Source organism: Veillonella sp. (genome assembly GCF_018381775.1).
GTDB lineage: Bacteria > Bacillota > Negativicutes > Veillonellales > Veillonellaceae > Veillonella.
The window spans coordinates 1-57671 of sequence record NZ_JAGZRH010000012.1 but is presented as its reverse complement, the minus strand read 5'-3'; the positions used below and the strand labels follow the sequence as shown (position 1 = coordinate 57671).

Genomic DNA, 57671 nt, shown 5'->3' with positions numbered 1-57671 from the left:
GAAATGTTGCGATGAATCATGAGTCAGAAAGCCTGCTCTAAATGTATGGTATTGTACATACTATACTTAATTTAGGTTAGTCAGGTGGACTAACCTTTTTTGTCGTTTTCCTATATGCACCTCTGCTATATCGGGAGAGATAAGCATATTAGTTGTTCATTTAGATTATTGTAGTATTTAGAGAGTATAGGAGGAGGCGCCTATGGGCAAACGCTTTGCTAAACAGTTAGGTCAATTCATTGTTACACTGTTTGGCATTACTTTTTTAACATTTTGTCTCACTTATTTAGCACCAGGCGATCCAGTTACGATGTTACTAGAAACGGCAGATACTATCGTGTCTCAGGAGCTTATCGATGAAACTCGAGCTCAGCTTGGGTTAGATAAACCGTTCTTAGTGCAATATGCAAACTGGGTTGTGAATGCTGCACACGGTGACTTAGGGATGAGTTACTCTGCTAAAAAGCCTGTTGTAGATCGTATGTTGGAGGCTTTGCCAGGGACAGTTATGCTAGCAGGTACATCATTAGTATTTACATTGCTCTATGCATTGCCGGCAGGGATTATAAGCGCCTTAAATCGAAACAAATGGATCGACTATCTGTTGCGCGTTGCTTCCTTTGTAGGCGTGTCTATGCCATCATTCTGGTTAGGCCTTGTACTGATTTATATCTTTGGCCTTAAATTAGGACTTGTTCCTATTGCATCTTCTCGTGTAACTCCTATCGGTGTAATTCTACCAGCCGTTACATTAGCTGTTGTAGTCGGGTCCAAGTACATGCGCCAAGTTCGTCTCGTTATTCTTGAAGAAATGCAAAAGGATTATGTTATCGGCGCACGTGCTCGTGGTGTGAGTGAGATGAAAATTTTATTCGGTCATATTTTGCCTAATGCAGTATTACCACTTATCACTATACTGGGCGTTGTTATCGGTTGGTTATTAGGCGGTGTTGCAGTTATTGAAATGGTATTCTCCTGGCCTGGCCTTGGGAATATGGCAGTATATGCCATTACCATGCGCGACTATCCATTGATCGAAGGTTTTGTGTTGTGGGTTGCCTTAGCCTATATGTGCATCAATGCATTAGTTGATGCGTCATATATCCTATTAGACCCTAGATTGAAAAGGGAGAGAGCATAATGGCAGAATTTATTCAAAAACATAAATTGTTCTCTTTCTATAGCACCTTGATGATTGTGGTAGTTCTCATAGCTATATTTGCACCATGGCTTGCTCCGGGTGATGCTTTTAGCTCAAATCTGAGTCAAGCATTACAAGCGCCAAGTAGTCAACATTGGTTTGGTACAGATAAGCTTGGTCGTGATGTATTGTCTCGCATCATTTATGGTACACAGTTATCCTTGTTTATGGGTGTCAGTATCGTTGTTATCATGGTAAGCATTGGTACTATTATCGGTGCTGTAGCTGGTTATTTCGGCGGGAAAATCGAAATGGTCCTCATGCGTCTTGCGGACATTATGCTATCCTTCCCGGGTGTAGTATTAGCCATTGCCATTGCTGGTATTTTGGGTGGTAGCATTGTGAATACGATTATAGCGCTATCTGTAGTTGGTTGGGCAAAATATGCTCGTCTTGTACGGTCTATGACGTTGAAAGTTCGCGGTGAAGAGTATGTAACGGCGGCTGTCATGATGGGGGCCTCTACAACGACTATTCTAAGACGTCATATCATTCCCAATATCCTTCCTCTTGTTGTTACAACAGGTGCACTTGATATTGGGGCTATCATGATTGAAGTAGCAGGTCTATCCTTCTTAGGTTTTGGTGCTCAACCGCCAACACCAGAATGGGGCCTTATGCTCAACGAAGGTCGTCAATATTTACAAACCAGTCCATGGCTGATGGCCTTCCCTGGTATGTCCATTCTTATCGTAGTTGCTATCTTTAACCTTTGGTCTGATTCCTTACGGGACGTAGTGGATCCTAAGAACCAAGGTTAGTTACGTGTGATGCTTATTTATAGGTTGTGTTGTGAAAGTTGTTATATAAATAGGCGGTAATAAGGTTTTTCCATTATGACTATTGTAGATTGTAGTGGTCATGATGTGTATGTTTTATGTTTATATGTAATGGTACAAGGAGATTTTACATGAAAAAATCTTGGAAAAAAGCCCTCTTAGCAGGTCTTAGCATTGTAATGATGGGTTCCTTCATCGCTGGTTGCGGCTCTGATAATAATGGTGCTGCTAATAAGGATGTTTTAAAAGTTGGTGTAACTAACTTCGCATCCACATTAGAACCTACAGAAAACTTCTTCGCATGGGTTGTTATGCGCTATGGTGTAGGCGAAACATTGGCTAAGTTTGACGAACAAATGAAACCTCAACCATGGATTGCATCTAAATGGGAAGTATCCCCAGACCATAAAACGTGGACTTTCACAATCAATGATAAGGTGAAATTCTCTAATGGTAAAAAAGTTGATGCTGCAGCAGTTAAAGCATCTATCGAACGGGCTTTTGAAAAATCCAATCGTGCGAAAACATTCTTCGAATATGACTCTATGGAAGCTAATGGTCAACAATTAGTTATTCATACAACAAAAGAATATCCTAATATGCCTGGCCTTTTAGCGGATCCGTTGTTCCTAATCGTTGATGTACAATCTGAAAAAGATGGCCGTAACTTTGCGAAGGAAGGTCCTATTGGTACAGGTCCATATGTAGTTAAATCTTTCACAAAAGAACGTGCTGAGATGGCTGCTAACGAAAACTATTGGGATGGTACAGTACCATTTAAAACTGTAGAAATTCCTTCCATCGATGACCCTAATACTCGCGCTATGAGCTTACAATCTGGCGACGTAGATATGGCTGTTAACATCGGTGCTGGTGAAATTGGTTTATTCCAAAATAACGATAAGTTCAAGGTTGATGAAATCGCATCTCTTCGCGTAGTATTGGCTCGTATTAACCAAAAAGGTGTTCTTGGTGATGACAAAGTACGTGCTGCAGTTATTTCTGCAACAGACCGTAAAAACTATGCTGATGTATTGTTAAAAGGTACATTCATTCCTGGTTCCGCACCAATTCCACCATCCATGGACTATGGCTTCAAAGATTTGAAAGATCCTAATGCGTATAACCCTGAACGTTCTAAACAATTATTAGCAGAAGATGGTTGGAAAGATACTGATGGGGACGGCATCCTTGATAAAGATGGCAAACCATTGACATTTGACTTCGTAGTATATAACTCTCGTGCAGAATTACCACTTTATGCAGAAGCTGTTCAAGCAGACCTTAAAAAAGTGGGTATCGACATGAAAATCAAAACAGTTGACTATAACTTGATTGATAAAATGGGTCAAGATGGCGACTATGATATGCTTATCTCCAACATCGTAACTGCTAATACAGGCGATCCAATCTGGTTCTTAGCTAACTACTGGCATACTAATGTGGATGGTTCCAACCCTCAAAACGGTTCTGGTTACTCCAATCCACAAGTTGACCAATTATTAGATGCTGCTGAAACTGAATTTGATCCTGCAAAACGTCGTGACTATGCAATTCAAATTCAACAATTATTGATGAATGATGGTGCTGCATTGTTCTTAGGTTACCCTAAAACTAATATCGTTACTGGTTCTTACTTGAAAGGTGCTGTTATGTACCCAAGTGACTACTACTGGATTACTAATAAAATTACAAAATAATAAGGAGCTATAATGGCAGAAAACATACTAACTGTAGAGAACCTTAACATCGCGTACCAAGGTGTGCCTGCTGTTATGGATGTAAACTTTACCTTGGAACGCGGTAAGGTATTGACCATTGTAGGGGAATCTGGATCCGGTAAAACTACCGTGATCCGGGCCCTCATGGGTTTATTGCCTGTAGGTGGTGAGGTCACAGATGGTACAATGCTCTTTAATGGTCAAGACCTTCGCACCCTATCTAAGTCTGAATGGAGAGCTATACGTGGTAAAGACATGGCCATGATTTTCCAAGATAGTGGTAGTGCTTTAGACCCAATAGTTCGCATTGGTAAACAGTTTAGAGAATTATTTAAATCTCATATAGAAATTACCAATGATGAATGTGATCGACGAGCAATTGAGTTATTAGAATCTGTTTCTCTTCCTAATGGGGCAGATATATTGCGCCGTTATCCACATGAATTATCTGGTGGTCAAAGACAACGTGTGGGTATTGCTATGGCATTAGCTTTAGACCCAGCATTGCTCATCGGTGATGAACCGACGTCGGCACTAGATGTAACGACACAGTCTCAAGTTGTTATGCAAATGCTAGAACTTGCTAAAGAGCATAATTCTGCTATCGTAATGGTTACGCATAACCTTGGTGTAGCGGCCTATATGTCCGACTATATCATTGTTATGAAAAAGGGTCGTGTTGTTGATGCTGGCACACCGCAAGATATTTTAGAAAACCCATCTAATGAATATACGAAACAATTAAAAGATGCTGTACCAACATTGGGAGGAGGTCGTTACATTGACTAACTACGCTGTAGAATTAAAAAATGTATGTAAACGATTCCCACTTCCTACTGGTGGTGAGCTCGAAGCGTGTAAGAGTATTAATATTACCTTAGAAAAAGGCGAGTCCCTTGGGATTGTAGGTGAATCTGGCTCTGGTAAAACGACTTTGGTTCGTATGATTATGAAGATGCTGCCTATTACGGAAGGCGAGATTTATGTAGATGGTGTAGAGATTCAACATATGAACTCTGAGCAAACGAAAGAATACCGCAAGAAAATTCAGATGGTATTCCAAGATCCATCTGCAGCCTTCAATCCGCGTATGAAGGTAAAGGATATTATTCTTGAACCGTTATACAATTTTGGGCTTCTTGAAAAAGGAAAAGAAGAACAAATCGCAGGTGACTATCTTGAAATGGTAGATCTACCTCGCGAGTTCATGCATCGTTATCCTCATGAAATGTCTGGTGGTCAACGTCAACGTGTGGCTATTGCTCGTGCCATTGTACTTGAACCAGAAATTCTTGTTCTAGATGAAGCAACAAGTGCTCTAGACGTGTCTGTACAAGACTCCATTGCCTATTTACTAGCGCGTTTACAAAAGAAGAAAAATTTAACATATCTATTTATCGCTCATGATATTGCGTTCATTCGTACTATGTGCCACAAGGTGGTCGTAATGTACAAAGGGGCTATCGTTGAAGAGCTAGATGCATTTCACTTAGCTGATGCGAAGCATCCTTATACAAAGGTTTTATTGAGTTCCATCTTTGAAATTGGCCAAGATCATAAGCCACTTACTTTAGAAGAAGCTAGGAAAGCGTAAATTTTGATTATATAAAATAGCAGTTAGCCATTTGGTTAACTGCTATTTTTATATTATCTATTATTTATTATGCGGATAATTTTTTCTTCTACATAAATATATCGAAAATTTTCTCAAAAATGATTGTGTTAACGCTAAATATATAGTATAGTTGACTAAGCAATATACCCCTATGGGTATAATTAAAATATGCTCATATGAAATGATATATATATACATATACATATACATATACTTATAGAGAAAGGTTAGGTGTGTGAATGAAAGGATTACGTAAGGCATTACTGATTGGTATGATGCTTGGTGTTACGGTCCTTGGTACTGTAGGCTGCATGAATCAATCATCCGATTCATCTAATGATGTATTAAAGGTAGGGGCTATTAGCTTTGCGGGTACATTAGAACCAACAGAAAACTATTTTAGCTGGGCTGTTGTACGATATGGTGTAGGGGAAACACTAATAAAATTTGATGATCACATGAATGCTAAACCCTGGTTAGCATCCTCTTGGAAACAAAGTGATGATAAGCTGACTTGGACTTTCACCATCAACGATAAGGTTAAGTTCTCTAACGGTAATGCTCTTACTGCTGAGGCCGTAAAGGCGTCTTTGGAACGAACCTTTGCGAAGAGTAAACGGGCAAAAACATTCTTTAATTACACTGAAATGACGGCTAATGGTCAAGAGCTCACAATTAAGACCGATAAGCCTTATTATAATTTGCCAAACTTGTTGGGAGATCCATTATTCTTGATTATGGATGTAACTGCTGAGGTAAATGGTCGTGATATTGCGAAGGAAGGTCCTATTGGTACTGGTCCTTATGTAGTGACATCATTTACAAAAGAGCGTGCTGAGCTAGCACGGAATGATAACTACTGGGATGGCAAGCCAGGCTTTGCTAAGGTTGAAATTCCATCTATTAACGATGCCAATACACGAGCTATGGCATTGCAAGCGGGTGATGTAGATATGGCCGTTAGCATTGGACCTGGCGAATATGGTATCTTCCAAAACGATAAGAAATTTACTATTTATGAAGAATCATCTTTACGTGATGTATTCGTTCGGATGAGCCAAAAAGGCAAGCTTAAGAATGCTAATCTTCGAGCGGCCCTCATTGCCGGAGCGAATCGTGAGTCCTATGCAAAGAACCTTATGAAGGATACCTTTATTGCCGGTAAGGCTCCATTGCCACCGTCCATTGATTATGGATTCAATCAATTGCGGGATCCTAATAAATATAATGTTGAACGTGCTAAAGAATTACTTAAACGTGAAGGTTATATTGATACAAATGGTGATGGGATTGTAGATAAAGATGGTGAAAACCTAGTGCTTGATTTCTATGCCTATACATCTCGTCCTGAATTGCCATTATATGCAGAGGCATTACAAGCGGACTACAAAAAAATCGGTGTAGATTTACAAATTAAAATCATAGACTATGCTGTGATTGATACATTGGCGCAATCTGGGGATTACGATATGCTTATCTCTAGTGTAGTTACTGCTAATACTGGCGAACCTGTATGGTTCTTAAAACAATACTGGGGGACCGGTGCTGAGGCAAATGGTTCTGGATTCTCCAATCCACGTTTCGATGAATTGTTGGCTCTTGGTGAAAGCGCTAATGATCCAGTGGTTCGTCGTAATGCGGTGATCAATGCACAACAATTGATGCTAGATGATTCGATAGCACTCTTCCTTGGATATCCTAAGATCAATATTGTAGGGAATAACAATATCGATGGTATTAAGATATCTCCATCTGAATACTATATCATTACGAAAGACTTAAAACGGAAATAATTTTATTATATAAACCTATAGTAATGAAACTTGTTAATATAATTTAACGTAGTTGTTGACATAGCAAAAGAGGACTAGCCACGGCTAGTCCTCTTTTTGTAGTTAGTTATTTTTTCTTTTGCTCTGTTGCATCAAGTTCTGCCATATTCACGACATTTGCTTTGCCAACCATTTTGTTATATTTAATAAATAGTTGTGTATATGCTTCGCCGTAGGAAGAATTGATGATGATATAGTTGCGAGCCTCTGCGACAAACTCTTTTACAGAATCTTGATACTCGCGAACTGCGTTTTGTGTTTCTGATGTTGTACCAGGTTGTAATTTGTTGATGCGTTGCGTGATTTGTTGCAAGTTTGCTTCAACCTTTTGGGTATCCGTATTTCCATCTGGATCGATAAGATCGATTGTTTGGGCAGTCATGAGATTTAACTCGATGAAGTTAACTGCATTTTCACGTTTTTCACCTTGATATTCAGTCATGCGTTCTGTATAGAGCTCATTATTACGATTATCTAAGGCTAAATCTAAAGCGTTGTATGTAGCGTAGAATTGTTCAGCTAGAGGTACATACTGTGCCGCTAACTCATCGCTACCTTTGAAATTATCTTTTTCAAAACGACGTTCTACATAGTAGGCTTGCAATTGATCCGCAACAGGAATCAATTGATCTAGCACTGCTAATACATCATTAGTTGATTGGTTTACATCTTCGTATGGAGTAGGGCTATCTTGCTTTGCAGCCTCTAATGCTGTTTTAAGATCTTTGTATTTAGGTAATGTAATCGTCGTGTTATGGGACCCATTACGTAACTCTTCGAGAGTTGGTTGTAATTGATTTGCATAGGCTACACTGTACGCGTTATATGAGTCTAATGCGACGATATAAGGTCGGATAGCGTTGATCTTGTCGTCAACGGTTGATCGATATAAAATTGTCGTTGTATTGGATGACAAGAGTGTATACACCCCATAGATCCCACCACCGATAATAGCGACGCCAAGTATAACGGCTGCTATTAACTTGATGTACCCCTTTTTCAACTGCGCACGCTCCTTGAAAACACACTAACTCTTTTTGGATCCGTTTGGGCGGACTACGCCCCTAAGAGTAATTAGTTATATTATATCATAAACTTACGTCCCAAAAAAGACGTGTAGAGCGGAGAATCATAAGGAATAGATGAAATTATTCGATGTGAACATATATTAATATTTATAATTCGCTATTTATAGATGAATATACTCTGTGAAAGTTAAATTAGTATATTGCTTAATACCTTTGATATAATTTACATATATATGATTGGAGGGGATTTTAATGAGCACGGATAAGATTTATAACTCCATTGAAGAAGTATTAGATATAGCTGAATCTGCAGAGGGTAAAACGGTTGGTGAGTTTGATATAAATAATCGCCTGGATAGTAGGGGAAACAAGGGCGGTATAGGTCAGGTTTTAGAAGAAGGCTTATTTAAAATGGCCGTTAATAGCAGAGCAGAAGCAGACTTTGTTGATTTGGGGTTGGAGCTAAAAGTTACTGCTATAAAAGAAAATAAAAAGAATGACTTCTCTGCAAAAGAACGGTTAGTTTTAAATATTATTAACTATGAAGAGGATTATAAAGACTCTTTTGAAGAATCATCATTTTGGCAAAAAAATAAGAATTTATTGGTTATATTTTACTTATATAAAGACGAATTAGATAAAAAGGATTTTCCTATCATAAAGTCTGTTTTACATAATTTTGATCCTATGGATTTAGAAATTATAAAGCAAGATTGGCAGACTATTATAGATAAGATTAAAGCTGGTGAGGCCCATAATATTTCGGAAGGCGATACGATGTATTTGGCTGCCTGTACTAAAGGGGCTAATGCTAAGTCCATAAGAAAACAACCATTTTCTAATATACCAGCTAAACAACGTGCCTTTTCTCTCAAAAGCTCTTATATGTCAGCTTTTGCTAGACGTGTTATTGATAGACAATTAATACCATCACTTTTTAATGTTGATGAACTTAAAAGTAAGACTACATTACAATTATTACAAGAACGATTCGCTCCATATATTGGTAAACGAGTATCTGAAATTGCAAAACTCGTAGATATTCCAGTAACAAAAAATAAGGCTTTTAATGCCAATCTTATTAGTGCGGTTTTGGGTGTAAAAGGGACCAAGTTAGAATCACTTAGAGAGTTTAGTAAAGCAAATATTAACTTTAAAACCATACGGCTTGAGCCTACTGGAATTCCAAAGGAACACATGTCCTTTGAACAAATAGACTTTCATCGTTGGGTTAACGATGCATGGGAAGACTCTCAGCTTTATGAAAAATTTGAGTATACAAAATATCTATTTGTAGTATTTCAATATGATGAGACTGAGAAGGAAAATAAAAATAGAGAACCTTACTTAAAAGGAATTATGCTGTGGAATATGCCAGAGGTTGTAATTGAGCATGAGCTCAAAGAACTTTGGAAAACAACAAAAGCTATTTTGGAAGAAGGGGTTCAACTTACTCCTGTACGTAATGGTGTGTCAAATAATTTACCAGGTGCTAGCTTTAATGGGATTTGTCATATTCGACCTAAGGCTAGAGATGGAAAGGATCAAGTAGAATTACCAGATGGACAACGTATAACAAAACAATGCTATTGGTTAAATAGAGAGTATATAGCAGAAATAGTAAAAGAGTTAAGTTGAGGGGCTTATGGCAGAGAGAAAATCTACCTTTAAAGGTGATTTAAAAAGTGAGAGAGCAGTAAATGAATTTTTACAAAAGTATTTGTATAGTTATTTAGTTGGTGATGGGATAATTGATTCTTTTAATTCTAATACAACATTGGATCAACAACACAAAGGTATTGATACAATTATGTATATAATTAATGATGAGACTGAAGAAGCGGCAAGATGTATTAATATTGATGAAAAGGCAGCTATACACTATGCTAGAAACAATTTGGGTGATAAGCCTTTATCAACGTTTGCTTTTGAAGTTTCTTATTTAAAGGATGGAGAACTAAAGAGAGGCTGGCTTACAAATGAAAAATATAAGGAGACACATGCTTATTTTCTTTGCTGGCTTTGGATTAAATCTGATGCTGATAAATATAATTTAGGCTGTGAGGATATTCTAAAAATCGAAGTATTGTCAATTCCTAAAGTAAAGACAAGAGATAAACTTATAATGCGTGCTACGGGCAATAAAGAGGTTAAAACATTTGAGTCTAAAGCGGATATATTACGTAAAAAAATGAAAGAGCGTGGAGTATATCGTTTAGAATTGGAACATCAATTGGATTCTTTAATTAATGCTTTAGACGATAGACCTGACTATAATAAGGCACATTTACAATTTGATACTGATTTATTGGTTGCAAGAAAATATCCTCAGTGGGTTTTAACCTTACCTGAGAAGCTCTATGAACAGCCTTTAAATATAGTTATTAAACGTGAAGATTTAATCAACTTGGCTAACAGTTATTGGATTGTTACTCCTGAAGGTGTAGAGGTAAAAAAATCTGTATCTAAAAAATAATGCCTAAATTTGATCTTGATCTTTTTTAGTATTTCTGCTATAATAAGGATCTATGAAGTTGATAAATTAAGGGGTAAAGTAATGAAAATATTCTCTATGTTTGATGGTGTAGGTGGGTTTATAGTAGGGTTAGAGAATTCGTCTAAAGAAGTTTTCCAAACGCTATATTCTAACCAGTATGAGCCATCTCGTAAGACTCAGGATGCCTATGAAGTAGGTTTGTATAGATTTCCTGATATGGAACATATCCCAACAGATGTAGCATTAATTCCTAATGAAAAGTTTGAGGAAATGAAAGCCGATGGTGTAGATATGATTGTTGGTGGATTTCCATGCCAAGATTATTCTGTTGCAAGAAGCAAAAAGAATGAGTTAGGTATTGAAGGTAAAAAAGGGGTTCTTTTCTGGGAAATTATCCGTGCTACTGAGGTAATTAGACCTAAGTATTTGGTTTTAGAAAATGTTGACCGTTTATTGAAGGCTCCTTCCAACCAACGTGGTCGTGACTTTGCGATTATGCTAGCGGCTTTTAACCAATTGGGCTATTCTGTAGAATGGCGTGTTATCAATGCTGCTGATTATGGTCGTGCTCAACGTAGACGTCGTGTATTCTTCTTTGTATTTAGAAATGATACAAAGTGGGGAAAACGATTACATACTAAATATGAAGCTACACTGGCTAATGATGCGGACTTAAATGCTCGATTAGAGTGTTATGCACCATATATCTTTGAAGACGGGCTCTTTGGTCGTCAATTCCCTGTTAAGGGGGAAGCAGTTAAGAAACGTATTAATGCTAATAAGCTTGATGAAGATATTGCAGAAGTATCTGCAAACTTTTCTGATGGTAAAATGTGGAACTCTGGACTCATGACTAATGGGTATTATTACACGATTGAAACTGAACCAAAAGGGGATGAAGAACCAATTCCAATGAAAAAGATTGTGGTTAAAGAAAATCAAGTACCAGAAGATTATTATGTTGATGGCGAAAAATTAGAGAAGTTTAAATATCTTCGTGGACCTAAGAAAATTACTCGGACTGCAGCAAATGGACATACTTATACCTTCTCTGAAGGTGGTATGAGTGAATATGACTCTCTTGAACTACCAGGCCGTACAATGCTTACTTCTGAAGGTAGTGTAAATCGCTCTACACATCTTTTGAAAATTAATGGTAAATATCGTCTCATTACTCCAATTGAAGCTGAGCGCTTGCAAGACTTTCCTGATGATTGGACACGCTATAAACGTAATGCGAAAGGTGAAGTAGTAGAGGTTTCTGATCGTATGCGTATGTTCTTTATGGGGAATGCATTGGTAACCGGTATCGTAAAACGTATTGGTGATGAACTACAAAAAATTGATAAGTAAAAACTTATAAGTATATATGAAAGGGGCTGTTTTGTTACAGCCCCTTCTATTTTATGTAAAATAATATTTTTATATAAAACTATACTATATAATATAGTTATAGAAATAATGTATATAGGAGGAAGAATATGGCTACTTTAATGCAAAAAGATGTTTTATTAGAAGGTGTATTTCAAGCTTTAGGATATGTTATTAATAAAAATCCTAATAGTAAAGATAGAGAAGTTTTATTAGATTTGAAAGAAAAAATATATTGCTCTGCTCCAGAAGAATTGGACTTTAATGAGATGAGTCAATATATTAAACAAGTTATTGAAACATATAAAGGCTAAAATAATGATTGATGGTAATGTTGAGAAACAATTAAAACAATTCGTATGTTGTTACGTGATTACATGGACAAAATGAATAAATAGGAGTAATTGATTATGGCTACATTTATGGAAAAAGATGTTTTAATTGAGTGTATTTCAACTGCACTAGGATTAACTGCGTATAATAATAATTTAGATCATCCTGCAAGAATAGAGTTACTAGAATTAAGAAATAAATTATATGGTATGGAGCCAGAAGAAATAAACTATAAAGAAGAATTGTCATTTATTAAAGATAAAAAAGCTATATTAGAAAGTATTAGTAACTAATATAACTTTTGTGGATAATATTTGTTTCGTTAGTGAAAAGAGGTATTATTATGGCTACTTGGATGGAGAAAGATGTATTAATTGAGTTTATTAGTCATGTAGTTGCTGTAACAGCTCGTGATGTTGATGTTGATAACAAAGATGTTATTTCACTACTTCGTTTACAAGGTAAATTGTATGGATTGAGCCCAGAAGAAATAGATTATGAAAAAGAAGTAGATTTTATTAAAGAAAAAAAAGCTATATTAGAAAGTATTAGTAACTAATATAACTTTTGTGGATAATATTTATTTTGGTTAGTGAAAAGAGGTATTATTATGGCTACATTTATGGAAAAGGATGTATTGATCGAACTTATTTCACATATTTTAGGCTTAACTTCTAAAACTGTTGAATTTGAGAACCCAGATAGATTATCTTTAATTTATAAAAGAGACGAATTATATGGATTAAAGCCAGAAGACATAGAGTATCAAAAAGAGATAAAATTTATAAAAGATAAGCAAGCAATATTAGAAGGCATTAATAATGGATAATATAGATAAAGTAAAAGATTTACAATCATTTACAGAGAAAGAAGCCTTAGAAGCTACTGAAAAAATCTGGAAAGATATAATTACAAAAAAATATAATGCATTATCACCAGTAGATAAACCAGAAGGTATTGTTACTGGTGGAACACCTGGTGCTGGTAAATCCGTTTTTGTAGAGTTAGCAAAAGAAAGATTGAATAATAATTTATTAGTCATTGATGGTGATCAATTTAGAAGATATCATCCTAATTTTGTTAAATTGCAAAAGTTAGTTAGGGCAGATATAGGTTTTGTTACAGGCCCTTTGTTGAGCTACTTCAATTTTCCTTATAAATTAAAATAGATTTATCGTAATATTTTTTCTTTAGGTAGTTATGATTATCAGATTTTAAAATATCTATATCTGTGATTTGACAAGGTAGTTGAAGCGTATGTTCAAAATCATCAATCATATCATACCAGTCTAACATATCTAACTCTTCAGTTTTATCAGAGTCTTCTACCATAAATTCTATATCAATATCGATAATTGTTGTGTTAGAGGCATAATAACCAAATAAATAAGCTGATTTAAAACCATATTTTTTGAATAGTGGCGTAGTAATATTTTGAATTTCTTCTAATGTTATTTCTTTTTTGCTAGTATTAAATTTGACCATGCTAATCGCCTCCTAATATAAAAACCAATCAAAATATTGTACTACGATTAGTGTTAATTGGGAATAGGCATTGAGATTATTTTATATATTGCCTTATAACTATAATAGAATTAAAAATTATTGTGACTCTCATTACTTTCTCATTAATTCTAAGTAGGATATAAACTATTATAATATGTTGAAATATAATAGGAGAGAGATTTATGAGCGAGAATGCATACGTGTGTCCATATTGTAAGTCGGAAAATATCCAAAGTTATAATATTGCTTATGCTGGAGGTTTTTCTAATGTAAATGGCGTAACTACAGGTGTAGGTATTGGTGCAGGTGGTCGAGTAGGTGTTGGTATTGGCAATACTGTAGGTACTCAACAAACAGCACTTTCTATGATGGCAGAACCGCCAATGAAAAAATCAATAGGTAAATATATTTTTAAGTGGTCTCTTGCAATACAGATCGGTCTAGTTTTTCTTCTTATGATTACTGGGTTGAGTAAACATGAGTCTTCTCTTATCATCTACTTTGGTGCATATGCGTTGTTAATATATAAAACATATCAACGATATGTATGGAATAGAGATACATATCCAGGATTACGTCGCGATTGGGAGCATACATATATATGTTTACGTTGTGGAAATTCTTTCCTTTTATAAATGAAATACATTAGCATACAATATAAAGGTACGCCTATAATACTATATAGGTGTACCTTTTATTTGTATGGATAGGATATTTGTAATGTGAAAGAGCTATTAGAACATATTGGCGTATTGTTCAAATTATATTTTGATATTCATTGTCCATACTTTCATATCGTTATATAATAATATTATCAAATTTGTATTTTTCGATATAATAAAAAGAAAGGAGTACTTATGTCAAATTTTATCACTCCTAAAGAATTACTATCTTGTCTCGATGAGGTTATCATCTTAGATGCTCGAGGCTATCAAGATTATAAACAGGGCCATATTAAGGGGGCTTTTCCTGTAGATTTAGATAAGGATTTAACAGGTCCTGTAGGTGAGCATGGCGGTCGTCATCCATTACCAGATATGGAGCAGTTGGCTCATACATTCGAGTCTTATGGCATTACTCGCAATTCCAAGGTCGTTGTGTATGATTCTTGGCTTTTTTTGGCGGGCCGCCTGTGGTGGACTTTGCGTTATATGGGGTTATCTGATGTGCGCGTATTGTCGGGCGGTATTGAACGTTGGGTTAAAGAAGGTCATATTCTTACTAAAGATCCTACTCCGTTGCCTACAGAACCAACAGTTTTTAATTATGAATTGCAAACTCACATGGTTATGAGTCGTGATGAGGTTCTCAAGGCTAGTGAAAGCGGGGATCATGTTATCATTGATGCTCGTGCGCCGTTCCGCTACGATGGGTCTCAAGTAGATACGATGGATGGCATGACTGGTCACATTCCTGGTGCTGTTAATCATTTTTATGAAAGTGGTTATACCGTAGATGGGCCTAAGTCTGTAAAAGATTTAGAAGCCGAGTACTATAATGAAATCTACCAAAATAGACCTGTTGTGACTTACTGTGGCTCAGGGGTAACCGCTTGTAATGCACTGTTAACTATGAGCGAAGTAGGGCTTGAATCGGCTTTATATGTTGGTAGCTCTAGTGATTGGGTAACCTATGACGGTTTCCCACTTAAGACTGGTGTAGAAACATTACGATAATACAGGAGGGCAAATGAAAATTTTAAAACATCTACTAACCCTTGTTGCGTTTGGTTATTTGTGTTATCACATCTATACCTTCGGGCCCGGCATGTTTAATGTTACGGTGTTGGTAATTCTTGTTTTATCTTCTATAGCTAATTATTTCCGTGAAAAACGTGAAAGTGATCTTAAAGCAAACGAAAACGCTCGTAAGGCTCGTGCGGAAGCAAGACATGCAAAGAAACATAAACAATAGTAATGTACAACTTTCTGGCTAAACTGTATAACATACTATAATTGCTAGCATAAATAAGAATCTTTTTGAAATATAAAGAAATTGTTGAAATAGAGGCTTTCACAAACTATATTGGTATGTAAAAGCACTATTAGAATAAGGAGTAAGCATTGAAATTAATTTCTTGGAATGTAAACGGCCTTCGTGCGGCTGTAACAAAAGGATTTATGGAATCCTTTAACGAACTGGATGCGGATATTTTCTGTTTACAAGAAACAAAATTGCAACCTGATCAAATTTCTTTGGAGTTGCCGGGTTATGAGCAATATTGGAATAGTGCTGTGAAAAAAGGCTATAGTGGGACGGCTGTATTCACGCGTATTAAACCGTTGTCCGTAACTAACGGTATCGGTATTGAAGAGCACGATCAAGAGGGCCGTGTTATTACTGCAGAATATGAAAACTTCTATTTAGTATGTTGCTATACGCCAAATAGCCAACGTGAATTGGCTCGTCTTGAGTACCGCATGACTTGGGAAGATGCATTCCGCAACTATTTGCTTGAACTTGATAAGAAAAAAACAGTTATTCTTTGTGGTGATCTCAACGTAGCGCATCAAGAAATCGACCTTAAAAATCCTAAGACAAATCGTAAAAATGCAGGCTTCTCCGACGAAGAACGTGCTAAAATGACAGAACTTTTAGATGCTGGTTTTACAGACACATTCCGTCACCTCTATCCAGATGCAATTGAGCAATATAGTTGGTGGTCCTACATGGGCAAAGCTCGTGAACGAAATACAGGATGGAGAATTGACTATTTCATCACCTCTAAACGTCTTGACGACAAAATTCAAGAAGCTAAAATTCACCAACAAATCTTTGGCTCTGATCACTGCCCAGTAGAATTAGATATCGATTTATAATATATTGAAAGTATAATCTACAGCCTCATCTTAGGATGGGGCTGTTGTAATAGGTGAAAGGAGACCTTATGGCTCAAAAACAAAAGGCTGTTGTCTTATTCAGCGGTGGGGTAGATAGTACTACATGTTTAGCGCTAGCTATTGAAAGATTTGGCAAAGACAATGTAGTGCCTTTATCCATTCAATATGGTCAAAAACATAGTAAAGAACTAGAGGCTGCTGCATCTATTCTCGCTTATTATGGAATTGAAGGTAAAACGATGGATGTTACTAAATTGTTTGCCTTCAGCAATTGCTCTTTATTGACCCAATCCACAGAGGAAATACCTCAAGGTTCATACAAGGAACAACAAGAGGCAGAAGGAGAAGGCACAGTTAGCACCTATGTACCATTTAGAAATGGTCTATTCTTATCTGCGGCAGCATCTTTAGCACTCTCTCTGGACTGCGGCTATATCTACTACGGTGCCCATAGCGATGATGCGGCTGGTAATGCATACCCAGACTGTACCGAACACTTCTATAAATCCATGGGCGATGCTATCTTCGAAGGATCCGGCAAAGAATGCTCCTTAGAAGCTCCATTCATTAACCATAATAAATCAGACGTCGTAAAAGAAGGCCTACGACTCGGCGTACCATACCACCTAACATGGTCCTGTTACGAAGGCGGCGACAAACCATGCGGACACTGCGGCACCTGTATCGACAGAGCCGAAGCATTCCGAGCCAACGGCGTTGAAGACCCAGCACAATAATGGAATTTCTCTACATACACCAAAACTGGATTATATTAGTAGTCGCCTTTTAGGCGGCTACTTTGCATATAAACTAATAGATAAGACACTATGTTTGTCTTGAGGCGGACTTCTACGTCGCTAATATTAGTTTATTTGTTGATTAACTAAATTCGCAGTGGCAGGAGATACCTTTTTAAAGAGCGACTTTGGCAGGTCGAGGCCCTAGGCCGATGACCGTATAGCCAGTGGAGCGATGAGGAAAGGTATCTCCTGCCACCCCGTCCTTACCAACTTAACACTAATAGTAGATTTACATATAAGTCCGCCTACAACCAAATTGATTGCGAAAATATTAGATATATGTTAATATTAGAACTGCCTAAAGGCGACAACTAAATAAGACAGTTTGAAACCATCCTGTCTCTAAACAAAACTACGGAAATTCATAAGCATTTATAGCATGGTAGTTTTGCCATGCTTTTTTTATTTGAGGAGGTGAGTGTTATGATTACTACACGTAAATTGACTATTTCTGCCATGGTTGTGGCATTGTACATCGTCGTATTATATTTAACGCAAAGCGTTTCCTTCGGAGCGTATCAAATTCGTATAGCAACATCATTATATGCACTTGCTTATGCCTTTCCGTTTTTGGTAATTCCCATGGGGATTGGCAACCTCATTTCTAACTTCCTATTCGGTGGTCTTGGTATCCTCGATATGATGGGAGGTTTTGGCGTTGGTATTTTAACAACAGGTATAATCGTAGGTATGCGTAAGCTTGGCCTTAGCGCTTGGTGGGCGATTCTACCAATTATCTTTGTTCCAGCATTATGTGTACCATTGTGGCTCAGCCCATTACTTGGCCTTCCATACTGGCCATTGGTACTGAACCTCATCGTAGGTCAAACAATTCCAGCAGTGCTTGGCTCTATTTTAGTAAAAGCATTGATCAGCCGTCCTAGCATGGCTGCTTTATTAGGTGCTTTCAAATAAAAAGTACATAGGTAAATAAAAAGGCGTAAGCTCGATGTGAGCTTACGCCTTTTTTATGGCTAAATGTTATGGAGGTTGAAGGTATTAGCAGTTGTAGCCACGCCATTTAGTTTCTACTACGAGGCGTTCAAGGGCAACCATGTACGCTGCTTGACGAGGTGGTACATTGTATTTATGTTGCATTTCCCAAACTGCTTCAAAGCTATTTTGCATATTTTTAGTTAACCGTTCATTAACTTCTTCTTCAGTCCAGTAGAAGCTAGCTTTATTTTGAACCCATTCATAGTAGGATACAACTACGCCGCCACCGTTTGCAAGAACGTCAGGAATGATGTCGATACCTTTTTCATAGAAGTATTTATCTGCATCATTAGTAGTAGGGCCATTAGCACCTTCCAAGATGATTTTAGCTTGGATGTTTTCCATGTTGTCTTTGTTCAATTGGTTTTCAAGAGCTGCCATGTACAATACATCAACTGGTTGAGCCAATAATTCTTGCGCACCAATTGTAGTCATACCTGGTTCGCTGTAACCTTCAAGGGAACGACCATGGGAGTTAGCATATTCGTATGCTTTTTCCACATCAATACCGTTAGGGTTGTAGATGTTAACGCTTACGTCGCCGATAGCAACAACTTTAGCGCCTGCTTGCGCGATGAGGCGAGCACCTACGGAACCTACGTTACCGAAGCCTTGAACTGCTACAGTAAGGTTTTTAATGTCTAAGTTTTTCTTAGCGAGGTAGCTTTGTAATGCGATGAGACAGCCGCGGCCAGTTGCTTCATTACGACCTAAGGATCCGCCTACTTCAATAGGTTTACCAGTAACGATACCAGGGCTCCATTCGCCTTTTAATGTGCTGTATTCATCAGCAATCCAGCTCATGATTTGGGCGTTTGTATTTACGTCTGGTGCAGGCACGTCAGTATTTACGCCAATGATAGGAGCAATACGACGTACAAAGTTACGAGTCAAGCGTTCTAATTCGCGAGGATTCAATGTTTTAGGATCAACTTTGATACCGCCTTTACCACCGCCATAAGGGATGTTAGCGATCGCGTTTTTAATAGTCATCCAAGCTGCCAATGCACGAACTTCGTTTTCGTCGGAGTCAGGGTGGAAGCGAAGACCGCCTTTAGCGCTACCACGTAATGTGGAGTGTTGGCAACGGTAACCTTCGTATACGCGAACTTCACCATTGTCTAGTTGAAGAGGTACAGCTACTTTTAGTTCTCGTTCAGGATGACGTAATACTTCGTACTCACTACGAGAATAACCGAGTTTTTCTGCTGCTACATCTAACGTATTTAGCATGTTTTCATAAGGATTATAACCACTCATAATAACCTCCTGTATATAAGAGTAAATTAAGTTTTGCTAATTTTACACATACTCTAGTATTCGACGTTGTATACATAATACCCTTTATAATTTTATAACTATATTCTATAGTTTTTAATGCTTGAAAAGTGTATAGAATATAGATATTTACTGTGATTATAGTCACTCCTGGAGTTAGATATAAATCGTAGTTTTTACAGTATAAATGGATACTTTTACAAAAAATAAAAAGAGACCGATGAAAGATACTTTCACCGGTCTCATAAGAGAATATATTTTATTTTTCCATTGTAGCTTCCACTGGAGTAGGAGGTACAGAAGAGTCTGTAGTTTGACCATCACCCCACCATACGATACCATATGTATGATTAAGAACAGAACGGTTAAATACAGGTGTTTCGATGCCTGCCTTGCGTTGTTTAATATAGTCATCAAGGGCAAGACCAGCTGTGCGGCCCATACGTACGATAGAGCTGATATTGGTCAATACTAGGAATGCCATGAATAAATCGGCTAAATTCCATACTAAATCAAGGGAGGCAATAGAGCCTACGAATGTCATGATTATTACACCAATACGGAACAAATGAAGATAGAATTTCTTCTCTGTTAAGTGGCTAATATTAATTTCGCCGTAGTAATAGTTACCAATTAAGGAACTGAAGGAGAACATTACGATAAAGATTGCTACCGCTGTTGGTGCCCAAGAACCGAGTTGTTGTTCAAGGTTATGTTGTACTAGGGCAACACCTGTTAAACCTGTTGTGCTATAGTCACCAACGATGAGCACGATGAAAGCAGAAGCAGTACAAATGATAAATGTATCAAGGAATACACCGAATGCTTGTACAAGACCTTGTTCAACAGGATGGTTAACAGCTGCAGTAGCCGCTGCATTAGGTACAGAACCTTCACCAGCTTCGTTGGAGAATAGACCACGTTTAATACCATTCATTACAGTAGCACCTAATAAGCCACCACCTGCTGCTACTGGTTCAAAAGCAGAGGAGATAATAGTATAGATTACATGTGGGAATTGAGTGATATTCATAATAACTACGAATAATGCAGTAGCGATATATAAAACCGCCATGATAGGAACGATGATTTCAGATGCTTTTGCAACGCGATGAATACCACCAAAAATAATGAGGCCAAGAAGTATTGCTACTACAGCGCCTGTATAGGATACATCAAAGTTGAATACTTGAAGAGATGCAGCTAATGTATTAGCTTGTACAGAGTTGTAAATCCAACCGTATGTAATACTGATCAAAATTGCAAATAAAACAGATAATGCTTTGTTGTTTAAGCCATAGCGAATATAGTATGCTGGGCCGCCGTAAAAGCCGCCTTTAGCAACAGGTTCTTTGTAGATTTGTGCTAATGTAGATTCGATGAAACCTGTAGCAGCACCAATAAGAGCGATAACCCACATCCAGAAAATAGCACCAGGACCACCGAGTACAACAGCAATCGCAATACCTGCGATATTACCAACACCTACACGAGATGCGGTACTAACACAGAATGCTTGGAATGAGGATACATGATTTTTTTCTGTAGAACTACCTGCACCATTGATTACGAGGCGAACCATTTCTTTGATCATACGAATTTGTACAAAATTCGTTGTCATCGTAAAGAAGAGACCTGCGCCGATGAGGATAAAGATGATGAAATAACTCCATAAATAGCCATTAATGGTAGAAATAGCATCATTGAGCATTGCTTCCATAAAAACGCTCCTTTCTCATAAAAAGAATTCTTATAATTATTAATAATATTGTATCAATTTCTATAGACTATGTAAAACAAAATCCCTCACAAGAGTGAAGGATTTTATTAATAGTTTATTATTGTATAGCAACTAAGATGTTTCTTTAAGCTTTAGTGAATTCCGGTGATTCCTCCATGCCTTGTAATAAGGTTTGTTCGGAATGTTCCATGTGAATTCTTGCCAACTTACGAGCTTGAGTAGCATTATGTGAAGCAATGGCCTCCACCAATTGACGGTGCTCTTCCCATGTCTTTCTTAGTCGGCCCGGTTGATTCATAGAGAAGCTACGGAATCGATAGGTTTGCTCCCGCAAGTTGTGTACGATATCTGCTAAACGTTCGTTACGAGATGCACGATATAGTACTTCATGGAATTCTACGTCTGCTGTTACGACGGACTCCATATCTTTATTCTCCATATGGTCGCCGATTGCTACGAGCATTCGTTCTAGTGTTTCGATTTCCTCTTCGGTTATGCGTTCGGCAGCAAGGCCTGCTGCGAGCTCTTCCAGAGCAGATCGAATTTCGAATACTTGAGTAATATCCTTTAACGATATATTGGCTACATAGGTACCACGGCGCGGAACCATGACAACAAAACCTTCGAGCTCAAGCTTACGAATGGCTTCGCGAATTGGTGTACGGCTCACACCGAGTTCTTCAGCTAGAGGAATTTCCATAAGGCGTTCGCCTGGTTTTAACACGCCGTCTTGAATGGCTTGACGTAATGTTTCACTTACGACTTCGCGTAGAGGTTTATACGCATCTAAGCGTATTGGTTGTAACCGTTTTGTCATGGTAAGTCCTCCTGTGTACATGTTTTTGTAATGAGCGATAGCCAATCATGGCCTGCTGCTTTGATCTCTTCTTGCAGTTGTAATGCTTCCATTGGTTTATCCAGCAATACCACCATTGTAGGACCACTACCAGTCATAATCGTTGGATATCCACGACTAGTGAAGAATTCTTTACAAATGACAAGTTCTTCATGGTCAGGGAAGAGTAGTTCTTCAAATGTATTAGCACTAGTAAGGAATGCTGATTTTAAGTCATTGTTTTCTAGGTGTTGTTGGACTGTATCGATGGTTTGTTTTGTTGCTACGGATTTATTCGTGAAGCGACCATAAGCAGCTGCAGTTGATACAGATACCTTTGGCTTTACTAGCAATAACCAATGTGGAGCTGGAGATTTTCCGTACGTTAATATTTCACCGCGCCCCGTGCCACGTGCTGTACCACCTTGCAATAGGAATGGCACATCGGATCCAAGAGTAGCACCGATTTGTAAAAGTTCCTCTTGGGTAAGTCGTAAGTCCCAGAATCGATTGAGACCTACTAACATAGCAGCCGCATCAGCACTACCACCGCCAAGACCGGCTTGGATAGGTACCCGTTTTAATAGATGGATGGCTGCGCCTGCCTTGCAGCCGGTATATTCTTGGACTGCTCGTAATGCTTTGAGGGCAAGATTTTCTTCCCCGTAAGTAACTAATTTTTGCATATACTCAGGTAATTCTGGAGCGCCACCGGAGAAAACTACGGAATGATGCTTCGCAAAATAAATGGAGTCGCTAAGGCGAATGGATTGGAAGATAGAGTCGATATCGTGATATCCGTCTTCACGCTTGCCCGTAATGGCAAGTCCAATATTGATTTTACTGCAACCGAGTTGCTCAAAACTTTTACTCATGATAGCCTCGTTTGTAACATACAGAATATATGCAATTTATATGTTTATTTTATACTCTTATAAAGTGATTGAAAATAACCATTAAGTGGTTTATGATGAATTTGTATACGCATATTGTTTTATTACTAAATGTATTGTAAATAGCGTATGCTTTAGTTAGTTCATTATAGAATATTTATAGTGAAATGGCAATTTGGAGGAAGCTATGTTCGCTAAGTATAAAAGTGTTATCTATGAAAGCCTTATGGTCATTCTTGGATGTGCCATATTTGGTGCCGGCCTTGATGCCTTTGTATTGCCACACAAATTGGTGAGTACTGGTATTAGTGGGGTAGGCTTGATTTTGTATTATTTAACGGGCTTATCCGTTGGTTCTTGGAATATGATTTTAAATATTCCTATATTCTGGGCTGCTTGGAAGTGGCTGGGCACCCGTGTTGTTATCAAAACCTTGTATGGCACATTGATGCTGTCTTGGATGGTTGATTTATTTAACTTCTTGCAATATGACATGATTATTAAGGATCCTTTATTGAGTTCCATGATGGCTGGTATTACTACTGGTGTAGGTCTTGGCATTGTATACCGTGTAGGCGGTAACACAGGCGGGCTTGATCCTATTGCACTCATTGTACGCAAATATTATGGACTTCAAATGGGGTCCATTAATAGTGCCATAAACTGTGCTATCCTTGTTGCTGCAATTGGTGTTGTTGGCCTTGAAGCCGTAGCAGTCACACTTATTAGTGTCTATGTGTATACCATCATTACGAATAAGGTGGTTATCGGGTTTAATCAACGAAAGGTAGCTTTCATCATTACCTATCGTACCGATGATATCTGCGAATGCATCATCAAAAAGGTTGGTCGTGGAGCCACTATTATTAATGGTGTGGGTGCCTATACACGGACGCCAAAGCAAATCGTTATGGTAGCCGTTAATCTCTTGCAAGTAAATAAATTAAAAGAGGTTATTCAAGAGGCCGATCCAAATGTATTTATCTTGATAACCGATGCGCAAGAGGTTATTGGTCAAGGCTTTACGCAGCCTATTATACCGACTGAAGTATGTGAACAGTTGAAAGATTAGGAGGTTCCTATGGCTCATAAATTAGCAGGTATGCCTGTACAAGAACAAGATATTATTGATGTGCAAACATTGGTGGATGCATATTTTGATAATGCACCGGATGTAACGAATCCGACACAACTCGTATCCTTTGGTACATCTGGTCATCGTGGTACCTCGTTGAATGGTACCTTTACAGATTTACATGTAGCAGCTATTACGCAGGCTATCTGTGATGGTCGTGGACAATTTGGTGCGACAGGTCCTATTTTTGTGGGACAAGATACACATGCTTTATCTCAGCCTGCATTAGTAACAGTGCTTGAGGTCCTTGCCGGTAATGGCGTGGTTGCCATGGTTGATGCGGATATGGACTTTGTGCCTACACCGTCAGTGTCTCGTGCTATCATTCGGTATAATGAAAGTCATTTTGATAAGGCTGATGGTATTGTTATTACACCATCTCATAACCCGCCAGATAATGGGGGTATTAAGTATAATGCTACCAATGGTGGCCCTGCAGATACGTTGATAACGAAATGGATTGAAACTCGCGCCAATGAGTACGTTCGTGCTTATTGTGAATTAGAAGGGTTCAAACGTATTAGTGTTGATAATATTGAACCAGATCAACAAGTTCCGTATGACTACAAGGGTTTATATGTGGAAGAGTTATCTTCTATCATCAATATGGAAGCTCTTCAAAGTGCTAATCCTAAGATCCTTGTCAATGCATTAGGTGGTAGTGGTCTCGGTTATTGGCGAGCTATTAAAGAACGATATAATCTTAATATGGATATCATCAATGATGAGTACGATCCAACCTTTAGCTTTATGACTTATGACCATGATGGTAAGGTGCGTATGGATTGTTCCTCTGAATATGCGATGGCAGATGTAATTAAACAAATTGGCAATTATGATCTCGCTGTTGGCAATGATCCTGATTATGATCGCTATGGTATCGTTACTGCAGAGGGTCTTGTTTCTCCAAATGCGTTCCTTACGGTTGCTGCAGATTATTTGTTTACGACCCGTGGTTGGACTGATAAAGGGGTAGGGAAAACAGTTGTTTGTACTACGATGATTGATAAATGGGCAGCCCTTAAAGAGGTGCCTGTTTATGAGGTTCCAGTAGGTTTTAAATATTTTAGTTCCCTATTATTTGATGGTGAGATTGGTATCGGTGGGGAAGAATCTGCTGGTGCATCGTTCCTCAAAAAGGATGGCACCGTATGGACTACTGATAAAGACGGCATGGTAATGGCTTTATTGGCGATGGAAATATATGCCGTAATGGGAGCCACTGTTGATAAACTGTATAAAAATATTGTTGAAGGTTGTGGGGACCCACGATTTGGTCGTATTGATGCGGCGTGCACAAAGGCGGCAAAGGCTAAGTTGAAGCAGTTAAATGCAAGCTCCATTACTGCTACTGAGGTAGATGGAGATCCTATTACTAATATGCGTACTACTTCCTTGTATAAGGATATGCCAATCGATGGTGTTCGTGTAGAAACGGAAACAGGTTGGTTTGTAGCGCGTCCGTCTGGCACAGAAGATTTGTATAAAATCTATGGTGAAAGCTATAAAGGGGATAAAGGTTTAGTTGCGTTATTGACAGCAGGAGAGGCTATTGTAACGGCTGCATTATCCGACGAAGTATAAAATACCGTTTTCGGGTGAAAACTCATGAAGATTTCACCGTAGAAAAGTAATAAATGTGATATAATATATTAATATAGTTTATTGAATGCCCCATATGGGTTAAATAGTTTGTAGTGCTCAGAAAAGGTGATGTTATGAAATTAGTTGTTACCGTTGTCGGCGTTGACCGCGTTGGTATCATTGCTGGGGTTAGTACAGTACTTGCTAATCACGGTGTAAATATTATGTCTATTAATCAAACCATTCTTGATGGCGTTTTCAATATGATTATGATGTGTGAAACAAAGTCTGAAGATATAAAAGATTTGACCTCCATTCAAGAGGCTTTAACTACACTTGGTAAAGAACTTGGTGTTGAAATCCGTGCACAACATGCTGATATTTTCTTAAGCATGCACCGTGTAGGATAGGAGGCACTATGTTATCTATCGACAATATTTTAGAAACGAATCAGATGATTCATGACAACAAGCTTGATGTTCGTACTATTACGATGGGCATTAGCTTGCTAGAATGCGCATCTAGTTCTGGTAAAGAACTATGTGATCGCATTTATGATCGCATTACAAAAGAAGCTGAACATCTTGTGTCCACTGGTGAGGATATTGAGCGCGAGTTTGGTATTCCTATCATTAATAAACGCATCTCTGTAACTCCTATCTCTCTTGTTGCAGGTGGTAGTGATTTAACATCCTATGTACCAATTGCAGAAGCGATGGATCGTGCTGCTAAAACAGTAGGTGTTAACTTTATCGGTGGTTACTCCGCTCTTGTAACAAAAGGTGCTACACGAGCTGATCGCATCTTGATTGATTCTATCCCAGAAGCATTGGCAACTACAGATATCGTATGTAGCTCTGTAGGTGTTGGTTCTACTAAAACTGGTATCAACATGGACGCAGTTCGCGACATGGGGATTATCGTTAAGAAAACGGCAGAACTTACAAAGGATAATGATGCTCTTGGATGTGCTAAGCTCGTTATTTTCTGTAATCCTGTAGAGGATAATCCATTCATGGCAGGCGCTTTCTTTGGCGTCACTGAAGGTGACAGTGCTATTTCTGTAGGCGTATCTGGCCCAGGCGTTGTAAAACACGCACTTGAGTCTGTGCGTGGTCAGTCCTTTGACGTTGTAGCAGAAACGATTAAACGTACTGCTTTCAAAATTACTCGTGTAGGCCAATTAGTAGCACAAGAGGCATCTCGTCGTCTTGGTAAACCATTCGGCATTATCGATTTGTCCTTGGCGCCAACACCAGCGGTAGGCGATTCTGTTGCTCACGTTCTTGAAGAAATGGGCTTATCCTCTTGTGGTTGTCATGGTACGACTGCGGCACTTGCATTACTTAATGATGCGGTGAAAAAAGGTGGTCTTATGGCATCCTCTCACGTAGGCGGTCTCAGTGGTGCATTTATTCCAGTATCTGAAGATGCGGGTATGATTGATGCCGTATCTTGTGGCAGTTTATCCCTCGATAAATTAGAGGCTATGACATGCGTATGTTCTGTTGGCCTTGACATGATTGCTATTCCTGGAGACACAACAGCGGATACGATTTCTGCAATTATTGCTGATGAATCTGCTATTGGTATGATTAATAATAAGACAACTGCGGTTCGTGTAATTCCTGTACCTGGCAAAACCGTAGGTGAGGTTGTTGAATTTGGTGGCCTTTTAGGTTACGCTCCAATTATTGAAGTGAGTCCATATAGTGCAGCTGAGTTCATCGCCCGTGGTGGTCGTATTCCAGCACCTATTCGTAGCTTAACTAATTAATTGTGTTTATAACCCAGTTGTTGGAGGTGTCTTATGAGTGATTATGTGCTCGATTATGTGTGGGCCTTTGCTCTGGCGCTCATCATAACCTTTGCACTAACCCCTTTGGTAAAACGCTTTGCCGTTGCCGTAGGGGCAATAGATAAACCTGATGCCCGAAAGGTGCATCATGGTGCTATTCCACGACTTGGTGGGTTAGCAATCTTTCTTGGTTATATAGGATCGGTCCTTTTTAATGGCTCTATCCCACATGACCATAAACTTTTTGGCTTTGTACTTGGTACAGTTATTCTTGTGCTCGTTGGCATTTGGGATGATATTAAACAGATTGAGCCAAAGACTAAGTTAATGGGCCAAATCATAGCAGCTGCAATTTTGGTGGCTTATGATATTCGGGTGGACTTTATCAACCTTCCTTGGGGTGGTGTAGTGTACCTTAAATATTGGGCTGCTCCATTGACTATTTTCTGGATCGTAGGATTTACGAATATCGTAAATCTTATCGATGGCCTTGATGGCTTGGCAGCAGGGATTTCCTTCATTGCTTGTATTGCTGTTTGCGCTATGACATTACAACTTGGCCAAACTGACTTAGCATGTATATCTCTTGCACTGGCAGGTGCAACAGTAGGGTTCTTGCGGTATAACTTTAACCCAGCGAAAATTTTCATGGGTGATACGGGTTCCATGCTCCTCGGTTATACTTTAGCAGCTATTTCTGTAATGGGTGCTGTTAAAACAGCAGCTACTATTGCATTAGTAGTTCCTGCAATCGTACTTGGCTTACCAATTCTGGATACATTATTTGCTATCGTACGCCGTAAAATTAGCGGTCGTCCAATTTTTAAGCCCGATAAAGGCCATGTGCATCATCGTTTGTTAGCTCAAGGTTTATCTCAAAAACAAGCGGTGCTAATGATGTATGCCGTAACAGCTCTGTTTGGTGGCGTGTCCGTCATCGTAGCAGAGGTCAATGCTTGGATTGGTATTGCATTGGTACTCGTTATCTTCTTAGGCAGTATTTTTGTGGCTCGTCGCCTTGGTGTTATTACCCATAGTGATGCAGCTGGACATCCATTGCCACGTCCTACAATTGAACGCAGCGATTCAGATGAAACTATTTCCTTTGATCGTGAAGAATTGGCAAAAGCTTTAGAGGAATCTGACGATTCCCATAAGAAATAACCATATGTGGGGCGCTTGGCGCCCCATTTTTTCTATCCTACTATGTTGGAGGCAACTATGTTAAAAGTTATGACAATCTTTGGTACAAGACCTGAAGCTATCAAGATGGCTCCTCTTGTAAAAGCACTAGAAGCAGCACCAGATATGGAGCCGATTGTAACCGTTACGGCACAACATCGCGATATGCTCGATCAAGTACTAAACTTGTTCAATATTACCCCTGATTACGACTTAAATATTATGAGCCAAGGCCAAACATTGTACGATGTAACAAACCGTGCATTGATGGGCCTCAAAGATGTATTAGAAGAAGCTAAACCTGATGTAGTTCTTGTACATGGTGATACAACAACAACCTTTGCAGGTGCTTTGGCGTCCTTCTATCAAGAAATTCCTGTAGGTCACGTAGAGGCAGGTCTTCGTACTGGAGATATTTATTCTCCGTTCCCAGAGGAAATGAATCGTAAATTGACTGGTTCTATTGCAACCTATCATTTTGCACCAACAGCTAGTTCTGAAAGCAATCTTAAAAAAGAAAACATTAATACAGATCATCTATATGTAACAGGCAATACTGTTATCGATGCCCTTGATACAACAGTGCAAGATAATTATGTTTTTGATGATGCTGCAATCAATGCATTAGATCCTGAAAAACGTACAGTTCTTGTTACTACACATCGCCGTGAAAACTTAGGCGAGCCTATGCGCCATGTGTATCAAGCTATTCGCGATTTGATTAATGAATTTAAAGATATTCAGGTGGTATTCCCTGTACATAAGAACCCTAAGGTTCGCCAAGTTGTACAAGAGGAACTTGGTTCTGTAGAACGTGTTACCTTAATTGATCCGCTTGATTATGAACCATTTGCGAACTTAATGGCTAAATCTTATTTGATTCTTACTGATTCTGGTGGGATTCAAGAGGAAGCGCCAGCCCTTGGCAAACCAGTTCTCGTATTGCGCGATACCACAGAACGCCCTGAAGCGGTTGAAGCTGGTACGGTTCGCCTAGTAGGTACTGATAAAGATGCAGTACACGCAGCGGCTCATGAATTGTTGAGCAATGCAGCAGCTTATAAATTGATGTCTAACTCCGTTAACCCTTATGGTGACGGCAAAGCATCTGAACGCATTATTCAAGCGTTGCGCCATGAGTTCTTAGGCGATTCTAATCGTCCTGAACGGTTTGGTAAATAATATGGATAAGGACCTTGTGAAAGCCCTCGCCATGGCAACATCGGCGGGGCTCACACTCGTTTTCTGTATAGGTGGTTTCATTTGGATTGGATATACACTGGATGGTTGGTTTAGAACTGAACCGTTATGTATGATTATATTTGGTCTTATTGGAGCTATAACAGGTTTTTATATGTTATATAAACAAGTTAAGTAGTGAGGTATATATGAATCAATATATTAAATTCATAGTGCGTGTGCTACTAACTTGTTTTTTTATTGCCTTTTTAGGCGGTATAATACAAGTTTTATGTGGCCTAGAACAGTATCTATGGGGATGGTTTTGGGGTATTTTTATAATGGTACTCTACTTGCTAAGTTTAGCTTTGCATGGTCAATCCATTGTATCAGGGGATCCTTACAAAGCCGTTCGTAAAGCTCGTAGACAGATGATATGGCGTCTTATGTTAGTAGGCTCATTAGTAGTCTTAGGATTAAAGATTCCCGGCATAGAGGCTATTAGCATGTTTGTTGGTGTCGCACTTATTCAGCCCGCATTATATGTTGTTTACTGGTGGCTTAGTCGACATTTCTAATCTTATGATGTGTTAAATTATAGATGTATTCCAATAATGCATTATACACAATATATTCATGAGTAATTTGAATTGTTTACCTTTCAAGTGTTGATTATATATCTATAACGATGTATGATGATACATATATATTATATTTATATTTATTGTAAGTATATTAGTTTTTTATTATGTCTATGGAAGGGGTTGAGAACGTGGAATTACATGCGGGACACCATGAAGTCGTGCAGTGGTTAGGGTTGACATTTAATTTGGATACTCTAATTGCTACATGGGTTACTATGGCTATTGTAATACTGATAACAGTACTAGCCACCCGGGGACGAAAATTGGTGCCTGTAGGCTTGCAAAATATAGTTGAATCTATATTGGAAGGCTTAGAGGGGCAATTAGCTCCGAACTTAGGTCGTCATTGGCCAATGGTGAGTTCCTTGTTATTTACGTTTTTCTTATTTATTTTTGTAGGAAACGAATTAGGTTTAATGCCTACCTTTAAGGCTTTAACATCACCAACATCCGACATTAATACTACTGTTGCATTAGCTCTATGTAGCACATTAGTAGTATGGGTTATGGGGATTAAAGTTAAAGGCTTATCCTATTTCAAGCATTTCGTACGACCTTATAAGGCTTTGCTAATACTGAATATTTTTGAAGAGATTGCTAGACCTGTTACACTTGCCTTCCGTCTATTTGGTAATATCGTAGCTGGTGAAATTCTGTTAGAAGTATTGTACAATTTGCCTTGGTTTGTACCGGTACCATGGGTATGGATTGCTTTTAGTTTATTTATTGGTATTATTCAAGCCTTTATTTTTACCGTTCTTACTGCCTCCTACTTGGGGATGGCTCTTAGTGAGGAACATTAATTTTTTACGGAGGATATATTATGGAAGCTCAAGGTTTATTCGCATTAGCAGCAGCAATCGCAGTAGGTTGTGGTGCCATTGGTGCAGGTATCGGTGACGGTCTTGTATCTAGCAAAGTAATTGAAGGTATTACGCGTCAACCTGAATTGCGTGGTCAATTGATGTCTACTATGTTCGTAGCGATTGGCTTGATCGAAGCGATGCCTATCATCGGTGTAGTAGTAGCATTTATTTTGTTATTCAGATAATAACGAGGAGGAATAACCTTGGTTGACTTAAGCCTTGGAACGATTCTTGCTCAAATGTTGAACTTTTTTATATTAGTTTGGCTATTAGCTCGTTTTGCATATAAACCATTATTGGCTATGATGACAGAACGTAAAGAACGTATTGCTAAAGACTTAGAAGCTGCAGAAAAAGCTCGCGTAGAGGCAGAGGGCTTTAAAGCTGATTATGCTGCTCAAATTGCTAAAGCACGTCAAGAAGCACAACAAATTGTTGAAAAAGCAGTTCAAGAAGCAGAAAATACAACACGCGAACAATTAGCGACAGCACGCGAACAAATTGAACAAGAAAAAAATCGTGCTCGCCAAGATATTGCAATCGAACGTGATCGTGCTATGAATAGTTTACGCAATGAAGTTGTTTCTTTGTCTGTAGCTATGGCTGGTAAAGTTGTTGCTAAAGATATGAACAGCGAAACTAATACAAAATTGATCGAAGACGCTATTCGTCAACTTGATAGTAAAACGATAGGGTTGTGATACAATGAGCATAGAAATTGTAGCAGATAAATATAGTTCGGCTATGTTTGAATTAGCTCAAGAACAAAATAAGTTGGAACTCATGGAGGAGCAATTAGGTTATGTAGCATCCGTAATGGTTGATCAACCTGAGTTGCGTTCATTTCTAGAGAATCCAATCGTTACAGAAGATGCAAAGATTAAGCTTATTGGTAAAATTTTTGACTCTAGTATCGATAAAGTTGCTCTACACTTTATTTATGTGATGATTAAGCGCGGTCGTTATCGCTATATAGCATCGACTATCGAAGCGTTTATTAAGAAATCACGTGCAGCACGTGGTATTTTGGAAGCTACTGTAACAGTAGCTGAACCAATTACAGCTGATGTAGAAGCATCTGTACAAGCTAAACTAAGAGAAGTAACAGGAAAAGATGTCATCTTATCTGTGCGTCAAGATCCATCCATTATGGGGGGTATCGTTATCCAAGTAGGGGATAAACGCATCGATGGCTCTGTAGCTCGCCGTTTAGAGGAATTAGAAAAATCTTTATTAAGAACGAACTCTATTAGATAGGGGTGAATGGGTATATATGAAAATGAAGCCTGAAGAAATCACTGCTATAATTAAACAGCAGATTCAGGACTATGATGTTGACCTCAATGTCGATGACGTGGGTACTGTTCTTGACGTAGGGGATGGCATCGCCCATATTTATGGTCTTGAAAGAGCCATGGCTGGTGAGTTATTAGAGTTACCACACGGCGTATATGGCTTGGTTTTGAACTTAGAATTAGATAATGTTGGTGCCGTACTATTAGGTGACGACTTCTTGATTAAAGAAGGCGATGAAGTACGACGTACTGGCAAAATTATGGACGTACCAGTAGGTGATGCTCTTATTGGTCGTGTAGTAAATCCATTGGGGCAGCCTATCGATGGCAAGGGTGCTATTCAAGCGACTGAACGTCGTCCTGTAGAACATCCAGCGCCTGGTATTGCGGATCGTCAATCTGTAAACGAACCATTGCAAACAGGTTTGAAAGCTATCGATGCGATGGTGCCAATTGGCCGTGGCCAACGTGAGCTTATCATTGGTGACCGTGGTACAGGTAAAACTGCAATTGCTCTTGATACAATTATCAATCAAAAAGGTAAAGATGTAATTTGTATCTATGTAGCAATTGGTCAAAAAGAATCTACCGTAGCTCGTGTAGTACAAAAATTGGAAGAAACAGGTGCGTTGGAGTATACAATCGTCGTTTCTGCTAGTGCTTCTACAGGGGCTCCACTACAATACATCGCTCCGTATGCAGGTGTTGCTATGGGTGAATACTTCATGTACAAAGGCAAACATGTACTTTGTGTATATGATGATTTAACTAAGCAAGCAGCTGCTTACCGTGCTATGTCTTTATTATTACGCCGTCCACCAGGGCGTGAAGCGTATCCAGGCGACGTATTCTACTTACACAGCCGTCTATTAGAACGTGCTGCGAAACTTTCACCAGAACTTGGTGGTGGTTCCATTACTGCGTTGCCAATCATTGAAACACAAGCAGGTGACGTATCTGCATACATCCCAACAAACGTAATTTCCATTACTGATGGTCAAATTTTCTTGGGTACAGATATGTTCTACTCTGGCGTCCGCCCAGCGGTTGATGTAGGTTTGTCCGTATCCCGTGTAGGTGGTAGTGCGCAAACTAAAGCGATGAAACAAGTAGCAGGCCAATTGCGTTTGGACCTTGCTCAATATCGTGAGTTAGCTGCGTTCGCTCAGTTCGGTTCCGATCTTGATGCGGCTACTAAAGCACAATTAGACCGTGGTGAACGTTTGACTGAAATGTTAAAACAAGGTCAATATGAACCTATGAGCGTAGCAGAAATGGTTATTAATCTTTACGCTGGTACAAAAGGGTATTTAGCAAGTATTCAAGTGGATGATATTTTAGCATTTGAAGCTGAACTTTTACGTTATATAAAAGCTAACTATCCTGAAATCATCACAAATATTGAAACGTCTAAGAAAATTGACGAAGATACTGAAAATCTATTGAAACAAGCAATCCCAGAATGTGTAGAAGCATTTGGTTCTACACATACATTAGTGTCTCATAAGGAGGCGTAATGTATGGCTAGTGCACAAGATTTGCGAAAACGCATAAAAAGTGTTACCAATACGCAACAAATTACAAAAGCGATGAAGATGGTAGCCTCTGCTCGTCTTCGTAAGGCGCAAACAAAAGCGGAAGGTACTCGTCCTTACGCAGAGAAGATTGGGCAAATCTTGCGTCATATGTCTAATAGTGATTTAGAAGGCTTTAGCAGTCCTTTGTTAGAGGTACGCCCTATAAAACGCACATGCTATATCGTAATAGGTGCCGATAAGGGCCTTGCAGGGGCATTCTCGTCTAATGTGTTGAAGTTTGCTATGGAACAATTGCATGGTAAATCTTCCGATACATACCGTGTTATCACGGCAGGTAAAAAGCCTAGAGACAGCATGAAATCTAGAGGAATTCATATCGATAAGTCCTATGCAGGCTTCTCTGATAAACCTTCCTATGAACATGCGCGTGCCATTATGCATGAAGCACTTTCACTATACGAACGTCATGAAGTTGACGAAGTCATCATGATCTATACACGTTTTGTAAATTCTATGACGCAAATTGCACAGGCTGAGCGCTTGTTGCCAATAGAGCAACCACAAGATGAGGTAAAAGGGGAAGAATATGACTTTATGCCTTCCGCTGTATCTGTCTTGGAGGCGTTGCTACCAAAATATTTAGAAATTACTGTTTATAATGGATTGTTGCAATCTGCAGCAAGTGAACTTGGTGCTCGCATGACAGCCATGACATCTGCTACAGACAATGCAGGGGAACTCATTGATTCCTTGGGGCTTGAATATAACAAGTTACGTCAATCTAGCATTACAAACGAAATTTCTGAAATCGTTGGTGGCGCTAATGCCTTGCAATAAATAAGGAGACATTTGTCGATGAGTAATAATATTGGTAAAGTTGTGCAGGTCATTGGCCCAGTTGTAGACGTGCGCTTCGATGCTGGTCATTTGCCAAGCATCTACAACGCCATCAACATCTACCATGATCATAAGGCACATGATAGACAAAAAATTGTAGTAGAGGTTATGCAACACTTAGGCGACGATACTGTACGTTGTGTTGCGATGAGCTCTACTGACGGTATGACCCGTAATATGGATGCCGAAGATACTGGTGCTGCAATTGCGGTTCCTGTAGGCGAAGGCGTGTTGGGTCGTATCTTTAACGTATTGGGTGAAACTGTAGACCATGATCCAGCTCCAGTTGTAGCTGATGAAAAATGGCCTATTCACCGTCCAGCACCTAAATTTGATGACCTTTCTCCAGATACTAAAATCTTGGAAACAGGTATTAAGGTCGTTGACCTTATCGCTCCATATGTAAAAGGTGGTAAAATCGGCCTCTTCGGTGGTGCCGGTGTAGGTAAAACCGTATTAATTATGGAATTGATTCACAATGTTGCCACAGAGCACGGTGGTTACTCCGTATTCTCCGGTGTAGGCGAACGTACTCGTGAAGGTAACGACTTGTGGAACGAAATGAAAGAGTCCGGCGTTATCAACAAAACAGCTCTTGTATATGGCCAAATGAATGAGCCACCTGGGGCACGTATGCGCGTAGGTCTTACAGGCCTTACAATGGCTGAATATTTCCGTGATGTGAAGAAACAAGACGTGCTCTTGTTTATCGATAACATCTTCCGCTTTATCCAAGCGGGCTCTGAAGTATCTGCCCTCTTAGGCCGTATGCCATCTGCCGTAGGTTACCAACCTACATTGGCTAATGACGTAGGGGCATTACAAGAACGTATTACATCTACTAAAGAAGGTTCTATTACTTCAGTACAAGCTGTATACGTACCTGCCGATGACTTAACTGACCCTGCTCCAGCGGCAACATTCGCTCACTTGGATGCGACAACAGTATTGTCTCGTTCCATTGCGGAACTTGGTATCTATCCAGCGGTGGATCCGTTAGATTCTACAAGCCGTATTTTGGACCCACATGTACTTGGTGAAGAACACTATGAAGTAGCGCGTGGCGTGCAAGAAGTATTGCAAAAATATAAAGATCTTCAAGATATTATCGCAATCCTTGGTATGGAAGAATTGTCTGACGAAGATAAATTGACTGTATCTCGTGCTCGTAAGATTCAACGTTTCTTGAGTCAACCGTTCTTCGTAGCTGAAGTATTTACTGGTTCTCCTGGTAAATACGTACCATTGTCCGAAACATTGAGAGGCTTTAGAGAAATCCTTGATGGTAAACATGATGATTTACCTGAAGGTGCATTCTACATGGTTGGTACCATCGATGAAGCCGTTCAAAAAGCAAAGGAAATGCAAGAGAAGGGGGAATAATCCATGGCGGAACCTATGACCCTACAAATAATCACACCTGATGCAATTGTCTTTGAAGGCAAGTCTACATTCTTTGTAGGTAAAGCTATCGATGGTCAATTTGGTATTTTGCCAAATCATGCACCTATGATTATCGCATTAGATTTAGCGCCATTACGCATAGACCAACCAGATGGAACATCTCGTGAACTTGCCGTATTTGGTGGCTTCTGTGAAATTGAACATAATAAGGTGAGTATTGTAACCCCAGATTGCCAAGATCCATCATCCATTGATGTGGAACGTGCTCGTCGAGCTAAAGAGCGTGCAGAAGGTCGGTTATCCAATCCTACACCAGATATCGATGTAGAACGTGCAGAAGCAGCATTGCAACGTGCATTATTGCGCTTGCATGTAACTAAACAACTATAAAGAAAAAGGCTAGCCATAGGGCTAGCCTTTTTCTATAGAATTTCATTTTGTTTATAGGAAACACTCATCTAACATTAAGGTCATCTACTTATACTAAAATTTGTCATTTAAATTTAATGACTTATTGTGTTAATTTGGAGGTTTTCTAATGAACGTATCAAAAAAATCTTTCATTGCTTTTGCTGTATTAGCATGCTGTTTTGGTGCATCTACACTAGGAACACATGTAGACGCATCTTATGGTTATAAATATACTGACTCGGTTCGTCCACCAGTAGAAACTCCTACAAATGATGCTTTTAGAGCTAACATGGTTAAACAAAATGAAGCTGATAATGCTAAATATGCTGCGACTACTAATACAAGTACAGCAAGTGCAAAAGATGATGATTCAATTTATTACGTAAGCGATTTATCTGATTCCTTCCGTAGTTCATTTACTGCACTTTTAAGAAATGCTGGTTTTACAGAGCATCAACTTAGATTAATCGGCTTGATTCACTAAGTTATGTATCGTTAATAGGTGAATACAAAAAGACCGTTAAGCAATTGCTTAACGGTCTTTTTAGTGTCTCTTATAATACGCTAACACCTTTTAAGGAGTAAGCAGTATTTCTAGGTTGTTCTACTTGGAAGTCAAGTACAACTGGAGATTCAGAGTTGATGCCAGGCGCTTGATAGCGGTCGCGGTCTGTTGGAATACGTTTGTATGGTAATTTATCAAGTAATACAGTCATAACTTTGTTCCATACAGCCTTATGTGTTGGCATTGTTAAGGAATCATCAGTTTGATTGAATCCACTGCGTACAGTGTGAATTACTTGATCATTCACATCGTAATAATATAAAAGTGCATTTACCTTTGCGGCGATGTACATTTCACGATCATCATTATTATATGTATATGGGCTATTAACACCATTGATTTGTACATATACGTCTTGTAATGGTACAGGCATAATAACGATTTCAGAATTTTGTGCAGCTGCAATTTGTGCAAGGTCAACAGCTCTAATTTCAGCTGTTGGCGTATTAGTACTTACGATTGCTGTATCATAGTATGGATACTTAAGCGTATTAGATAGACGGTCTGTCATGTAACGACCTAATTGGGCTGTGTTTTCGTTGCGCAATTTTGCAGGTACAACAATTGTAACTTTGCGACTAGGGAAATTATCTAAGTGACCATCATAATTAGAATTAGAAGTATTGATAGTCGCTTTTTCAGGTGTTCCAACAATTGGAGTTGAAACAGGTGTATTTGCAATCTTCAAAATAGGTTGACCATTATTATCAGCTTGTAATGTAGGGGTAGTCGTATCTACATTGGATGGCATAGAGTTAATGACTACTGGTTGAGCGGTATTTGATGTTAACTGGCTCATATTAATAGTGGCAGCACTTGCTGTAGCGAGTGTAGATGCCAATAGTACACCTAGTACTGTAAGTAGCGAACGTTTATAGCGTCCGAATGTATGAAACATAGTTCCTCCTCTAAATAAGACTCTTTAAAATTCACAAACAAAACAACTGGTATTATTATATCACATATACAAAAAAAAGAAGCAAGCTTTATGCTTGCTTCTAGGTCTGGTGGACGATGACAGGATCGAACTGCCGACATCCTGCTTGTAAGGCAGGCGCTCTCCCAGCTGAGCTAATCGTCCATATGGTGACCCGTCCGGGAATCGAACCCGGGATACCGCCGTGAAAGGGCGGTGTCTTAACCGCTTGACCAACGGGCCAGAATGGCTCCTCGAGTAGGACTCGAACCTACGACCGATCGGTTAACAGCCGATTGCTCTACCAACTGAGCTATCGAGGAATGGTACGATTGTTATTATATGTTAGATTAATTATAAAAGCAAGCGTTTTTTTTAAAATTACTATAAATTAAAAGACGTTAACTATGACTAAAACACATAACGTTATACAAAAAATCAATTATTAAAAATTTTGATAAGCAAGTCATTAAAATTAATATAATCTATATAAATGAATAAACACAGATAAATACTGTGTTTATAGAGATATCTTCAGGGATATTTTACTAAGAGTTAGCAATATAAGTATATTGAATATAATCGGTATACATATGCATTACAAAAAAGTTTAAACCTTTTATTTGAAAAATAATATCAAGTAGTCTGAAAGTGTATTTATCATCTTAGATATACTCTGCATTTATACGGTGATTTCAACCTAATTTTGGCCTCTAAAAGTGGATTAATATATAGGGTATAAAAATTCTTTCAACCTATGATTAGCTATGACTTTTATCACATTTGAAATATAGTTTTTATAGTCGAAAATATGATGAAAAAGAACTATTGAAATACCGAAATATATACAGTAATATTCATGAAAATAATTCTCAAAACATGAAAAAGCATTGAGAAAACTGTATAGTTAAGCCGTTGAAAGCATGTATGTTGTGTGTTACGATTGATGCATAGAGTTAATCTCGATGTGTATGAGAAACATATGTCTTATACACTTGAGAGTTAAAAGTTATCTCACGGTAATTTAGAATTAATATTCAACTATGTTCCTGAGGAGGGATTATCTTGCGCGAGATTCAAGTATCTGAAATCACAAAAACAGTCCGTCAAATGTGTATGGACGCAGCTTACCACTTGCCAAAAGACATCTATGAAGGCTTGAAAAAAGGCCGTGAAACAGAAGAGTCTCCAGTTGGTTGCATCGTTCTCGATCAAATCATCAAAAATGCAGAAATTGCTGATGCTGAAGATCGTCCATACTGCCAAGATACTGGTATGACATTGGTATTCGTAGAAGTAGGTCAAGATGTTCATTTCGTTGGTGGCGATCTTAAAGAAGCTATCAATGAAGGTGTTGCTCAAGGTTATGTAGAAGGTTACCTTCGTAAATCCGTTGTAGCAGAACCATTGTTCAACCGTAAAAACACTCAAAACAACACACCTGCAATCATCTACATCGATATCGTTCCTGGCGATAAAGTAGAAATCAACGTAGAACTTAAAGGCTTCGGTTCTGAAAATAAATCTGACGTAGCTATGTTGGTACCTGCAGATGGCGTTGAAGGCGTTAAAAATGCAGTTCTTGAAATCGTAAAACATGCTGGCCCTAACCCATGCCCTCCAATCGTACTTGGCGTTGGTATTGGTGGTACTATGGACCAAGCAGCTGTTATGTCCAAAAAAGCTTTGCTTCGCGATATTAGCACTCCTCACAAAGATCCTGAGTATGCAAAATTGGAAGAAGAAATTTTGGAAATGGTTAACAAAACTGGTATCGGTCCACAATTGGGCGGCACAACAACTTGTATCGGTGTAAACATCGAATGGGGTGCAACTCATATCGCCGGCCTTCCTGTTGCTGTTACTATTATGTGTCATGCTGCTCGTCATAAACACGTAGTACTTTAATCGGTAGGAGGTAATTACAATGGCTGAAACAATTCGCATTAATACTGAAGAATATAATGAAGAGTTTTCCCGTAAATTAAAAGTTGGTGATAGCGTTCTTATCACTGGCAAAATTTACTCCGCTCGTGACGCTGCTCATAAAGTTATGACTGAAGCTTTAGCACGTGGCGAAAAATTACCAATCGATTGGACTAACAAATTCGTTTACTACCTTGGCCCAACACCTGCAAAACCTGGTGACCCAATTGGTTCCGCTGGTCCTACAACTTCTGGTCGTATGGATGCTTACACACCAACAATGCTTGATCAAGGTATTAAAGGCATGATCGGTAAAGGTTCCCGTAAACCAGCAGTAGTTGAATCCATGAAGAAAAATGGTTGCACATACTTCGCAGCAGTTGGTGGCGCTGCAGCATTGATTGCAAAATCCATCAAAAAATACGAAGTACTTGCTTATGGTGAACTTGGTCCAGAAGCTTTGGCTGAATTGACAGTTGAAGATTTCCCTTGCATCGTAGTTGGCGATACTGAAGGTAACAACTTCTACGAACAAGGCCAAAAACCTTATAGAAAAATCTAATATCACCGTTGAGTGATTGAAAGAGGCTTGCTAATGCAAGCCTCTTTTTTATCTATAGAGGTTCAATAATTATCACTGTACATGTATGTATATATTTAATGATCATTACATTGTTTATTAGTATGATAGTAATATATGAAATTACTTTTATAGTTTATATATTATTATGTTAGATTCACTTTTGTTTAGTAGAGTAAAGTCTACCGATTCTGTCCATTTTGTGATAATATACATATAGATTTATACATTCAAAGTGAGTGAGGCGATATCATGACTTCTGTAGAAACTATTCGTCAGTCAGTGCGTACAGCGATGGCTGAATTGCTAGATTTGGCAAAGGTTCGAGAAGGTCAATTATTCGTGGTGGGTTGTTCCACTAGCGAAGTTATGGGTAAGAAAATTGGCACTGATTCCCACATTGATGTGGCTCAGATCCTATTTGATGAAATATATAAAGCTGTTAAAGCTAAAGGCCTTAATTTGGCCGTTCAATGCTGTGAGCATATTAATCGAGCTCTTGTTATGGAACGTAGTGCAGTAACATGGGAGGAAGAGGTTAATGTAGTACCTCAACGTCATGCAGGTGGAGCCATGGCTGTTACTGCCTATGAACGTTTTGACGATCCAGTGATGGTTGAATTTATTAAAGCTGATGCAGGTATCGACATCGGGGACACTTTCATAGGTATGCATATGAAACATGTTACTGTACCCGTGCGCCTCAGTATTAAAGAAATTGGTGAGGCTCATGTAACTGCTTGTCGTGTTCGACCTAAGAGCATTGGTGGTGAACGTGCTGCATATAATGAAGCGTTGATGTAGGGGGATAGTATGTCAAACGTAATACCATATTTTGTATTAGCTGTTGTAGCGCTTGGATTTTTTGCCATTTGTTACGCCGTTTTTAATCGTAATGATAGTGAAAGCCAAGCTAAAGATGAGCACCATGATAGATCTGTTACTAAGTTTGATGGTGAACATCATAGAGAAAAGTCCGTTAATGAATCTAGGGTAGGCGATGTAACTGTTACACATGAAGGTGGAACCAACGTGTATACGGCCTCTGTGTTAGAGGATAATGAAGAGTATAATGCTTCTGAACCTGTGGAAGCTCATAAAGATACATCTTATAACCGACGAGATGGTAATCAATTACATGTGGAAAACTCCGAAATAGGATATTCCTTGGCCTTAGGTCATCATGCAGGCGAGACTGAGACTAAATCAAGTCAAGCTGACTTAAAAGGACAAGAATCTGTTCAAGATACATCTGTTTCTGCTGATTCTATTCCGCATGAATCTGTTTCACATGAATCTATTCAAGTAAATTCTGGTTCTCTAGAGAAGACAGAATCTGCTCCAACAGAACATAGTAATGATGAAACTATTATAATGCCTGCAGTTTCTGATGGTAAACGCTCTAATAGTGAGCATCATTCCACTCCATTGATGGATAAGACTATTGTTCTTGATGCTGTTACAGATGAACTTCGCAATCGCGCTAATTCTGTAGAGGATACGATTGCTATGGGCGAATCTGTAGAGGCTCTTGAAGCTGATGAAGCAGAACATATTGAGGCTACACAAATGATCGGTGGTGTCGATGAGATTAAAACAGCAGAAGGCCCATCTGTATTGGATGAAACACGCTTGTTTGATGCTTCAGAAATAGAGGCTCAATTGGCAGCCGCTAGTATGGTTGAAGAAGAGGTACCAACAGGGCAATGGGCTAAAGCGGCACATGAAGATAAATGTATTGAATTGGCAATCGCGCCATTTGTTCATGCCTTCGGCGTGTTGCATGGAGATACACAACATTATGTGGAATCCATTACAAGAGATGCATTAGCAGCTCTTAATATTACAAAGTTAGCTGAAGTCAACGCACTTCTTGATAATATTGTTATTCAAGAAGCCTTGATGAGTATGCAAAAGGCCTATGCTGCTACGAATACAGAGTGGATGAAATCCGCCGCCTTAGGTGCGTTCTTAGATGTGGTGCAATCACCTAAGTCTAGCACTCCGTACCTTGTAGCCTTTGATGCGTTACGTGTATTGCCACATTTGACATTAGGTCATTTCCAAGTCATGGCATTGACCCTATTGCTACAATATTCTAGAAACTCTAATAACTATGGATTAATTCACTTCCAACATTATGTAGAAAAATATATTGAGCCATTCATTTCTGATTTGCCTCAAAACAATTCTTTCTACCGTCAGCTAGACTATTTACGCTGTACACAAGAGGAACGTGAACCGATTACATTAGCTCAAGTATTATCCAATTCTTATCCATTCGTGTTCAACTATCGTGGTTTCTCCAAGGAGGAACTCTTCCGTGCTACCGATGGTCATGGTGTGGATCCGCGCTATGTAGTGCGTAGCTTGAACTCCAATCTATATAAATTGGCTTTGGTTGATGAGTCTTTAGCACCACGATTCTTTAGACAAACACGCATTTCCGATTCTATGGTACAACGAGATCTCATCGCTCTTATGAAGAGTAAACCGACTGCTTTCAGAGGTCAAGAAGCACGTGATATTATGGATGATATTTCTCCAGTTCTCTTAGATTTAGCAGATGTATTTGATCATACGCCTATGTCTAAAATCAGTTTAACATTACTTGGCCTATATTTAGGTCGTGCTCATGTGAAAGCTACGATTGGTGAAGAATTCGATTTATCTCATTGGTTCTAATGTGTAAAATTAATTGCTAAGAACTAATACTAAAGAATTAATACTAAAGAATTAATACTAAAGAAATAATAACTGTATACTAAAAGGTCTCCCTAGATTATATAGGGAGACCTTTTTACGTTTATTGTATATTATTAGTTTTATTATAGGTTAAAAGATATGCTAGAAGCTATTAAAACCGAATTCTTCGATTCCTTCCACGTCTTTTAGTATTACTGTACGGCCTGTAATATCGATAATGCCTTCATCTCTTAGGCGCCCGAGTTCGCGGCTAAGTGCTGTGCGAGATACATTGAGTACTTCTGCCATTTGCTCACGGTTATGTGGCAAATGGATTGTTGTAGACTGCTGACGTTTATAAATGTCTGTTAAGTACGCGAAAATCTTCTCGCGCATACCTTTCAAGGTAAGATAATGAACCTTTCTTGTGAGGAGAATAGCTTTTTCAGACAAATCCTCCAATAGGTTGGACAAGATTTTGGTTTGGCATTGTTGGCAATCAGGCAATGTATCAATAAATGTTTCAAGAGGAATGAACATAATTTTACTAACCTTTGTAGCTTTAATCGTAGCAGGCCATAATGGTTGTTTACTAAATAGTAATGCTTCACCAAAAATATCAGATTGTTCAAGGTTAGCCATAATAACGCGTTGGCCCATAACATTTTCACGTGTCAGTAACGCACTGCCTTCGAGAATGACCCCAATGCCTTCCATCGGATCCCCAGAGAGGGCAATAAAATCATTTTTCTTATAGCTATGCACAATAACTTTCGCATTATGTAAATAACTGCGTAGTTCAGGTTCGCCCAACTTATTAAATAAAGGGCATTTAATTAGGGTAGGTAGATATTGGTTGATAATGTCATTTGAAAGTATTTGCTTCATGGTCGCCTCCGATGTGACGAAGTCTATAGTAAATTAAATTGATTATTGTATAATAATAGTATAAGGTCAAATGACCTACCTGTTCCGAAAGGGGAGCCAGGTAAAAATTTTGAAAAAGTTTTTTATTTGTTGCTCAAGCTACAGAAATTGTATCATCTTTACGTTATACTTTCAAATGTAATCAATCAGACACCTGATAATTCATCAGTGTAATGTATAGGTTTTATATTATCTAGCTTGAATGCGAGGAAGTCTCGCAAAGGAGGATTTTTAAATGAGTATGTTCTGTTATCAATGCGAACAATCTGCAGCACCAGGCGGCTGTACTGTACAAGGTGTATGTGGTAAAACTGCACCAGTTGCTAACTTACAAGACGAATTAACTGCTGCTTTAGTTGGTTTAGCACGCGCTTTAGACGTAAAAGGCCAAACTAAAGAAGGCGTTGACTATTTAATGCGTGGTTTGTTCATGTGTGTAACAAACGTAAACTTCTCTGAAGACCGCGTTCAAGAATTCATCGACGAAGTAAACGCTTATCATGCAAAAATCGATAGCGCAGCTCAAAACTTCGATTGGGAACAATTGTGGAAAGGTGAAGAAGATATCGTATCCCTTCGTTCTACATTATTGTTAGGTATGCGTGGTATGGCTGCTTATGCATGGCATGCTGCACGCCTTGGTTTCCATGATCCTGAAGTTGATGCTTGGTTCATCAAAGGCATGGTAGAATTCGCTAAAGACCACAGTGCTGAAGAATGGTTGAACTTGTTGATGGAATTCGGTCAAATCAACTTGAAATGCATGGCTATTCTTGATAAAGCTAACACTGAAACATATGGTACTCCAGTACCAACTACAGTACCTTTGACTGTAGAACCAGGTCCTTTCATCGTTGTAACTGGTCATGACCTTCACGACTTGAATCAATTGTTGGAACAAACTGATGGTAAAGGTGTAAACATCTATACTCATGGTGAAATGTTACCTTGCCACGCTTACCCTGAATTGAAAAAACATCCTCAATTGAAAGGTAACTTCGGTACTGCATGGCAAAACCAACAAAAAGAATTCGTTGACGTTCCTGGCGCATTCTTGTTCACTACAAACTGCATTATGCCACCAAAAGAAAACTACAGAGCTAATATCTTCACTACAGATATGGTAGGTTTCGACGGCTGTGCACACGTAGAAGAAAAAGCTGATGGCACTAAAGACTTCTCCGCTGTTATTGAACGTGCAATCGAATTGGGCGGCTACAAAGAAGCTCAAGAATTCACTGGCATCAACGGTGGTCACGAAGTAACTACTGGTTTCGGTCACGGTACAGTATTGGGTATTGCTGATAAAGTAATCGACGCTGTAAAAGCTGGCGCAATCAAACACTTCTTCTTAGTTGGTGGTTGTGACGGTGCTAAAGTAGGCCGTAACTACTACACAGAATTCGTAAAACAAACTCCAGATGATACTGTAGTATTGACATTGGCTTGTGGTAAATTCCGCTTCAACGACCTTAACATCGGTGAAATCGGTGGTATCCCTCGTATCCTTGATATGGGTCAATGTAACGATGCTTACTCCGCTATTCAAGTAGCAGTAGCTTTGGCTGGTGCATTTGAATGTGACGTAAACGACTTGCCATTAACATTGGTATTGTCCTGGTACGAACAAAAAGCAGTATGTATCTTGTTAACATTGTTGGCATTGGGTATCCGCAACATCTACATCGGACCTTCCTTGCCTAAATTCTTCTCCAGCAATGTATTGAACATTTTGGTAGAAAAATTCCAATTACATCCAATTACAACTCCAGAAGCTGACATGAAAGCTATCTTGGGCTAATAGGATCCATTAACTTATTAACTACAGTCCTACTTCCCCTCTCTTTTATGATTTAGGACTGTTGTTATAAATAACGCACCTTAGGTTCGCCTAAGGTGCGTTTTTTACTATTTTGTGAAAGTTATCTGTTAGTGGCTGTATATTGATGGGGCCCAGTTTCGTATCTACAACTTAGTCCTCCGTATGTGTACAAAAATACTGCTAATGTGCATATAGACATTAATCAATATCGATTGTTATACTATAGGTAAAGTAAGATTTTCTCACATTATTTATGTGTATATAGAGGCGTGTATGAATAGTATTTTTGATATTATAGGGCCTGTTATGATTGGCCCGTCTAGTTCGCATACAGCTGGTGCTGCGCGGCTAGGTAAGATGGCGCGGTGCATTTTCCGTTCCACACCTAAAAAGGTAGATTTAACCTTATATGGCTCTTTTGCTAAGACCTATAAAGGCCATGGTACAGATCGTGCCTTGATTGGGGGATTATTAGGTTTTAAAGAGGATGATACGAATATTCGTGTTGCTCATAAATTAGCTGAAAAAGAGGGCATGGAGTATAACTTTATCGAATCTCCTCTTGATGTAGGTCATCCTAATGTAGTTCGTTTTGATATGTACGATGAACATAATCGTCATATGACTGTGATTGGTCGATCTCTTGGGGGCGGTCAAATTATGATTACCGAAGTAGATGGCAATGATATGTCTATTACTGGCGATGAGTTTACACTTGTTGTATTCCATGAAGATAGACCTGGCGCTATCTCTTTGGTGAGCCAAGCATTGAGTGAGTCCGATATTAATATCGCTACCATGCGCGTGTTTCGGAAGGGTAAGCACAAGGATGCAGTGATGGTCATTACTACCGATACGGTGGTAAATCCAATTACCGTTCAGTTTATGCGCGAGTGTCCAGGCATTCAAGATGTCATGACCTTTGAAGCGTTATAGGAGGGCGAATGATGAGTTATGCATACGATACAATTGCAGATATTATTCGCCTAGCTGAGGAAAATAACATTTCCTTTGGCGATGTAGTACTGCGTTATGAATTAGAGAATTATGACCGCAGTGAAGAAGCGGTTATTCGTGAAATAGAGCATCGTTTAGACATCTTTGAAGGTTCTATTCAAGATGGTATAGACTATGCAGAAAAAACAGCGTCTGGTATGTCCGGTGGTCAGGCGGCACAGCTTAATGGCCAAGCACCAAGATTTATGAGTGATATTGCGTACAAGGCGATGACCTATGCTATTGCTGTAAACGAGGCGAATGCAAAAATGTTCCGCATCGTTGCGTGCCCTACGGCTGGATCTTGTGGTGTTATGCCTGGTGCGGTGAAAGCAGTGGCGGACCATTACAAGCTAGATAGAGCAACTATGGTAAAGGGCTTCTTGGCTGCCTCTGGCATTGGCAATGTCGTAGCGAATCGCGCTTGTGTGGCCGGTGCCGTTGGCGGTTGCCAAGCAGAAATTGGTACGGCCGCTTGTATGGCTGCCGGTGCCATTGTAGAAATGATGGGTGGTACGCCTCGTCAAGTAGGCCATGCTATCGCATTGTGTATGAAAAACTTATTGGGCCTTGCCTGTGATCCAGTAGCAGGACTTGTAGAGGTACCGTGCGTTAAACGTAATGGTTTCTATGCAGTTCATGCCATTACTGCATCTGAATTGGCTTTGATGAATATTGAAAGTCAAATTCCACCAGATGAAGTTATTGAAGCAATGAATAATATCGGTCGCGCTATGCCAGCAGCATTGCGTGAAACAAGTGATGGCGGCCTTGCGGTAACACCGACGGGTACAGCTATTGCAGAACGAGTGCAATCCTTATAGGATTGCACTTTTTTCATGCTTTCATTTGTAGTAAAATAAAGGTTAGACTAGTTCAGAAAGGAGTGTGCATGATGGAACAAGCCAATCGAATATTGACTGTATTGGAAGAAGCAGGTTATGAAGCCTATATCATTGGCGGAGCAGTGCGTGATATTTTGATGCATCAAAAGCCTCATGACTTTGATATTGTGACGTCTGCACGTCCTAATACGGTAATTGAAGTCCTACGCGGTCAAGATATTCAAACGACAGACTTAGTAGGAAAATCCTTTGGCGTAGTAGTAGCTACACTAGAAGGAAAGCAATATGAAATTGCAACGTATCGCACTGAACGATATGGAGCGGATAGTCATCGACCAGAAGAAATCGCTTATGCCGATACCTTAGAGGAAGACGTGTTGCGTCGTGACTTTACGGTCAATGGCATGGCTATGAATCGTTTTGGTGAGGTCATAGACCTAGTAGGGGGACGCCGAGATATCAAGCATAAGACATTGCGAACCATTGGGAATGCACAGCAACGCTTCGAAGAAGACGCATTGCGATTATTTAGAGCATGCCGCTTTGTGGCAAAGCTAGATTTCTTACCTACCGAAGATTTATTAGAAGCTATGCCAAAGGCATTTCATCGTGTGCCTGGGTTATCTCTCGAGAGAGTCCGTAGTGAACTGGACCGACTCATGTTAGAGCCCGCTGTGGCTAAGGGCCTTGATGTATTAGTACAATCTCGCTTGGCCGAGTGCTCTTGTCGCGTTGTAGAAAATGGCGTCGCTCGTGAAGTGCCTATTTTACCAGAGCTATACCATCTTGTGAATTTACCACAAGAAAAAGACTTTCACGAATTTGATGGTTGGTATCATACATTAGCCGTTGTATCTCATACAGAACCAGATTTAATATTACGTTGGGGTGCCCTGTTGCACGATGTGGCGAAGGGGATGCCGGCGGTACGGGCTGTTATTAACGGGCGTTTGACGGATCGTGGCCATGATACATTAGGTGCTGAGATGACTGAGACGTTGCTTACCCGTTTGGGCTATCCAAAAGCCTTTGTGCGCCGTGTAGCGTGGATTGTAAAAAATCATATGCGCTTTCACTATTTTGTACAAAATGGGGAAGCTAATGAGAAAAAGTGGATCCGTAAAGAGGCTCGCAGCGGTGAGTTTCGAGATAGTCAAATTATGCGAACTGCATGGGAGCAATTATCTAAGGTTTGTGCTGCTGATGTGTTAGGCTGTGGGAAGCCTTATGCATCGACTGATGGAACCTTAGCCTTTGGTGAATGTATGGCAGATCTGAGCCTAGAGATGCCTATCCATACAAAGGATTTAAATTATGATGAACGTGTTATTAAGCTTGCAGGGAATAAAGTGGGGGAAGGATTGCAGTATTTATTAGGTCAGGTACAAAATGGAGTGATTACCAATGAACCAGATGCGCTATATGATGCATTAGACCATAAGTTACGCCGTCCAGTGGAGAAATGATGAAGTTATTAAATAAAGCGTTATTACGCATGAGTGATTGGAGTCGCACTACGTGGTGCCTTGCCATACTCATGACCGTTGCTTTCGTCCTTATCGGTCGTTTAGCACAGTTACAGGTCTTTGATACCTTTGACCTAGAGAAGAAAAACTTATTACAAGTTCAAGTAGATAGAAAATTACAATCGCCGCGGGGTACAATCTATGACCGTAATGGCAAGCCATTGGCGATGAGTGTAGTTACAAAATCTTTATATGCGGATCCGAAGATGATTAAACAGTCTCCTCAAGAGATTGCGGAGCTCATCTCACCGTATGTAACGATGTCAAAAGAGAATATTGTAAAAGCTTTGCAAGAGGATACCGCCTTTGTCTGGTTGAATCGTATGATGGATGCAGACAAATCAAAAGCGGTACAACAAGTTATTAAGGATAATAATATTGCAGGCCTTAATTTCGTTGAAGAATCTAAGCGCTATTATCCAAATGGTGTCTTAGCGGCACAAGTATTAGGCTTTGTCGGCACTGATGATAAAGGGCTTGATGGTCTAGAAATGGTTCTCGATGACGAATTAAAGGGGGGCGTACAACAAGAAATTGTAGCTACTGATAATAAAGGGAATGCCATCTTTGGTTCCGTACTATCTAAATTTTTACCAGATAAGGGTAAAAGCGTAACCTTAACCATCGATGCAACAATTCAATTTATTGCAGAACGCGCTCTTGATAAGGCGATGGTTGATACAGGAGCTAAGCATGCCAGCGTTATCGTTATGGATCCAAAGACCGGTGAAATATTAGCGATGGCCAATCGTCCAAGTTATGATCCTAATAACTACAACCAAAGTGGTGAAGAGGCTTTCAAAAATATTGCGGTTACCAATTTATATGAACCAGGTTCTACATTCAAACCTATCATTGCATCTGCAGCTCTTGCAGCAGGCAAATGGAAGTTAGACACTGTGTATAACGATAAAGGGGCCTTCGCTGCCAATGGACATATCATTAGAAACTGGAATGGTGAGGGATATGGTCCTGTTCGTTTGCTAGATATTTTGAAGTACTCTATTAATACTGGTATGGCTGAAATTGGTACATTAACAGGTGCAGATATTCTCTCGAAATATATACGTGATTATGGCTTTGGCTCTGAAACAGGTATTGAATTGCCTGGTGAAGGAGCAGGTATTTTGTATAATCCAGAGGATATGAGTAAGCTAGACGTTGCGACTATGTCCATCGGTCAAGGTATTGCGGTTACACCATTACAAATGGTTCGCGCCTTTGGTGCACTTTCTAATGGTGGGGCTATGATGAAACCACATATCATCAAGTCTTATAGTAACTCTCAAGGCGATGTTACAAGTACGACTGAAACATCTGTTGTGGGACAACCAGTTCCGGCGGAAACCGCTAAAACCATTGTAGATATTCTAGAAAAAGAAGTATCCGAAGGTGGCGGTACAAAAGCGATGGTAGAAGGTTATCACTTCGGCGGTAAAACTGGTACGGCGCAAAAACTAGATACCAAACATGGCGGTTATCTCGACGGACAATACATTGCGTCCTTTATTGGCTTTGGCCCTGTAGAGGATCCAAAATTTGTAGTTCTTGTCGTTATTGATGACCCACAAAAGGGTTCTTATTATGGTAGTCAAATTGTAGCCCCTGTATTTAAGGACATCGTATCTCAACTTGTACGGTATTACCAAATGAGTCCGTATGTTAAAGAAAGTACACCAGTAGCTGTTAAAGCTGCTAATACATTACCTGAACCAAAACCGGGAAGTGATGGTTCTGTTACATTGCCTAACTTTACTGGTTTTACCTATGGTGAAGTGCGTGATTGGTTACATAAGGCGGGACTTGCCTTTAAACCGGATGGAACTGGTACGGCTACATCTCAAGATGAAAGTAGCGGTACAACTGTTCAGGCTGGTACAGCAATTACTGTTCATTTCCGTAGATAAAACGAATTCGGTCATAATTAGAAATTATAGACAGTTCGTTATATAATAGAATAAGAGACTTAGGTGCCTCTCCGGAGGCACCTTATTTTATAGATAGTTTGAATGAATGGAGATACTTATGATCGAATTACGCGGTAAAGCAGTAGCAGACGCTCACAAGGCGATTTTACAAGAAAAAGTTGCAGCAGTTGGCGACTCTGTAATTACTATGGCAGTATTACTCGTTGGTGAAGACCACGGTGCTCATATGTACGCTACATTTATGGAAAAGACAGCCAAGAACTTTGGCTATGGCTTTGTGTTAAAACAATTACCTGAAACGGCTACACAGGATGAAGTAGTTACAGCATTGCAAGAATTAAATAATGATGCGGCTGTTCATGGGATTTTACCGTTAATGCCGATGCCTAAACACATTGATACAGAGGCTCTTATCGATATGCTAGATCCTAAAAAAGATATCGATGGTCTAACTACGTATAATATTGGTCTTGTAACTGCCGGTAAAGGTGGCTTTGCCCCTTGTACTGCCAAGGCGTGCATGGCGATTTTAAACCACTATGATATTCCTGTAGAGGGTAAACATGTGGTAGTAATCGGTCGTAGCCAAGTGATTGGTAAGCCGGTAGCTCTTATGACACTTGGTGCACATGGTACGGTTACAATGTGCCATTCCAGAACCCCTGATTTGGCAGAACAAGTAAAACGTGGCGATATCGTTATTGCTGCAGCGGGTCGTGCTCATATGATTACAGCAGATATGATTAAGCCAGGTGCTGTTGTTATCGATGTAGGCATTAATGAACTAGAAGGTAAGACGGTAGGCGATGTTGATTATGAAGCGGTAAAAGATATTGCGTCTGCAATTACTCCAGTGCCTGGTGGTGTAGGCTCTGTAACGACTACTATGATGCTTGAAGCTGTATATGAGGCATACCATGCATGAGATGTCTATAGCAGAAGGTATACTTGATGTAGCCCTCGATACATTGCGCCAACACGATGCATCTGTGATTCATTCCGTTCAACTCGATTTGGGCCTTATGAGTGGAGTAGAGCCAGATTCTCTCCTATTTTGCTGGGAAGCCGTTACAAAGGGGACTGCAGCAGAAGGTTCGCGTATAGAAATTAATACGATTCCTATTGAAGGAAAGTGCTTGGATTGTGATAAAACATTTCCTGTAGAAAATTATAAGTTTATCTGTCCCTATTGTGACAGTCATTTCGTACAAACCATTGGTGGCCGCGAACTACAAGTGACCTCCATGGATATCGATTGATAGAAAGGTTAGGCATGCAAGTTCAAGTTAAAACTAATGTATTGGCAAAAAATGATGCCATTGCAGAGTCCTTACAACAGTTGTTTAAGGAAAAAAATATTTTTGTATTTAATCTATTAGGTTCTCCAGGGGCTGGTAAAACATCTCTATTGGAGGCAACTTTACATGATTTGAAAAAAGATTACCGCCTTGCTGTTATTGAAGGTGATTTATTTACTGCTAAGGATGCGGAACGGATTCATGAATTAGGCGTTCCTGTTATTCAAATCAATACAGTGGGAGGTTGCCATCTTGATGCACAAATGATTCAAGATGCACTAGGTGATTTAAATCTTGATGAACTCGATATGATCATTATCGAGAATGTAGGTAACCTTGTATGCCCTGCAGAATTTGAGATTGGTGAAAGCATGAAGGTAACTGTATTATCTGTTACTGAAGGTGAAGATAAGCCTCTTAAATACCCATTAATCTTTAAAGAGTCAAAGGCTATTCTCATTAATAAGATAGATTTATTGCCTTATGTACCATTTAAAAAAGACAAGGCAATACAAGATATACGTAATTTGAATCCAACAGGAGAGATTTTTGAAGTAAGTTGCACGGCCCATAATGGGTTAGAGCCATGGTTGACATGGTTGCGTGCGCAATTGGAGAGTAATCGATGAATCATTCTATTAAGAGCCGTATCGTAGCGGCACTTTTAGTTGGCCTATCTGCTACAACGGTAGGGTATGCGGCAGAACCGGCTATTTCGACTGTGAAACAAACTGCGGTGGAATCTACAGAGAATGCAAATGATGTTGCACATACGGATGATAAGACAACTGTAGAAGCAGCGGGAACTGATGCGGCTGAGTCTGTTGCGTATATAGATAATGCACCGATTAAAGCTGTTAAAATCGATACAAAGACAAAAAAGGAAAGCACTAAAACAGGATGGCTAGCTGAACAAATGGCAGTTACCGAGTTTGGTGATTCCATACAGTTTTGGCAAGCAGCTAGCGAAAATGAAGGTCCATTGCCTAGCGTAACGCAAAATAACTTGGCTGATATTGGTAAGTCTTATACGGCTAATAATTTGCCAGCTTTAGGGTCTGAAGATGATTATGCTATTGATGGGTATCGCTTAGGAGATCAGTTTGTAGCGCCTAAAGATGTAGAAAAAACAGTGGTTCGTGATAACTTTACGACGTACTATATGAAAGACTTGGAGGTGACCGTTTATACGGGACCTGCTCAAGAGCGTTTAGTAAATAATCAATTGCGCGGTCAAGGTGCTACTTATTTCTTTGAACCGAATACTATTACTAATATTCATAGTACGAAAAAAGGCGTCCACACTGTACGCGATATTGGTGTTGGTAGCACGCGCATGGAATTGGTATTTGCCTATGGTAGCCCTATTGCGATGTGGCGTGATTTGAAAAATGAAAGTTATATCTTCCTATATGAAGGTCATTCCGAAAATTCATGGTCTCGAAAAAAGGAATTTAATAGCTCGATAGAGAATACAAATAATAATAGCCAACAACAATCTATGCTAGGACAACAGAAAGAATATATTGCTTTCACCATCAAACAAAGCAATGTAGAGGCTGTTGATATGATTAGTGGTCAAGTATGGCCAAGATTTGGATTGCCTAAAGCTCCAGTATATGATTTTCAAGCAGGTAAATTGACTGCTGATGATTTTGTGTTGCGTGGCTATAAATTAAATGATTATTTTGTTAATGATCCCAATAATGATTGGAAACATCAAGGTATGTTGTTTGGGTCCACATTTATTGGATATAACGAATATGGCGTGAGTGTTGATAAAAAAAATCTCATCAATCGTGTTCTATTAAATATTTACACGCCTACTCGTCGCGGTATTGCGATGGGGGATACTAAATACTTATTGCTCTTTGTATATGGTATGCCTACTCGTATTGTTGAATCTACAACAAATGCGGGCACATCTACTGTATATGAATATAAAAATCCAGCGGCAAGCGACTCATATTTACAGTTTGCCCTAGATGATAAAAACCAATATATCAAATCCGTTATGTTATCTGACCGTCCAGTTAAGTAGGAACGGTTACAGCGAGGAGGCAAGGGATATGGTTACAGTTCAAGATGTAAGAGAACGTTGGGAACAAATTCAAGGTGATGATGAACGTATATTGTTTATCGTTGGTGGTCCTGGTTCTGGTAAAAGTTTGTTGATTCGTGAATTATCTGAACAAAAAGGTTGGAAGTACTTAGAGGCAAAACAACTTATTGAAGAAGAGTTTTTATTAGTACCTCGTGATGAAAGACCACAACTGGCAGAAGAAGTAATTCGTCGTGCATTAAGTCGCAGTGATACAGAAGTTGTTCTTATCGATGGTATTAATGTATTGTTTGCACCGATATTAAATTTAAATCCTCTTGAACTATTAAAGACTATTAGTAAAACATATCCGATTGTTGTAGGTTGGCGTGGTCATCTCGAAGGTGATCAATTGTACTTAGAACACAATAATGATCCAAAACATGCGGTAGTGACAATCACTAAGCCTGATCGTGTTATGGTTATTGATTAATAGAGTTATATTGATTGCTGAGGGCATTATATATTGCCATGAGTATGACCGCATATAAAAGGTAGGTGATATCATGGACCAATATGTAATTGCCCTCATTTTAGGTGTTATAGAAGGTATAACAGAATGTATTCCTGTATCTAGTACAGGGCATATGATTATTATTGGGCATATGCTTAATTTTGAAGGTGCCCATGCCGATGTGTTTGAAGTGTTCATTCAAATTGGTGCTATTCTTGCTATATACACACATTATAGACGGACATTTAATAGCTTTTTAAAACGGAAAAATTGGATTAAAACGCGTGGCGTATCTCTATTACATATTGGGGCAGGCGTGTTACCGGTACTGATGGCAGGGTATCTTTTACAATATATTATTAAAGGGTATCTCTTTGGGCCGATTCCTGTGATAATAGGTCTTTTGGTAGGCGCCCTTTTTATGATTTATGCAGAAAAAAGACGAGTGACTACAAGACTGGTTGATTCTGTAAATAATTTATCTATATACCAATGCTTCCGGATTGGACTCTATCAAATGCTTTGTTTGTGGCCTGGATTTTCGCGGTCTGGTGCTACCATTGCAGGGGGCATGTTAATCGGTTGTACTCGAAGAGCTGCTGCTGATTTTTCGTTTATCATGGCTGTACCAGTTATGATTATTGTTTGTATATATGATTTGTTACGGGTAATACATTTATTAGACTTAAATGATATTATTATGTTTGCCATTGGCACACTCGTGTCATATATAGTAGGTTATATTACGGTAAAAGTATTTTTGTGGTACTTGAATCGATCCTCTTTATCCTCCTTTGGGTACTATCGGATAATAGTGGCTATATTAGCAATTATCTATCTTTATCTATGATTGCCGATGAGGAAAAAATGAAGTTTAAAAAGTTTAGAAAAAATACTTGCATAGGGTATCGTTTCATGTTATTATGATTAAGCACTAAGGGATACCGCAGTGAACAAAAAAACTTCAAAAAAGTTTTTAAAAAGTTCTTGACACTTAGTGGGACGGATGATAAAATACATCTTGTCGTAATGATGCTGGCGTAGCTCAATTGGTAGAGCAGCTGACTTGTAATCAGCAGGTTGTGGGTTCAATTCCTATCGCCAGCTCCATTTTATTTTGGAGGGATTCCCGAGCGGCCAAAGGGAGCAGACTGTAAATCTGCCGTCTTCGACTTCGAAGGTTCGAATCCTTCTCCCTCCACCATTTATAGCGGGGTGGAGCAGTTGGTAGCTCGTCGGGCTCATAACCCGAAGGTCGCAGGTTCAAGTCCTGTCCCCGCAACCACAAAAATTCACAGTGAAATGATCGTTCATTGTGCTGGTGTAGCTCAGTCGGCAGAGCGTATCCTTGGTAAGGATAAGGTCACCGGTTCAATCCCGGTCACTAGCTCCATACATGGCGGCATAGCTCAGTTGGCTAGAGCAATCGGTTCATACCCGGTGTGTCCGCGGTTCAAATCCGTGTGCCGCCACCATTAAACCTCACATTGGTGAGGATTTTTTTATTTCTCCATAAAATATAAATTGAAGCTGATGAGTGTAAGGATTACATTTGTCAGTTTTTTTATTTTAGAAGAATATTTGTATTTTTAGAAGTTTTTCTATATATGGTATAATAATGTATAAGGGAATCTTATATTCCATTGATAAATTAGGGTTAATATATTATATTAATACTAGAATGTAATTTGTTTTTGTGAAGGAGGATACAATCCTAATGGCAAAAGAAAAATTTGAACGTACGAAACCGCATGTTAACATTGGTACAATCGGTCACGTTGACCATGGTAAAACTACTTTGACAGCTGCAATCACTAAAGTATTGGCTGAAAAAGGCCAAGCTGATTTCCAAGATTACAGCATGATCGATAAAGCTCCAGAAGAACGTGAACGCGGTATCACA

Annotated in this window: 61 protein-coding genes, 8 tRNA genes and 1 riboswitch (1 of these 70 running past the window's edge); of the genes, 58 read left to right on the top strand and 11 right to left on the bottom strand. The window is 39.2% G+C overall.

Annotated features, from left to right (window positions below; genetic code table 11):
• Positions 1-55, top strand: a riboswitch (cobalamin riboswitch); it begins 134 nt to the left of the window's first position.
• A 147-nt stretch (positions 56-202) separates the two neighbouring features.
• The 6 genes from nikB to KH109_RS08170 all read left to right on the top strand — a co-directional run bounded on the left by nikB (position 203) and on the right by KH109_RS08170 (position 7109).
• Positions 203-1141, top strand: coding sequence for a nickel ABC transporter permease (gene nikB, locus KH109_RS08195; RefSeq protein WP_287533478.1), 939 nt, complete (start codon positions 203-205; stop codon positions 1139-1141).
• A complete protein-coding gene (gene nikC / locus KH109_RS08190; RefSeq protein ID WP_060924388.1) occupies positions 1141-1962 on the top strand; it encodes a nickel transporter permease in 822 nt (273 codons plus the stop codon). The genes nikB and nikC overlap by 1 nt, the downstream gene beginning before the upstream one ends.
• 149 nt (positions 1963-2111) lie before the next feature.
• Positions 2112-3680 carry an ABC transporter substrate-binding protein gene (locus KH109_RS08185; RefSeq protein WP_060924387.1) on the top strand — a complete coding sequence of 523 codons (1569 nt, stop codon included), beginning with the start codon at positions 2112-2114 and terminating at the stop codon, positions 3678-3680.
• 12 nt (positions 3681-3692) lie between these two features.
• Positions 3693-4490 (top strand): ABC transporter ATP-binding protein, encoded by a 798-nt coding sequence (locus tag KH109_RS08180; RefSeq protein WP_295218442.1) that lies wholly within the window; start codon positions 3693-3695, stop codon positions 4488-4490.
• A complete protein-coding gene (locus KH109_RS08175) occupies positions 4483-5295 on the top strand; it encodes a dipeptide/oligopeptide/nickel ABC transporter ATP-binding protein (protein ID WP_295218439.1) in 813 nt (270 codons plus the stop codon). Before KH109_RS08180 ends, KH109_RS08175 begins: the two co-directional genes overlap by 8 nt.
• Positions 5296-5555: 260 nt before the next feature.
• Positions 5556-7109 (top strand): ABC transporter substrate-binding protein, encoded by a 1554-nt coding sequence (locus KH109_RS08170; protein ID WP_295218437.1) that lies wholly within the window; start codon positions 5556-5558, stop codon positions 7107-7109.
• A gap of 106 nt (positions 7110-7215) precedes the next feature.
• On the opposite strand, the gene KH109_RS08165 is transcribed toward KH109_RS08170, so the two are convergent.
• Positions 7216-8151, bottom strand: a complete 936-nt coding sequence (locus tag KH109_RS08165) for a DUF3829 domain-containing protein (RefSeq protein WP_129823431.1) — start codon at positions 8149-8151, stop codon at positions 7216-7218.
• A 277-nt stretch (positions 8152-8428) separates the two neighbouring features.
• On the opposite strand from KH109_RS08165, the gene KH109_RS08160 reads away from it, so the two are divergent.
• The 8 genes from KH109_RS08160 (at position 8429) to KH109_RS08125 (ending at position 13546) form a co-directional block, all read left to right on the top strand.
• Positions 8429-9814, top strand: a complete 1386-nt coding sequence (locus KH109_RS08160) for a Sau3AI family type II restriction endonuclease (protein ID WP_295218434.1) — start codon at positions 8429-8431, stop codon at positions 9812-9814.
• Positions 9815-9821: 7 nt separating this feature from the next.
• A complete protein-coding gene (locus KH109_RS08155; RefSeq protein ID WP_295218431.1) occupies positions 9822-10652 on the top strand; it encodes a hypothetical protein in 831 nt (276 codons plus the stop codon).
• A gap of 81 nt (positions 10653-10733) precedes the next feature.
• Complete coding sequence (gene dcm / locus KH109_RS08150; protein WP_295218427.1) at positions 10734-12026, top strand: DNA (cytosine-5-)-methyltransferase; 1293 nt, start codon at positions 10734-10736, stop codon at positions 12024-12026.
• Between the two features lie 128 nt (positions 12027-12154).
• Positions 12155-12358: a hypothetical protein gene (locus KH109_RS08145; protein ID WP_285418060.1), complete on the top strand. Its 204-nt coding sequence runs from the start codon at positions 12155-12157 to the stop codon at positions 12356-12358.
• Between the two features lie 96 nt (positions 12359-12454).
• A complete protein-coding gene (locus tag KH109_RS08140) occupies positions 12455-12670 on the top strand; it encodes a hypothetical protein (RefSeq protein ID WP_005385393.1) in 216 nt (71 codons plus the stop codon).
• A 50-nt stretch (positions 12671-12720) separates the two neighbouring features.
• Positions 12721-12936 (top strand): hypothetical protein, encoded by a 216-nt coding sequence (locus tag KH109_RS08135; protein WP_050755788.1) that lies wholly within the window; start codon positions 12721-12723, stop codon positions 12934-12936.
• A gap of 51 nt (positions 12937-12987) precedes the next feature.
• Positions 12988-13206: a hypothetical protein gene (locus KH109_RS08130; RefSeq protein WP_295213114.1), complete on the top strand. Its 219-nt coding sequence runs from the start codon at positions 12988-12990 to the stop codon at positions 13204-13206.
• Positions 13199-13546 carry a zeta toxin family protein gene (locus KH109_RS08125; protein ID WP_295218420.1) on the top strand — a complete coding sequence of 116 codons (348 nt, stop codon included), beginning with the start codon at positions 13199-13201 and terminating at the stop codon, positions 13544-13546. The genes KH109_RS08130 and KH109_RS08125 overlap by 8 nt, the downstream gene beginning before the upstream one ends.
• Here KH109_RS08125 and KH109_RS08120 read toward each other — a convergent pair.
• Positions 13521-13862, bottom strand: a complete 342-nt coding sequence (locus KH109_RS08120) for a hypothetical protein (protein ID WP_295218417.1) — start codon at positions 13860-13862, stop codon at positions 13521-13523. The genes KH109_RS08125 and KH109_RS08120 overlap by 26 nt on opposite strands.
• Positions 13863-14065: 203 nt before the next feature.
• Between KH109_RS08120 and KH109_RS08115 the strand changes: the two genes are divergently transcribed.
• The 6 genes from KH109_RS08115 to KH109_RS08090 all read left to right on the top strand — a co-directional run bounded on the left by KH109_RS08115 (position 14066) and on the right by KH109_RS08090 (position 18438).
• Positions 14066-14518, top strand: a complete 453-nt coding sequence (locus KH109_RS08115) for a hypothetical protein (protein ID WP_060924381.1) — start codon at positions 14066-14068, stop codon at positions 14516-14518.
• A gap of 222 nt (positions 14519-14740) precedes the next feature.
• Complete coding sequence (locus KH109_RS08110) at positions 14741-15559, top strand: sulfurtransferase (RefSeq protein ID WP_295218411.1); 819 nt, start codon at positions 14741-14743, stop codon at positions 15557-15559.
• Positions 15560-15650: 91 nt separating this feature from the next.
• Positions 15651-15797: a hypothetical protein gene (locus KH109_RS08105; protein ID WP_241567136.1), complete on the top strand. Its 147-nt coding sequence runs from the start codon at positions 15651-15653 to the stop codon at positions 15795-15797.
• Between the two features lie 149 nt (positions 15798-15946).
• On the top strand, positions 15947-16702 hold the full coding sequence (locus KH109_RS08100) for an exodeoxyribonuclease III (RefSeq protein ID WP_295218408.1): 756 nt from the start codon (positions 15947-15949) through the stop codon (positions 16700-16702).
• A 68-nt stretch (positions 16703-16770) separates the two neighbouring features.
• Positions 16771-17460 (top strand): 7-cyano-7-deazaguanine synthase QueC, encoded by a 690-nt coding sequence (gene queC / locus KH109_RS08095; protein WP_295218404.1) that lies wholly within the window; start codon positions 16771-16773, stop codon positions 17458-17460.
• Positions 17461-17946: 486 nt separating this feature from the next.
• Positions 17947-18438, top strand: coding sequence for a QueT transporter family protein (locus tag KH109_RS08090; protein WP_213467227.1), 492 nt, complete (start codon positions 17947-17949; stop codon positions 18436-18438).
• An 84-nt stretch (positions 18439-18522) separates the two neighbouring features.
• Here the strand turns inward: KH109_RS08090 and KH109_RS08085 are convergent, their stop codons facing one another.
• From KH109_RS08085 to ispE, 4 genes are all read right to left on the bottom strand, one after another.
• Positions 18523-19779 carry a Glu/Leu/Phe/Val dehydrogenase gene (locus KH109_RS08085; RefSeq protein ID WP_005385406.1) on the bottom strand — a complete coding sequence of 419 codons (1257 nt, stop codon included), beginning with the start codon at positions 19777-19779 and terminating at the stop codon, positions 18523-18525.
• Positions 19780-20056: 277 nt separating this feature from the next.
• The gene (locus KH109_RS08080) at positions 20057-21517 is read right to left on the bottom strand and encodes an alanine/glycine:cation symporter family protein (RefSeq protein WP_295218378.1); all 1461 of its coding nucleotides are present in this window, start codon (positions 21515-21517) and stop codon (positions 20057-20059) included.
• A 145-nt stretch (positions 21518-21662) separates the two neighbouring features.
• The gene (locus KH109_RS08075; RefSeq protein ID WP_024065887.1) at positions 21663-22355 is read right to left on the bottom strand and encodes a GntR family transcriptional regulator; all 693 of its coding nucleotides are present in this window, start codon (positions 22353-22355) and stop codon (positions 21663-21665) included.
• A complete protein-coding gene (ispE, locus tag KH109_RS08070; protein WP_295218373.1) occupies positions 22352-23248 on the bottom strand; it encodes a 4-(cytidine 5'-diphospho)-2-C-methyl-D-erythritol kinase in 897 nt (298 codons plus the stop codon). Before ispE ends, KH109_RS08075 begins: the two co-directional genes overlap by 4 nt.
• Positions 23249-23453: 205 nt before the next feature.
• Here ispE and KH109_RS08065 point away from each other — a divergent pair, with 205 nt between their 5' ends.
• From KH109_RS08065 to KH109_RS07985, 17 genes are all read left to right on the top strand, one after another.
• Entirely contained in the window at positions 23454-24338 is an 885-nt protein-coding gene (locus tag KH109_RS08065; protein ID WP_295218369.1) for a YitT family protein, read from the top strand.
• A 9-nt stretch (positions 24339-24347) separates the two neighbouring features.
• Entirely contained in the window at positions 24348-25985 is a 1638-nt protein-coding gene (locus KH109_RS08060) for a phosphoglucomutase (RefSeq protein ID WP_295218365.1), read from the top strand.
• A gap of 134 nt (positions 25986-26119) precedes the next feature.
• Positions 26120-26395 carry an ACT domain-containing protein gene (locus KH109_RS08055; RefSeq protein ID WP_024065891.1) on the top strand — a complete coding sequence of 92 codons (276 nt, stop codon included), beginning with the start codon at positions 26120-26122 and terminating at the stop codon, positions 26393-26395.
• Between the two features lie 8 nt (positions 26396-26403).
• A complete protein-coding gene (locus KH109_RS08050) occupies positions 26404-27762 on the top strand; it encodes a PFL family protein (RefSeq protein WP_024065892.1) in 1359 nt (452 codons plus the stop codon).
• A 33-nt stretch (positions 27763-27795) separates the two neighbouring features.
• The gene (locus KH109_RS08045; RefSeq protein ID WP_119208977.1) at positions 27796-28947 is read left to right on the top strand and encodes an MraY family glycosyltransferase; all 1152 of its coding nucleotides are present in this window, start codon (positions 27796-27798) and stop codon (positions 28945-28947) included.
• 57 nt (positions 28948-29004) lie between these two features.
• On the top strand, positions 29005-30147 hold the full coding sequence (gene wecB / locus KH109_RS08040) for a UDP-N-acetylglucosamine 2-epimerase (non-hydrolyzing) (protein WP_105084947.1): 1143 nt from the start codon (positions 29005-29007) through the stop codon (positions 30145-30147).
• A 1-nt stretch (position 30148) separates the two neighbouring features.
• The gene (locus tag KH109_RS08035) at positions 30149-30343 is read left to right on the top strand and encodes an AtpZ/AtpI family protein (RefSeq protein ID WP_009352385.1); all 195 of its coding nucleotides are present in this window, start codon (positions 30149-30151) and stop codon (positions 30341-30343) included.
• A gap of 10 nt (positions 30344-30353) precedes the next feature.
• Positions 30354-30722, top strand: a complete 369-nt coding sequence (locus KH109_RS08030) for an ATP synthase I superfamily (protein WP_024065896.1) — start codon at positions 30354-30356, stop codon at positions 30720-30722.
• A gap of 170 nt (positions 30723-30892) precedes the next feature.
• Positions 30893-31591: a F0F1 ATP synthase subunit A gene (gene atpB / locus KH109_RS08025; RefSeq protein ID WP_105084946.1), complete on the top strand. Its 699-nt coding sequence runs from the start codon at positions 30893-30895 to the stop codon at positions 31589-31591.
• Positions 31592-31611: 20 nt separating this feature from the next.
• The gene (gene atpE, locus KH109_RS08020) at positions 31612-31839 is read left to right on the top strand and encodes a F0F1 ATP synthase subunit C (RefSeq protein ID WP_004695064.1); all 228 of its coding nucleotides are present in this window, start codon (positions 31612-31614) and stop codon (positions 31837-31839) included.
• Between the two features lie 18 nt (positions 31840-31857).
• Positions 31858-32355: a F0F1 ATP synthase subunit B gene (gene atpF / locus KH109_RS08015; protein WP_060924369.1), complete on the top strand. Its 498-nt coding sequence runs from the start codon at positions 31858-31860 to the stop codon at positions 32353-32355.
• Positions 32356-32359: 4 nt separating this feature from the next.
• Positions 32360-32911 (top strand): ATP synthase F1 subunit delta, encoded by a 552-nt coding sequence (gene atpH / locus KH109_RS08010; protein ID WP_105094204.1) that lies wholly within the window; start codon positions 32360-32362, stop codon positions 32909-32911.
• Positions 32912-32927: 16 nt separating this feature from the next.
• Complete coding sequence (atpA, locus tag KH109_RS08005; protein WP_287540116.1) at positions 32928-34466, top strand: F0F1 ATP synthase subunit alpha; 1539 nt, start codon at positions 32928-32930, stop codon at positions 34464-34466.
• A gap of 3 nt (positions 34467-34469) precedes the next feature.
• Positions 34470-35324, top strand: a complete 855-nt coding sequence (gene atpG / locus KH109_RS08000; RefSeq protein WP_105094202.1) for an ATP synthase F1 subunit gamma — start codon at positions 34470-34472, stop codon at positions 35322-35324.
• Positions 35325-35342: 18 nt separating this feature from the next.
• The gene (atpD, locus tag KH109_RS07995; RefSeq protein WP_105084942.1) at positions 35343-36767 is read left to right on the top strand and encodes a F0F1 ATP synthase subunit beta; all 1425 of its coding nucleotides are present in this window, start codon (positions 35343-35345) and stop codon (positions 36765-36767) included.
• A gap of 3 nt (positions 36768-36770) precedes the next feature.
• On the top strand, positions 36771-37178 hold the full coding sequence (gene atpC, locus KH109_RS07990) for an ATP synthase F1 subunit epsilon (RefSeq protein WP_287533466.1): 408 nt from the start codon (positions 36771-36773) through the stop codon (positions 37176-37178).
• A 148-nt stretch (positions 37179-37326) separates the two neighbouring features.
• Positions 37327-37683 carry a hypothetical protein gene (locus KH109_RS07985; RefSeq protein WP_105084941.1) on the top strand — a complete coding sequence of 119 codons (357 nt, stop codon included), beginning with the start codon at positions 37327-37329 and terminating at the stop codon, positions 37681-37683.
• A 70-nt stretch (positions 37684-37753) separates the two neighbouring features.
• On the opposite strand, the gene KH109_RS07980 is transcribed toward KH109_RS07985, so the two are convergent.
• The 4 genes from KH109_RS07980 to KH109_RS07965 form a co-directional block, all read right to left on the bottom strand.
• Positions 37754-38662: a hypothetical protein gene (locus KH109_RS07980; protein WP_295218351.1), complete on the bottom strand. Its 909-nt coding sequence runs from the start codon at positions 38660-38662 to the stop codon at positions 37754-37756.
• Between the two features lie 107 nt (positions 38663-38769).
• Positions 38770-38845: transfer RNA gene (locus tag KH109_RS07975), tRNA-Val, on the bottom strand.
• Positions 38846-38848: 3 nt separating this feature from the next.
• Positions 38849-38923 (bottom strand) — tRNA-Glu (locus tag KH109_RS07970).
• 4 nt (positions 38924-38927) lie between these two features.
• Positions 38928-39003 (bottom strand) — tRNA-Asn (locus KH109_RS07965).
• Positions 39004-39745: 742 nt separating this feature from the next.
• Here KH109_RS07965 and KH109_RS07960 point away from each other — a divergent pair.
• From KH109_RS07960 to KH109_RS07945, 4 genes are all read left to right on the top strand, one after another.
• Entirely contained in the window at positions 39746-40588 is an 843-nt protein-coding gene (locus KH109_RS07960; protein WP_009660830.1) for a fumarate hydratase, read from the top strand.
• A 19-nt stretch (positions 40589-40607) separates the two neighbouring features.
• Complete coding sequence (locus tag KH109_RS07955) at positions 40608-41168, top strand: Fe-S-containing hydro-lyase (RefSeq protein WP_005385442.1); 561 nt, start codon at positions 40608-40610, stop codon at positions 41166-41168.
• A 270-nt stretch (positions 41169-41438) separates the two neighbouring features.
• Complete coding sequence (locus KH109_RS07950) at positions 41439-41990, top strand: TIGR01440 family protein (RefSeq protein WP_105094198.1); 552 nt, start codon at positions 41439-41441, stop codon at positions 41988-41990.
• A 9-nt stretch (positions 41991-41999) separates the two neighbouring features.
• Positions 42000-43871, top strand: a complete 1872-nt coding sequence (locus KH109_RS07945; protein ID WP_295218348.1) for an LPO_1073/Vpar_1526 family protein — start codon at positions 42000-42002, stop codon at positions 43869-43871.
• Positions 43872-44033: 162 nt separating this feature from the next.
• On the opposite strand, the gene KH109_RS07940 is transcribed toward KH109_RS07945, so the two are convergent.
• Entirely contained in the window at positions 44034-44759 is a 726-nt protein-coding gene (locus KH109_RS07940) for a Crp/Fnr family transcriptional regulator (RefSeq protein ID WP_295218346.1), read from the bottom strand.
• Positions 44760-45033: 274 nt separating this feature from the next.
• On the opposite strand from KH109_RS07940, the gene hcp reads away from it, so the two are divergent.
• The 17 genes from hcp to KH109_RS07855 form a co-directional block, all read left to right on the top strand.
• Positions 45034-46599, top strand: coding sequence for a hydroxylamine reductase (gene hcp, locus KH109_RS07935; RefSeq protein WP_005377073.1), 1566 nt, complete (start codon positions 45034-45036; stop codon positions 46597-46599).
• A gap of 294 nt (positions 46600-46893) precedes the next feature.
• Positions 46894-47556, top strand: a complete 663-nt coding sequence (gene sdaAB / locus KH109_RS07930; protein ID WP_005385446.1) for an L-serine ammonia-lyase, iron-sulfur-dependent subunit beta — start codon at positions 46894-46896, stop codon at positions 47554-47556.
• Positions 47557-47567: 11 nt separating this feature from the next.
• The gene (gene sdaAA / locus KH109_RS07925) at positions 47568-48440 is read left to right on the top strand and encodes an L-serine ammonia-lyase, iron-sulfur-dependent, subunit alpha (RefSeq protein ID WP_178886035.1); all 873 of its coding nucleotides are present in this window, start codon (positions 47568-47570) and stop codon (positions 48438-48440) included.
• A 68-nt stretch (positions 48441-48508) separates the two neighbouring features.
• Positions 48509-49927, top strand: a complete 1419-nt coding sequence (locus KH109_RS07920) for a CCA tRNA nucleotidyltransferase (protein WP_058948091.1) — start codon at positions 48509-48511, stop codon at positions 49925-49927.
• Positions 49927-51894, top strand: coding sequence for a penicillin-binding transpeptidase domain-containing protein (locus KH109_RS07915; RefSeq protein WP_178886033.1), 1968 nt, complete (start codon positions 49927-49929; stop codon positions 51892-51894). The genes KH109_RS07920 and KH109_RS07915 overlap by 1 nt, the downstream gene beginning before the upstream one ends.
• A gap of 118 nt (positions 51895-52012) precedes the next feature.
• Complete coding sequence (locus tag KH109_RS07910; RefSeq protein ID WP_060924355.1) at positions 52013-52840, top strand: bifunctional 5,10-methylenetetrahydrofolate dehydrogenase/5,10-methenyltetrahydrofolate cyclohydrolase; 828 nt, start codon at positions 52013-52015, stop codon at positions 52838-52840.
• Positions 52833-53174 (top strand): hydrogenase maturation nickel metallochaperone HypA, encoded by a 342-nt coding sequence (gene hypA / locus KH109_RS07905; RefSeq protein ID WP_005385455.1) that lies wholly within the window; start codon positions 52833-52835, stop codon positions 53172-53174. Before KH109_RS07910 ends, hypA begins: the two co-directional genes overlap by 8 nt.
• A 14-nt stretch (positions 53175-53188) precedes the next feature.
• Positions 53189-53842: a hydrogenase nickel incorporation protein HypB gene (gene hypB, locus KH109_RS07900; protein WP_005385456.1), complete on the top strand. Its 654-nt coding sequence runs from the start codon at positions 53189-53191 to the stop codon at positions 53840-53842.
• A complete protein-coding gene (locus KH109_RS07895; RefSeq protein ID WP_105084933.1) occupies positions 53839-55254 on the top strand; it encodes a hypothetical protein in 1416 nt (471 codons plus the stop codon). The genes hypB and KH109_RS07895 overlap by 4 nt, the downstream gene beginning before the upstream one ends.
• A gap of 28 nt (positions 55255-55282) precedes the next feature.
• Positions 55283-55747: a BREX-3 system P-loop-containing protein BrxF gene (gene brxF / locus KH109_RS07890; protein ID WP_005379848.1), complete on the top strand. Its 465-nt coding sequence runs from the start codon at positions 55283-55285 to the stop codon at positions 55745-55747.
• Positions 55748-55820: 73 nt separating this feature from the next.
• Positions 55821-56618 (top strand): undecaprenyl-diphosphate phosphatase, encoded by a 798-nt coding sequence (locus KH109_RS07885; protein ID WP_295218335.1) that lies wholly within the window; start codon positions 55821-55823, stop codon positions 56616-56618.
• 184 nt (positions 56619-56802) lie between these two features.
• Positions 56803-56878: transfer RNA gene (locus KH109_RS07880), tRNA-Thr, on the top strand.
• A gap of 9 nt (positions 56879-56887) precedes the next feature.
• A tRNA-Tyr gene (locus tag KH109_RS07875) sits at positions 56888-56972 on the top strand.
• A 5-nt stretch (positions 56973-56977) separates the two neighbouring features.
• Positions 56978-57053: transfer RNA gene (locus KH109_RS07870), tRNA-Met, on the top strand.
• A 32-nt stretch (positions 57054-57085) separates the two neighbouring features.
• Positions 57086-57161: transfer RNA gene (locus KH109_RS07865), tRNA-Thr, on the top strand.
• A 5-nt stretch (positions 57162-57166) separates the two neighbouring features.
• Positions 57167-57243: transfer RNA gene (locus KH109_RS07860), tRNA-Met, on the top strand.
• Between the two features lie 242 nt (positions 57244-57485).
• Positions 57486-57671, top strand: a 186-nt coding sequence (locus KH109_RS07855; protein WP_038113538.1) for a GTP-binding protein, incomplete at its 3' end; no start/stop codon positions are given.

Excerpts from the sequence above, each read along its gene's own strand:
- nikC (WP_060924388.1), top strand. The coding sequence starts at position 1,141 with ATGGCAGAATTTATTCAAAAACATAAATTGTTCTCTTTCTATAGCACC.
- KH109_RS08130 (WP_295213114.1), top strand. The coding sequence starts at position 12,988 with ATGGCTACATTTATGGAAAAGGATGTATTGATCGAACTTATTTCACAT.
- KH109_RS08115 (WP_060924381.1), top strand. The coding sequence starts at position 14,066 with ATGAGCGAGAATGCATACGTGTGTCCATATTGTAAGTCGGAAAATATC.
- KH109_RS08110 (WP_295218411.1), top strand. The coding sequence starts at position 14,741 with ATGTCAAATTTTATCACTCCTAAAGAATTACTATCTTGTCTCGATGAG.
- atpG (WP_105094202.1), top strand. The coding sequence starts at position 34,470 with ATGGCTAGTGCACAAGATTTGCGAAAACGCATAAAAAGTGTTACCAAT.
- sdaAB (WP_005385446.1), top strand. The coding sequence starts at position 46,894 with ATGAATAGTATTTTTGATATTATAGGGCCTGTTATGATTGGCCCGTCT.
- KH109_RS07955 (WP_005385442.1), top strand. The coding sequence starts at position 40,608 with ATGGCTGAAACAATTCGCATTAATACTGAAGAATATAATGAAGAGTTT.
- KH109_RS07985 (WP_105084941.1), top strand. The coding sequence starts at position 37,327 with ATGAACGTATCAAAAAAATCTTTCATTGCTTTTGCTGTATTAGCATGC.
- KH109_RS08055 (WP_024065891.1), top strand. The coding sequence starts at position 26,120 with ATGAAATTAGTTGTTACCGTTGTCGGCGTTGACCGCGTTGGTATCATT.
- atpB (WP_105084946.1), top strand. The coding sequence starts at position 30,893 with ATGTCTATGGAAGGGGTTGAGAACGTGGAATTACATGCGGGACACCAT.
- KH109_RS07940 (WP_295218346.1), bottom strand. The coding sequence starts at position 44,759 with ATGAAGCAAATACTTTCAAATGACATTATCAACCAATATCTACCTACC.
- KH109_RS07950 (WP_105094198.1), top strand. The coding sequence starts at position 41,439 with ATGACTTCTGTAGAAACTATTCGTCAGTCAGTGCGTACAGCGATGGCT.
- KH109_RS08145 (WP_285418060.1), top strand. The coding sequence starts at position 12,155 with ATGGCTACTTTAATGCAAAAAGATGTTTTATTAGAAGGTGTATTTCAA.
- KH109_RS08160 (WP_295218434.1), top strand. The coding sequence starts at position 8,429 with ATGAGCACGGATAAGATTTATAACTCCATTGAAGAAGTATTAGATATA.
- KH109_RS08105 (WP_241567136.1), top strand. The coding sequence starts at position 15,651 with ATGTTTAATGTTACGGTGTTGGTAATTCTTGTTTTATCTTCTATAGCT.
- hypB (WP_005385456.1), top strand. The coding sequence starts at position 53,189 with ATGCAAGTTCAAGTTAAAACTAATGTATTGGCAAAAAATGATGCCATT.
- KH109_RS07885 (WP_295218335.1), top strand. The coding sequence starts at position 55,821 with ATGGACCAATATGTAATTGCCCTCATTTTAGGTGTTATAGAAGGTATA.
- atpD (WP_105084942.1), top strand. The coding sequence starts at position 35,343 with ATGAGTAATAATATTGGTAAAGTTGTGCAGGTCATTGGCCCAGTTGTA.
- queC (WP_295218404.1), top strand. The coding sequence starts at position 16,771 with ATGGCTCAAAAACAAAAGGCTGTTGTCTTATTCAGCGGTGGGGTAGAT.
- atpE (WP_004695064.1), top strand. The coding sequence starts at position 31,612 with ATGGAAGCTCAAGGTTTATTCGCATTAGCAGCAGCAATCGCAGTAGGT.
- KH109_RS07980 (WP_295218351.1), bottom strand. The coding sequence starts at position 38,662 with ATGTTTCATACATTCGGACGCTATAAACGTTCGCTACTTACAGTACTA.
- KH109_RS08075 (WP_024065887.1), bottom strand. The coding sequence starts at position 22,355 with ATGACAAAACGGTTACAACCAATACGCTTAGATGCGTATAAACCTCTA.
- KH109_RS08030 (WP_024065896.1), top strand. The coding sequence starts at position 30,354 with ATGAATCAATATATTAAATTCATAGTGCGTGTGCTACTAACTTGTTTT.
- KH109_RS08180 (WP_295218442.1), top strand. The coding sequence starts at position 3,693 with ATGGCAGAAAACATACTAACTGTAGAGAACCTTAACATCGCGTACCAA.
- KH109_RS08045 (WP_119208977.1), top strand. The coding sequence starts at position 27,796 with ATGAGTGATTATGTGCTCGATTATGTGTGGGCCTTTGCTCTGGCGCTC.
- KH109_RS08050 (WP_024065892.1), top strand. The coding sequence starts at position 26,404 with ATGTTATCTATCGACAATATTTTAGAAACGAATCAGATGATTCATGAC.
- KH109_RS07920 (WP_058948091.1), top strand. The coding sequence starts at position 48,509 with ATGATGGAACAAGCCAATCGAATATTGACTGTATTGGAAGAAGCAGGT.
- KH109_RS08125 (WP_295218420.1), top strand. The coding sequence starts at position 13,199 with ATGGATAATATAGATAAAGTAAAAGATTTACAATCATTTACAGAGAAA.
- KH109_RS08060 (WP_295218365.1), top strand. The coding sequence starts at position 24,348 with ATGGCTCATAAATTAGCAGGTATGCCTGTACAAGAACAAGATATTATT.
- KH109_RS08090 (WP_213467227.1), top strand. The coding sequence starts at position 17,947 with ATGATTACTACACGTAAATTGACTATTTCTGCCATGGTTGTGGCATTG.
- KH109_RS08035 (WP_009352385.1), top strand. The coding sequence starts at position 30,149 with ATGGATAAGGACCTTGTGAAAGCCCTCGCCATGGCAACATCGGCGGGG.
- KH109_RS08065 (WP_295218369.1), top strand. The coding sequence starts at position 23,454 with ATGTTCGCTAAGTATAAAAGTGTTATCTATGAAAGCCTTATGGTCATT.
- atpA (WP_287540116.1), top strand. The coding sequence starts at position 32,928 with ATGAAAATGAAGCCTGAAGAAATCACTGCTATAATTAAACAGCAGATT.
- hypA (WP_005385455.1), top strand. The coding sequence starts at position 52,833 with ATGCATGAGATGTCTATAGCAGAAGGTATACTTGATGTAGCCCTCGAT.
- KH109_RS07910 (WP_060924355.1), top strand. The coding sequence starts at position 52,013 with ATGATCGAATTACGCGGTAAAGCAGTAGCAGACGCTCACAAGGCGATT.
- KH109_RS08085 (WP_005385406.1), bottom strand. The coding sequence starts at position 19,779 with ATGAGTGGTTATAATCCTTATGAAAACATGCTAAATACGTTAGATGTA.
- KH109_RS08140 (WP_005385393.1), top strand. The coding sequence starts at position 12,455 with ATGGCTACATTTATGGAAAAAGATGTTTTAATTGAGTGTATTTCAACT.
- KH109_RS07895 (WP_105084933.1), top strand. The coding sequence starts at position 53,839 with ATGAATCATTCTATTAAGAGCCGTATCGTAGCGGCACTTTTAGTTGGC.
- brxF (WP_005379848.1), top strand. The coding sequence starts at position 55,283 with ATGGTTACAGTTCAAGATGTAAGAGAACGTTGGGAACAAATTCAAGGT.
- hcp (WP_005377073.1), top strand. The coding sequence starts at position 45,034 with ATGAGTATGTTCTGTTATCAATGCGAACAATCTGCAGCACCAGGCGGC.
- KH109_RS08155 (WP_295218431.1), top strand. The coding sequence starts at position 9,822 with ATGGCAGAGAGAAAATCTACCTTTAAAGGTGATTTAAAAAGTGAGAGA.
- KH109_RS08185 (WP_060924387.1), top strand. The coding sequence starts at position 2,112 with ATGAAAAAATCTTGGAAAAAAGCCCTCTTAGCAGGTCTTAGCATTGTA.
- KH109_RS08080 (WP_295218378.1), bottom strand. The coding sequence starts at position 21,517 with ATGGAAGCAATGCTCAATGATGCTATTTCTACCATTAATGGCTATTTA.
- KH109_RS08170 (WP_295218437.1), top strand. The coding sequence starts at position 5,556 with ATGAAAGGATTACGTAAGGCATTACTGATTGGTATGATGCTTGGTGTT.
- KH109_RS08135 (WP_050755788.1), top strand. The coding sequence starts at position 12,721 with ATGGCTACTTGGATGGAGAAAGATGTATTAATTGAGTTTATTAGTCAT.
- atpH (WP_105094204.1), top strand. The coding sequence starts at position 32,360 with ATGAGCATAGAAATTGTAGCAGATAAATATAGTTCGGCTATGTTTGAA.
- ispE (WP_295218373.1), bottom strand. The coding sequence starts at position 23,248 with ATGAGTAAAAGTTTTGAGCAACTCGGTTGCAGTAAAATCAATATTGGA.
- KH109_RS08120 (WP_295218417.1), bottom strand. The coding sequence starts at position 13,862 with ATGGTCAAATTTAATACTAGCAAAAAAGAAATAACATTAGAAGAAATT.
- KH109_RS07945 (WP_295218348.1), top strand. The coding sequence starts at position 42,000 with ATGTCAAACGTAATACCATATTTTGTATTAGCTGTTGTAGCGCTTGGA.
- sdaAA (WP_178886035.1), top strand. The coding sequence starts at position 47,568 with ATGAGTTATGCATACGATACAATTGCAGATATTATTCGCCTAGCTGAG.
- KH109_RS07915 (WP_178886033.1), top strand. The coding sequence starts at position 49,927 with ATGAAGTTATTAAATAAAGCGTTATTACGCATGAGTGATTGGAGTCGC.
- wecB (WP_105084947.1), top strand. The coding sequence starts at position 29,005 with ATGTTAAAAGTTATGACAATCTTTGGTACAAGACCTGAAGCTATCAAG.
- atpC (WP_287533466.1), top strand. The coding sequence starts at position 36,771 with ATGGCGGAACCTATGACCCTACAAATAATCACACCTGATGCAATTGTC.
- dcm (WP_295218427.1), top strand. The coding sequence starts at position 10,734 with ATGAAAATATTCTCTATGTTTGATGGTGTAGGTGGGTTTATAGTAGGG.
- nikB (WP_287533478.1), top strand. The coding sequence starts at position 203 with ATGGGCAAACGCTTTGCTAAACAGTTAGGTCAATTCATTGTTACACTG.